The 57,671-nt window shown below is 72.5% G+C and carries 34 protein-coding genes and 1 pseudogene (2 of these 35 only partly in view); 12 read left to right on the top strand and 23 right to left on the bottom strand.

Annotated features, from left to right (window positions below; all coding sequences use genetic code 11):
• From ACZ6JT_RS28835 to ACZ6JT_RS28910, 16 genes and pseudogenes are all read right to left on the bottom strand, one after another.
• Window positions 1-3,012, bottom strand: partial view of a non-ribosomal peptide synthetase gene (locus tag ACZ6JT_RS28835; protein WP_469214138.1) — the 5' portion only. 150 nt of this gene lie to the left of the window's left edge; the window shows 3,012 of its 3,162 coding nt (coding positions 1-3,012); the start codon lies at window positions 3,010-3,012; its stop codon lies beyond the left edge, outside the window.
• Window positions 3,009-4,217: an NAD(P)/FAD-dependent oxidoreductase gene (locus ACZ6JT_RS28840; protein ID WP_469214140.1), complete on the bottom strand. Its 1,209-nt coding sequence runs from the start codon at window positions 4,215-4,217 to the stop codon at window positions 3,009-3,011. Before ACZ6JT_RS28840 ends, ACZ6JT_RS28835 begins: the two co-directional genes overlap by 4 nt.
• Before the next feature lie 118 nt (window positions 4,218-4,335).
• On the bottom strand, window positions 4,336-5,538 hold the full coding sequence (locus tag ACZ6JT_RS28845) for a cytochrome P450 (RefSeq protein ID WP_469214142.1): 1,203 nt from the start codon (window positions 5,536-5,538) through the stop codon (window positions 4,336-4,338).
• A gap of 46 nt (window positions 5,539-5,584) precedes the next feature.
• The gene (locus ACZ6JT_RS28850) at window positions 5,585-6,817 is read right to left on the bottom strand and encodes a cytochrome P450 (RefSeq protein WP_469214143.1); all 1,233 of its coding nucleotides are present in this window, start codon (window positions 6,815-6,817) and stop codon (window positions 5,585-5,587) included.
• Between the two features lie 2 nt (window positions 6,818-6,819).
• Complete coding sequence (locus ACZ6JT_RS28855) at window positions 6,820-24,402, bottom strand: amino acid adenylation domain-containing protein (protein WP_469214144.1); 17,583 nt, start codon at window positions 24,400-24,402, stop codon at window positions 6,820-6,822.
• A gap of 10 nt (window positions 24,403-24,412) precedes the next feature.
• A pseudogene (locus ACZ6JT_RS28860) lies at window positions 24,413-31,081 on the bottom strand (amino acid adenylation domain-containing protein); the annotation flags it as partial.
• Window positions 31,082-31,288: 207 nt separating this feature from the next.
• Window positions 31,289-32,083: a thioesterase II family protein gene (locus ACZ6JT_RS28865; protein WP_469214146.1), complete on the bottom strand. Its 795-nt coding sequence runs from the start codon at window positions 32,081-32,083 to the stop codon at window positions 31,289-31,291.
• 376 nt (window positions 32,084-32,459) lie between these two features.
• Window positions 32,460-33,257, bottom strand: a complete 798-nt coding sequence (locus ACZ6JT_RS28870; RefSeq protein ID WP_365472455.1) for an ABC transporter permease — start codon at window positions 33,255-33,257, stop codon at window positions 32,460-32,462.
• Window positions 33,254-34,267, bottom strand: a complete 1,014-nt coding sequence (locus ACZ6JT_RS28875; RefSeq protein WP_469214148.1) for an ATP-binding cassette domain-containing protein — start codon at window positions 34,265-34,267, stop codon at window positions 33,254-33,256. The genes ACZ6JT_RS28870 and ACZ6JT_RS28875 overlap by 4 nt, the downstream gene beginning before the upstream one ends.
• 45 nt (window positions 34,268-34,312) lie before the next feature.
• Window positions 34,313-35,161, bottom strand: coding sequence for a DUF4097 family beta strand repeat-containing protein (locus tag ACZ6JT_RS28880; protein WP_469214150.1), 849 nt, complete (start codon window positions 35,159-35,161; stop codon window positions 34,313-34,315).
• Window positions 35,162-35,267: 106 nt separating this feature from the next.
• On the bottom strand, window positions 35,268-35,798 hold the full coding sequence (locus tag ACZ6JT_RS28885) for a toxin-antitoxin system HicB family antitoxin (protein WP_469214152.1): 531 nt from the start codon (window positions 35,796-35,798) through the stop codon (window positions 35,268-35,270).
• Window positions 35,799-36,103: 305 nt separating this feature from the next.
• Complete coding sequence (locus ACZ6JT_RS28890; RefSeq protein ID WP_469214154.1) at window positions 36,104-36,601, bottom strand: hypothetical protein; 498 nt, start codon at window positions 36,599-36,601, stop codon at window positions 36,104-36,106.
• A 34-nt stretch (window positions 36,602-36,635) separates the two neighbouring features.
• Entirely contained in the window at window positions 36,636-38,675 is a 2,040-nt protein-coding gene (locus tag ACZ6JT_RS28895) for a nuclease-related domain-containing DEAD/DEAH box helicase (RefSeq protein WP_469214156.1), read from the bottom strand.
• Window positions 38,676-38,895: 220 nt separating this feature from the next.
• Window positions 38,896-39,636, bottom strand: a complete 741-nt coding sequence (locus ACZ6JT_RS28900; protein WP_469214158.1) for an SDR family oxidoreductase — start codon at window positions 39,634-39,636, stop codon at window positions 38,896-38,898.
• Window positions 39,637-39,726: 90 nt separating this feature from the next.
• Window positions 39,727-39,978 (bottom strand): hypothetical protein, encoded by a 252-nt coding sequence (locus ACZ6JT_RS28905; protein ID WP_030715787.1) that lies wholly within the window; start codon window positions 39,976-39,978, stop codon window positions 39,727-39,729.
• Window positions 39,979-40,024: 46 nt separating this feature from the next.
• Window positions 40,025-40,372, bottom strand: a complete 348-nt coding sequence (locus tag ACZ6JT_RS28910) for a hypothetical protein (protein ID WP_469214160.1) — start codon at window positions 40,370-40,372, stop codon at window positions 40,025-40,027.
• Between the two features lie 315 nt (window positions 40,373-40,687).
• On the opposite strand from ACZ6JT_RS28910, the gene ACZ6JT_RS28915 reads away from it, so the two are divergent.
• Together ACZ6JT_RS28915 and ACZ6JT_RS28920 are read left to right on the top strand one after the other, a co-directional pair.
• On the top strand, window positions 40,688-41,425 hold the full coding sequence (locus tag ACZ6JT_RS28915) for a lantibiotic immunity ABC transporter MutE/EpiE family permease subunit (protein ID WP_469214162.1): 738 nt from the start codon (window positions 40,688-40,690) through the stop codon (window positions 41,423-41,425).
• Between the two features lie 2 nt (window positions 41,426-41,427).
• The gene (locus ACZ6JT_RS28920; RefSeq protein WP_469214164.1) at window positions 41,428-42,183 is read left to right on the top strand and encodes an ABC transporter ATP-binding protein; all 756 of its coding nucleotides are present in this window, start codon (window positions 41,428-41,430) and stop codon (window positions 42,181-42,183) included.
• A 65-nt stretch (window positions 42,184-42,248) separates the two neighbouring features.
• Here the strand turns inward: ACZ6JT_RS28920 and ACZ6JT_RS28925 are convergent, their stop codons facing one another.
• The 7 genes from ACZ6JT_RS28925 to ACZ6JT_RS28955 form a co-directional block, all read right to left on the bottom strand.
• On the bottom strand, window positions 42,249-42,998 hold the full coding sequence (locus tag ACZ6JT_RS28925; protein ID WP_469214166.1) for a helix-turn-helix transcriptional regulator: 750 nt from the start codon (window positions 42,996-42,998) through the stop codon (window positions 42,249-42,251).
• A gap of 67 nt (window positions 42,999-43,065) precedes the next feature.
• On the bottom strand, window positions 43,066-43,500 hold the full coding sequence (locus ACZ6JT_RS28930; protein WP_469214167.1) for a YebY family protein: 435 nt from the start codon (window positions 43,498-43,500) through the stop codon (window positions 43,066-43,068).
• Window positions 43,501-43,531: 31 nt separating this feature from the next.
• A complete protein-coding gene (locus tag ACZ6JT_RS28935) occupies window positions 43,532-44,428 on the bottom strand; it encodes an ABC transporter ATP-binding protein (RefSeq protein WP_469214168.1) in 897 nt (298 codons plus the stop codon).
• The gene (locus ACZ6JT_RS28940) at window positions 44,425-45,225 is read right to left on the bottom strand and encodes a hypothetical protein (RefSeq protein WP_469214169.1); all 801 of its coding nucleotides are present in this window, start codon (window positions 45,223-45,225) and stop codon (window positions 44,425-44,427) included. Before ACZ6JT_RS28940 ends, ACZ6JT_RS28935 begins: the two co-directional genes overlap by 4 nt.
• A gap of 64 nt (window positions 45,226-45,289) precedes the next feature.
• A complete protein-coding gene (locus ACZ6JT_RS28945) occupies window positions 45,290-45,937 on the bottom strand; it encodes a hypothetical protein (RefSeq protein WP_469214171.1) in 648 nt (215 codons plus the stop codon).
• 77 nt (window positions 45,938-46,014) lie between these two features.
• Complete coding sequence (locus tag ACZ6JT_RS28950) at window positions 46,015-46,905, bottom strand: hypothetical protein (protein ID WP_469214173.1); 891 nt, start codon at window positions 46,903-46,905, stop codon at window positions 46,015-46,017.
• Window positions 46,902-47,459, bottom strand: a complete 558-nt coding sequence (locus tag ACZ6JT_RS28955) for an RNA polymerase sigma factor (RefSeq protein ID WP_134070481.1) — start codon at window positions 47,457-47,459, stop codon at window positions 46,902-46,904. Before ACZ6JT_RS28955 ends, ACZ6JT_RS28950 begins: the two co-directional genes overlap by 4 nt.
• Before the next feature lie 249 nt (window positions 47,460-47,708).
• On the opposite strand from ACZ6JT_RS28955, the gene ACZ6JT_RS28960 reads away from it, so the two are divergent.
• The 10 genes from ACZ6JT_RS28960 to ACZ6JT_RS29005 all read left to right on the top strand — a co-directional run.
• Window positions 47,709-47,879, top strand: a complete 171-nt coding sequence (locus tag ACZ6JT_RS28960) for a gallidermin/nisin family lantibiotic (RefSeq protein ID WP_376614183.1) — start codon at window positions 47,709-47,711, stop codon at window positions 47,877-47,879.
• 139 nt (window positions 47,880-48,018) lie between these two features.
• The gene (locus ACZ6JT_RS28965; RefSeq protein WP_469214174.1) at window positions 48,019-51,438 is read left to right on the top strand and encodes a lantibiotic dehydratase; all 3,420 of its coding nucleotides are present in this window, start codon (window positions 48,019-48,021) and stop codon (window positions 51,436-51,438) included.
• Entirely contained in the window at window positions 51,435-52,865 is a 1,431-nt protein-coding gene (locus ACZ6JT_RS28970; protein ID WP_469214176.1) for a lanthionine synthetase C family protein, read from the top strand. Before ACZ6JT_RS28965 ends, ACZ6JT_RS28970 begins: the two co-directional genes overlap by 4 nt.
• Window positions 52,862-53,881 (top strand): ABC transporter ATP-binding protein, encoded by a 1,020-nt coding sequence (locus tag ACZ6JT_RS28975; protein ID WP_469214178.1) that lies wholly within the window; start codon window positions 52,862-52,864, stop codon window positions 53,879-53,881. Before ACZ6JT_RS28970 ends, ACZ6JT_RS28975 begins: the two co-directional genes overlap by 4 nt.
• On the top strand, window positions 53,878-54,738 hold the full coding sequence (locus ACZ6JT_RS28980) for an ABC transporter permease (RefSeq protein WP_469214180.1): 861 nt from the start codon (window positions 53,878-53,880) through the stop codon (window positions 54,736-54,738). Before ACZ6JT_RS28975 ends, ACZ6JT_RS28980 begins: the two co-directional genes overlap by 4 nt.
• The gene (locus ACZ6JT_RS28985; RefSeq protein WP_469214182.1) at window positions 54,735-55,928 is read left to right on the top strand and encodes a DUF6895 family protein; all 1,194 of its coding nucleotides are present in this window, start codon (window positions 54,735-54,737) and stop codon (window positions 55,926-55,928) included. The genes ACZ6JT_RS28980 and ACZ6JT_RS28985 overlap by 4 nt, the downstream gene beginning before the upstream one ends.
• Window positions 55,929-56,190: 262 nt before the next feature.
• Window positions 56,191-56,466, top strand: coding sequence for an early set domain-containing protein (locus tag ACZ6JT_RS28990; RefSeq protein ID WP_030840292.1), 276 nt, complete (start codon window positions 56,191-56,193; stop codon window positions 56,464-56,466).
• 100 nt (window positions 56,467-56,566) lie between these two features.
• Window positions 56,567-56,983: a CBS domain-containing protein gene (locus ACZ6JT_RS28995; RefSeq protein WP_469214183.1), complete on the top strand. Its 417-nt coding sequence runs from the start codon at window positions 56,567-56,569 to the stop codon at window positions 56,981-56,983.
• Between the two features lie 148 nt (window positions 56,984-57,131).
• Window positions 57,132-57,608, top strand: a complete 477-nt coding sequence (locus tag ACZ6JT_RS29000; protein WP_469214185.1) for a hemerythrin domain-containing protein — start codon at window positions 57,132-57,134, stop codon at window positions 57,606-57,608.
• A gap of 62 nt (window positions 57,609-57,670) precedes the next feature.
• Window position 57,671, top strand: a 1-nt sliver of a protein-coding gene (locus tag ACZ6JT_RS29005; protein ID WP_469214187.1) for a hypothetical protein. The gene runs 371 nt beyond the window's last position; a 1-nt sliver of its 372-nt coding sequence is all that appears in the window; the start codon is cut by the window's right edge — 1 of its three bases falls inside, at window position 57,671; the stop codon falls past the right edge of the window.

Consider the following 57,671-nt stretch of genomic DNA (forward strand, 5'->3'; position numbering starts at 1 on the left):
GTTGTCGGTGACGCCGACGGCCGGGATGCCGAGCACGTCGGACCAGATCTGGGCGAGCAGCCGCTCGGTGCCCGTGCGGGGCTCCAGGGCGCCCGCGGGGGCGGTGGTGTGCTCCGGGGCGGGCAGGGCCTTGCGGTCGACCTTGCCGCTCGGGGTGAGCGGGAACTGCTCCAGGCACACGACGGCGGAGGGCACCATGTGGACGGGCAGCCGGGCGGAGACGAACTCCCGCAGCTCTGCCGGCTGCGGGTGGTGTCCCGCGGCGGCGGGCGTCACGTAGCCGACGAGGCGCTTGTGCTCGCCGTCGGCCACGGCGAGGACCAGCGCCACCCCGACCTCGGGGTGCTGCTGGAGGACGAGTTCGATCTCGCCGGGCTCGATGCGGTAGCCGCGGACCTTGACCTGGTGGTCGGCCCGGCCCACGTACTCGATGACTCCGGCGCTGGTCCAGCGCACCAGGTCGCCGGTGCGGTACATCCGGTGGTCCGGGGCCTCGCCGTGCGGGTTGTCGAGGAAGCGGTCCGCGGTCAGCTCTGGCCGGTTGAGGTAGCCCTGTGCGACGCCCGGGCCGGCGATGAACAGTTCGCCGGCCACCCCGATCGGCGCCGGCCGCAGCCGCTCGTCGAGCACGTAGGCGGTGGTGTTGGCGACGGCGCGGCCGATCGGGACGGGCATGTTCTCGTCCGCCTCGCGGATGAGGTGCCAGGTGCCGAGGACGGCGGTCTCGGTGGGCCCGTAGAGGTTCACGAGCCGCTGCGGCGGCGCGGCCGCCAGGACCTCGGCCACGCGGACGGAGTTGGCGGCCTCTCCGCCGAAGAGCACGTGGCGCAGCGCCCCGAAGGCGTACGGGTCCGCGGCGACGATCTGGTTGAAGACGGCGGTCGTCACGAACAGCGTCGTGACGCCGCCCCGGCGCAGTGCGGCGGTGAGTTCCGCCGGGTCCAGCAGGGTGTCCTTGTCGATGACGACCATCCGGCTGCCCGCCAGCAGGGGGCCCCAGATCTCGAGGGTGGCCGCGTCGAAGGTGACGTCCGAGCCCTGGGCCATGACGTCGTCCGGGCCCAGCGACACCCAGTCGGCGTTGCGGAACAGCCGGACGACGGAGCGGTGTCCGATCACGGCGCCCTTGGGCGTGCCGGTGGAGCCGGACGTGTACATGATGTACGCGGGGTCGTCGGCGGTGACGCGGACGTCCGGGGCGCCGGCCGGCTGGGCGGCGATCGCCTCGTCCTGCTCGTCGAGGCAGATCATGCGCGTCCCGGCGGCCGGCAGCCTGCCCGTGAGCCAGGACTCGGTGAGGCACAGCGGCACTTCGGCGTCGGAGAGCATGAAGCTCAGCCGGTCCCCGGGGTAGTCGGGGTTCAGCGGCAGGTAGGCGCAGCCGGCCTTCAGGACGCCGAGCAGCGCGGTGACGAGTTCGGGGCCGCGGGGCAGGCAGACGGCGATGAAGGTGCCGGGCCGGACCCCGTCGGCGACGAGCAGGTGGGCCAGCCGGTTCGCGCGGGCGTCCAGTTCGGCGTAGGTCAGCGTTTCCAGGCCGGCGCTGACGGCGACCGCGCCGGGGCGCAGGCGCGCCTGTTCGGCGACGAGCTCGTGGACGCAGCTGTCGGCGGGGAACTCGGCGCGGTTGACGGCCCATTCGGTGGTGAGGAGGCGCAGCTCCTCCTCGTCGGCGAGCGGCAGCTCCTCCACGAGGGTGTCCGGGTCGGCCGCGGCGGCGTCGAGCAGCACCGCCAGGTGGCGGGCGAGCACTTCCACGGTGACCGCGTCGAAGAGGGCGCTGTCGTACTCCAGCGTGCCGGCCAGCTCGCCCGTGCCGGTCTCGGCGAACTCCACGGTGAGGTCGTACGCGGCGGGCACACCGGGCGCGGGGAAGGCCCGTACGTCGAGTCCCGGCGCCTGCGCCGGCCCGGCCGCGCCGGCGGCGTCGCGCAGCACCACCAGCACCTGGACGGCGGGGGTGTCGCCGGCGTCCTTGCCCTCGCCGAGGGCGCTACGGACCTGTTCGAAGGGCACGTCCTGGTGGGCGGCGGCCTCGCCGAGGGTGGCGCAGGTCTGCGCCAGGAGCTCGGTGAACGGCGCCTCGGAGCGTATGTGGGCGCGCAGCAGGAGCGGGTTGTCGAACGCGCCGACCAGGCCGTCGAGCGCAGGCCGGGGCCGGCCGTCCGCGAGGGTGCCCAGGGCCAGGTCCTCCTGGCCGGTGTGGCGGGAGAACAGCACCTGGCAGGCGGCGAAGAGGCCGGCGAACAGGGTGCCGCCGTGCGCCTCGGCGGCGGCGGCGAGGCCCTTGACGGCCCCGGCGGGTATCCGGAACCCGTGGCGGGCGGCGGCCGCGCCGCGGGCCCGGGAGCGGGGCCGGTCGGTGGGCAGCCGCAGCGCGGGCAGGCCGGCGAGGTGGCCGCGCCAGTGCTCCAGCTGCGCGGCGAGGTCGGCCTCGGTGACGCGTGCGCGCTGCTCGGCCGCGTACTGCGCGTATCGCACCGGGAGTTCGGGCAGCCGCGCGGGCCTCCCGGAGACGGCCGCCGCGTACAGCTCGGTCAGGTCCGCGACGAGGATGCCGCGGGAGCGGGTGTCCACGGCGATGCGGTGGGCGCTCAGCACCAGCACGTGCTCGTCGGCGGCGAGGCGGACCAGGAGGGAGCGCAGCAGCGGGCCGGAGGCGAGGTCGTAGGGCCTGGCGGCCAGTTCCGCGATGCGGGCTTCGAGCCGCCGGTCGCGCTCCGGTGCGGGCAGTGCGGCCAGGTCGGCCGATTCCAGCTCCAGCGGCCCGGCCGGCCAGACCTTCTGCACGGGCCGGCCGCCGGCCTCGGCGAAGGTGGTGCGCAGGGGCTCGTGCCGGGCCGCCAGGAGCCGCAGGGCCCCGGTCAGTTCGGTGCGGTCGAGGGCGCCGGTCAGCCGGAGCGCGATGACCGGGTGGTGACCGTACGCCCCCTCCTGCCGGTGGCCGGACCGGATGAACTCCTGCCCGAAGGTGAGCGGCAGCCGGTCGTTCCCGGTCGTCCCGTCGGTCATCCCTTCGTTCCTTTCATGTCCATCTCTTCCATCAGGTCGAGCAGTTCGGGGGTGACGAATTCGTCGATCGGGCAGACACCGGACAGCGTCGAGAAGTACCGGTCCGTCAGCTCACCGCTGGAGGCGATGGCGCGCAGCAGGTCCAGGTGGTGGGCGGGCGGGTCCAGCCGGGCCGTCTTGAGCGTGGCCCGGTACTCGGGCGTGAGGGCCTCCGTCCGCTGTTCGGCGTAGGTGTCGAGGGCCGTCCGCAGCCGGTCGGGGTCGTGCAGGCCGTCGCCGATGCAGTCCGCGAGCAGCTGGGCCTGGTAGAAGCCGTCGGTGATCCCGCGCGCGGTGATCGAGTCCTTGTGGTGGGCGGCGTCGCCGACGAGCACCCAGCCGGGTCCGGTGGCCTGCCGGAAGAAGTTGCGCTGGTCGCCGGTGCCGTAGACGCGTTCCAGGCGGGCGCCGCCCGCCATTTCCTCCCGCAGTTCGGGAGCCGTCTTCTCCACGTTCGTGAGCAGGGCGTTCAGTGCGTCGCCGCGCACGCTGTGGAACTGGTCCTGGGGGAGGTATCCGGCGACGAGGGTCGCCCCGTCGTTGGTGGGTACGGTGCCGACCCAGTGGCCGGGGGTGTCGTACAGCCGGAACCCGGGGCGCAGGCCGGACCAGTAGGAGTAGTAGGCGCACGTCGAGGTCGGGTCCTCGACGACGAGCGGGGCGCCGACCTTCGCGGCGACGGTGGAGCGCATGCCGTCGGCGCCGACGACGAGGGTGGCCCGCTCGACGGCGCCGGTGGAGCCGAGGCGGACGCCGACGACGCGGTCGCCGTCGAAGACGAGGTCGCTCACCGAGCAGCTCTCGCGGAACTCGACGCCCGCGTCGACGGCGCCCTGCGCGAGGATCGGATCGAGGAGGTAGCGGCGGGGCGCGTAGGCGGCGCGCTGTCCGTCGGCCGCCCAGGAGCAGCCGTCGAGGCGGATCTCGCCGTGGGTGTAGCGGACGTTGTCGAGGGCGGGGGCGCCGGTGGCGACGACCGCGGGCAGCAGGCCCCACCGGGCGAGGGCGGCGACACCGGGCTGGTGGATGTAGAGCGTGGAGAGGGTGTCCTTGGGGAAGGTGCCGCGCTCGACCATGAGCACCCGGTAGCCGGCGCGCGCGAGCAGCATCGCGGCCGGAGCCCCGGCGCACCGCGCGCCGACCACAATCACGTCGTAGTGGGTCAAAAGATGCTCCTTGTCCTGCGCCGGCCCCGGTGGCGGGCGTTACGGGGATGCGTGGGGGGCGGGTACGGGGCCGGCGGCCCGGACCGGTCGGGTCCGGGCCGCCGGCCGTCGGCCGCGGCTAGTTCACCCGGATCGGCAGCTTCCAGACCCCGGTGAACTCCGGGGAGGTGAGGAAGGTCGGCTTGTCGTCCGGGTCCACCCGCAGCTTGGGGAAGCGGTCGAACAGGATGTTCATGGCGATCCGCCCCTCCAGCCGTGCGAGCGGGGCGCCGAGGCAGAAGTGGATGCCCCGGCCGAAGCCGATCTGCGGGTTGGGGGTGCGGGCCGGGTCGAAGACGTCCGGGTTCTCGAAGACCCGGGCGTCCCGGTTGGCGGCCGAGAACCAGACCTCCAGCACGTCGCCCTCGGGCACCTTCACGCCGGCGATCTCCACGTCGCGCGTGGTGACCCGGTAGCCCGCGGCGAGCGGGCTCAGGTAGCGCAGCGACTCCTCCAGCAGGGTCGGCACGAGCGAGCGGTCCGCCCGCACCCGTGCGTCGACGTCCGGGAAGGCGTCCAGGCACAGGATGGTGTTGCCCAGCAGCATCGTGGTGGTGATGTGGCCGGCCGAGATCAGCAGATTGGCGAAGTTGACGATCTGCCGGTCGGTCAGTCGCTCCCCGTCGACCTCCGCCTCGACGAGCCGGGACAGGAGGTCCTCCTGCGGTTCGGCGCGGCGCTGGGTGACGAGGTCGAGGATGTAGAAGCCCATCGCCATGGCCGCTTCGGCCTGGGTGTCGAGGGACTCCTCCTGTGCCTGGTCGCCCTGGTGCGTGGTGAGCTGGGTGCTCGCCATGAGCGACTGGTCGGCCCATTCCTTGAGGAGCTCGCGGTCCTCGCGGGGGATGCCGAGCATGTCGCAGATGACGATCACGGGCAGCGGGTAGGCCAGTGCCTCCGCGAGGTCGAAGGTGTCGCCCTTGACCTCGTCGAGCAGCTCGTGGGTGAGCGCGGTGATGCGCGATTCGAGCTCGGCCACCATCTTCAGGGTGAAGGTGCGCCCCACCAGCTTGCGCAGCTTCTGGTGCTCCGGCGGGTCCGCCTGGGTCAGGTTCCCGTCGAAGGCGACGGCGGCCTGTTCCGGGCTGACGTAGCGCGCGGCCACCTCCGAGGAGTACGTGGCGGGATCGCTGAGGATCTCCAGCGTCTCCGGGTAGCCGTAGACGTGCCACATCCCGACCTCGGGGTCGTACTCGATCGGCGCCTCGGGCTGGATCCCGCGCAGCCAGAAGTGCCGGGGATGCATCTCCCACTTGGCGAGGGGGCTGGTCGTGGTGCTCATCGGGGGTCTCCTTCGGTGGCCCGGTCGCGGGCCGCAGAGTGGCGCCTCATCGGACGAGGAGCGGGAGCTCCGAGGTCGAGATGACGTGGGGCAGCGGCAGGAAGGTCGGCGGGTTGTCCGGGTCCGTCCGCATCTTCGGGAAGCGGTCCAGCAGGATGTCCGTCGCGATCCGGCCCTCCATCCGGGCCAGCGGGGCGCCGAGGCAGAAGTGGATGCCCCGGCCGAAGCCGATGTGCGGATTGGGGTCGCGGTACGGGTCGAACAGGTGCGGGCGGGTGAACTGGCGCTCGTCCCGGTTGGCCGCCGACAGCGAGATGGCGACCAGCTGACCCGGGTGCACCGTGACGCCGGCGAGCTCGCCCTCGGCGACGCAGGCCTTGTAGGCCGTCGCGATCGGGCTCAGGTAGCGCAGCGACTCCTCGATCAGCCCGGGGGTGAGCTCCGGGTTCCCGCGGACCGCGGCCAGGTGCTCCGGGTGGGCGTCCAGGCACAGCAGGGTGTTGCCGAGCAGTGCGCTGGTGGTGGCGTGTCCGACGACGAGCAGCTCGTTGGCGAAGTTCACCACCGCGTTGTCGCTGAGCCGTTCGCCGTCGACCTCCGCTTGGACCAGCTTGGTCAGCAGGTCCTCGCGCGGCTTGAGCCGGCGCTCGGCGGCGTGCTCCCGCAGGTACTGGAACATCTCCGGGACCACGCGCATGGCGGCCTGGGCGTCGACGTCCTCGTCCAGGTCGCGGTCGCCGGAGGTGAGGGCGACCGCGCTGTGGGCCATCCGGTCGACCCACGTCTTGAACAGGTCGCGGTCGCTCTGCGGTACGCCGAGCAGTTCGGAGATGACGATGATCGGCATCGGGTACGCCAGGTCGTTCACCATCTCGATGCCGTCCTGGTCGGACACCTGGTCGAGCAGCTCGTGGGTGATCTCGACCATCCGCGGCTCCAGGGCCGCGACCATCCCGCGGGTGAACGCCTTGCTGATGATCTTGCGCAGCTTGGTGTGGTCCGGCGGGTCGGACTGCAGCAGGGTGCCGTCGCTGAACTCCGGGTCGATCTCCACGTCGCCCGCGATCAGTTCGGCGACGTCGCTGGAGTAGGTCTTCGGATCGCCGACGACCTCCAGCACCTCCTTGTAGCCGTACACGTTGACGATGCCGTAGTCGTTGACCTCGACCGGGTGCTCGGGCCTGTGGCCGCGCAGCCAGAAGAACTCCGGATTGATGCCCATGCGGTCGACGAAGGCCGCCGCTTCCCTCGCGTCCGCGCCGGCGGATGTCCCGGTCATGGTCAGTTCCCCTCAAGGTGGAGGTTGATGATGCGGGCGATCTCGGCCGCGGGCTGGGCCTTCGGCATGCCCATGTGCGTGGCGTCGATGTCGTGTTCGTGGATGGTGCCGCCGATGTGCGGGGCCCAGATCGCCGCGTAGGACTCGTCCGGGTTCTGCGTGGCGTTGAAGAAGACCGCGTCGCCGTCGTAGACGGGCGAGTCCCACTCCAGCAGCATCTCGGCGTGCGACTTGAAGAGGTGGCTGCCGTTCTCCACCAGCGCCTCGCGGTCCTCGTCCACTCCGGAGCCGATGAAGAACTCCTTGAAGAACTCGCGGACCTCCGGCATGTTCACCGGGTCCTCGATGTGCCGGAACCAGCCGCTCGGCGGGCTGTCCATGAGGGCCAGCAGCGCCACCTCGTGTCCCCGCTGCTTCAGTGCCGCGGCGAGGGCGTGGGCGTAGGTGCCGCCCGTGGAGTGCCCGACGAAGTGGTACGGGCCCTCCGGCTGGACCGCCAGGATCTGCTCCAGGTAGTCGTCGAGCATCGCCTGGGTGGACTCGGCCCGGCCCGCGCCGTCGAAGCCGCGGCCCTGGATGCCGTACACCGGCCGGTCGCCGAGGAGCTGCGCGAGGCCCACGTAGGACCAGCACAGTCCGACACCCGGGTGGATGAACCACAGGGGCGGCTTCGTGCCTTCGGTGCGCATCGGCAGGACGACCGCGAAGGGGTCGGCGAAGACGGGCGCCTGGGCGGTCTTGACCTGGGACTCCAGGTACTCGGCCAGCTTCGCCACCGTGGTGGCGCCGAACATCACGCGGATCGGGACCTTGGCCCCGAGGACCGCCCGGATCCGGCTGATCAGGCGGGTCAGGCGCAGCGAGTGGCCGCCGAGGTCGAAGAAGTCGTCGTCGATGCCGACCTTCTCCAGCTCGAGCGCCTCGGCGAACAGCTTCGCCAGGGTGGTCTCCAGCGGATTGCGCGGCGCACGGTAGTCCGCTCCGCCGGTGAACTCCGGGTCGGGCAGGGCCTCCCGGTCCAGCTTGCCGTTCGGGGTGAGCGGCAGCTTCTCCAGCGTGACGAAGGCCGACGGGACCATGTACTCCGGCATCCGGCTGGTGAGGTGCTTGCGCAGCGCCTCGGCGACCACGCTCTCGCCCGGTGCGGGGACGACGTAGGCGACGAGCTGCTTGTCGCCGGCCAGGTTGTCGCGGGCGGTGACCACGCCGTGGTCCACCGTCGGGTGGGCCGTCAGCGCGGACTCGATCTCGCCGAGCTCGATGCGGAAGCCGCGGATCTTGATCTGGTTGTCGGTGCGTCCGCGGAAGACCAGTTCGCCGTCCCGGGTCCACTCGACCAGGTCGCCGGTGCGGTACATCCGCTCGCCGGGCTCGCCGAACGGGCAGGCCACGTACCGCTGGGCGGTCAGCTCGGACCGGCCGACGTAGCCGCGGGTCAGACCCGCGCCGGCGATGTAGAGCTCACCGGGGACGCCCGGCAGGACCGGCCGCAGCGCGGTGTCCAGCACGTACACCCGGGTGTTGCGGATGGGGCGGCCGATCGACACGGCGGCCCCCGCGGTGAGCTCGCTCACCGTCGCGCCGATGGTCGTCTCCGTCGGACCGTAGCCGTTGAACATCCGGCGACCGGCCGACCAGGTGGCCACCAGCTCCGGCGAGGTGGCCTCACCGGCCACCATCAGCGAGGTGACGGTGGACAGCGAGCCCGCCGGCATGGCGGCCAGCACCGTGGGCGTCAGGATCGCGTGGGTCACCCCGTACGTGTCGGCGGTCTCGGCGAGCGGGGCCCCCGGCGTGAGCCGGTCCGGGTCCGCCATGACCAGGGCGCCCCCGGCGAACAACGACATGCACATCTCGGCGACGGAGATGTCGAAGCTCGGCGAGGCGAACTGCAGGACCCGGCTGCCGGCGTCGATGCCGAGCAGCTCCGTCACCTCCGCGACCATGTTGGCGAAGCCGGTGTGCGTGACGGCCACGCCCTTCGGCCGGCCCGTGGAGCCCGAGGTGTAGATGACGTAGGCGGTGTTGGCCACCACGAGCGGACTCAGCCGCTGCGCGTCGGTCAGCACGGCGGCGTCCGTCCCGGCCAGGGACTGCGCGAACTCCGGGGCGTCCAGGACCAGCAGCCGCGAGGGCAGGTCGGGCAGCCGGTCCGCCGTGGTCTCGTCGGTCAGGATCAGCCCGATCGCCGAGTCCTCGACCATGTACGTGAGCCGGTCGGCCGGGTAGGCCGGGTCCAGCGGGAGGTAGGCGCCGCCCGCCTTCGTCACGGCGAGCACCGCCACCGGCCACTGCGGCGAGCGCCGCAGGGCCACGCCCACGACCGTCTCCGGTCCGACACCTCGCTCGACGAGGGCCCGCGCCAGCCGGTTGGCCCGCGCGTCCAGTTCCCCGTAGGTCACCTTCTCGTCCTCGAAGAGCACCGCGACCTCGTGCGGGGCCTCGGCGGCCTTCCGCTCGAACAGCGCCGGCAGGGTGAGGGCCGGGGTCTGCGTCGCCGTCTCGTTGAAGGCGAGGAGGAGCCGCTCGCGCTCGGCCTCGTGCAGCACGTCCAGGGCGCCCACCGGGATCTCCGGGTCGGCGATCAGCTGCCGCAGGATGTGCAGCACCCGCTCGGCGATCCGCTCCACCGTCTCCGCGCTGATGGCCTGCCGCTGGTACTGCAGGATCATGCGCAGGTAGGGCTCGGCGTCGGCCGCCAGACCCACCAGGTACGCGGCGCCCGCGGACGGGCGGATACCGGTGAACGAGACGCCCGCCGCGGTGTTGGCCGCGCCCAGGGCCTCCTTGTCGACGGGGAAGGACTGGAACAGCACGATGGTGTTGAAGAGTTCCTTCAGGCCGGCCTCCCGCTGGATGCGGTGCAGGCCGAAGTGGTGGTGGTCCAGCAGCGCGGTCTGCCGCTCCTGGAGGTTCTTCAACACCTGGCCGAGGGTGTCACTCGGCGCGTACTCGGCGCGGATGGGCAGGGAGTTGACGAACAGGCCCACCATCTGGTCGACGCCGGGCACCTCGGCCGGGCGGCCGGAGACCGTGGTTCCGAAGATCACGTCCCGCTTCCCGGTGAGCTGGCCGAGCATCAACGCCCACACGCCCTGGACCAGGGTGCCCATCGACACGCCCAGTTCGGCGGCGCGCTTCTTGAGCGCACGGGCCTCGTCCAGCGGCAGCGGGACGTCGACCTGCCCGACGCGGGCGTCGTCGCCGGCGTCCTCGGGGGTCTCGGCGGCGAGCAGGGTGGCCTCGCCGACGCCCTCCATCTCCTTGGCCCAGGCCGCGGCTGCCGCCTTGTCGTCCCGCCGGGACAGCCAGCGCAGGAACTCCCGGTACTCGGGCACGCGCGGCTGCCCGGAGGCGTCCCCCTCGGACGCGTACAGGTACGCGAGGTCCCGTACGAGCAGGGGGAACGACCAGCCGTCGAAGAGCGCGTGGTGCACGGTCAGCACCAGCTCGGAGGTCTCCTCCGCCAGCCGGACCAGCGAGGCCCGCAGCATCGGCGGCCTGGCCGGGTCGAACTGCGCGTAGTGGTCCTCGGCGAGGATCCGCTCCAGCCCCTCCTCGCGGGCCGCCTCGTCGAGGTCGCGCAGATCGGCGACGCGCCAGGGCAGTTCGACCTCGTCGAGGACGAGCTGGGTGAGGTCGCCGCTCGCGTCGGTGACGAAGGCGGTGCGCAGGTTGGCGTACCGGTCGAGGAGCGCCTGCGCGGCCACGCGCATCCGGGCCGGGTCGACCTGGCCCTGGACGTGGAAGGCCACCTGCACGATGTGCGGGTCGAAGGCGTCCTCCTCCAGGCGCATGGTCTCGAAGAGCAGACCGAACTGGAGCGGGGTCAGCGGCCAGACGTCGGCCAGACCCGGGTACTGCGCCTCCCAGTTTTCGATCTCGCCCTGGGTCATGCGGACCAGTGGCACGTCCGAGGGGGTCAGGCCGCCGGCGCCGGGGGTGGCGACGTGGTGGGCGAAGCCCTCCAGGGCGCGCACCCACAGGTCGGCGAGTGCCTGGGCCTCGTCCCGCGTGAGCACACCGGCCGGGTAGGAGACGCGGGCGTTGAACCGGGGGCCGCGCTCGGTGTCGGTGACGTAGGCGCTGATCTCGACCGTGGAGAGCGCGGGCATGTCCGCGTCCAGGTCCGCGGCGAGGCCGAGCGCGTCGGCCGCCAGGCTCCAGCCGGTGCCCTGCTGTCCGTCGGCGCCGTCGCCGGCGGCGACCCGCCCCAGGTAGTTGAAGGAGATCTGCGGGGTGGCCCGCCAGTCCAGTTCGGCGGCGGTGGACGGGTTGAGGTAGCGCAGGAGGCCGAAGCCGACGCCCTTGTCGGGGATGGCCAGGAGCTGTTCCTTCACGGCCTTGAGCACACCGCCCGCGGCGGCGCCGCCGGCGAGTGCCTCCTGCACGTCGTGCCCGCCGAGGTCGAGCCGTACGGGGAACATGCTGGTGAACCAGCCCACCGTGCGGGACAGGTCGGCGCCGGGCACGACCTGCTCCTCGCGGCCGTGGCCTTCGAGCCGGATCAGCGTCGAGGACTCCTCGACGCCCCGGTCCGCGCGCCACTGCGTCACGGCGAGCGCGAGGGCGGCCAGCAGACCGTCGTTGACCCCGCCGTGGAAGGCGGTGGGCACCGTGGTCAGGAGCGCCTCGGTGACCTGCTCCGGGAGCTCCAGCGAGACCGTCTCCACGGTGGACATGACGTCCACCGCCGGGTTCAGGGGCCGTGCGCCGAGGACGGGATCGTTGCAGTCCAGCAGCTCGGACCACTGCGCCAGTTCGGCGATGCGGTCCGGGTCGGACGCCTCGTCGAGCAGCGCGTGCGCCCACCGGCGGGCGGAGGTGCCGACCGCGGGCAGGCTCGGGGCGGAGCCCGCGCCGATCTGCTCCCAGGCCGTGGCGAGGTCCGGGAGCAGGATGCGCCAGGACACGCCGTCGACGACCAGGTGGTGCAGGACCACCAGCAGCCGGCCGGCGCCCTGCTCCGGGGCGAACCAGACGAACTGGGCCATGGTGCCGGCGGCCGGGTCGAGCCGGCCGGTGGCGGCGTCCAGTTCGGCCCTGGCCGTCTCCAGCCACGCCTCGTCCCAGGTGCCCGGGCAGTCCACCCGCCGGACCAGCGCGGCCGCGTCGACCGTGCCGGGGGCGGAGATCTCCAGGCTGCCGTCGCCGCCCTGGACGAGACGGGAGCGCAGGACGTCGTGGTGGTCGAGCACGGCGGTCAGGACCGCGGTGAGCCCGTCCTCGTCGATGTCCTGCGGCAGCTCGAGCGCCGCGGACATCGAGAACCGGTTGAAGCTGCTGCCCAGTTCGAGCATGTACTTCGCGATCGGGGGCAGCGGCATGACGCCGGTGCCGCCGCCTTCCAGCTCGGCCAGGACCGGGCCGAGGTTCTGGCTGCCGGCGGCCGTGGCCAGCTCGGCGACCGTCCGCAGCTCGAAGATCTGCCGCGGGTTGACCACGACGCCCTGTGCCTTGGCGCGGGAGACGATCTGGATGGACCGGATGCTGTCGCCGCCGATGGCGAAGAAGTCGTCGTCGATGCCGACCCGTTCCAGGCCGAGCACCTCGGAGTAGACCCCGGCCAGCACCTCCTCGGTGCGGCTGCGCGGGGCGCGGTAGCTCTCGCCGGCGAAGTCCGGCTCGGGCAGGGCCGCGCGGTCCAGCTTGCCGTTGGGGGCCAGCGGCAGCCGGTCCAGCGGCACGAGCACCGCCGGGACCATGAACTCGGGCAGCCGGCCGGTGATGAAGCGCCGCAGCTCCCGCATGGTGATGCCGGAGGTCATGTCGGCCTCGAACCGGCCCTGCGCGTCCACCTGGCCGCCGGAGTCCGGGGAGCTGACCACGTAGCCGACCAGGCGCTTGGCCCCGTCGGGGGTGCTCTGGGCGGTCACCACGGCGTGTTCCACTCCGGGGTGGGCCGTCAGCGCCGCCTCGATCTCACCGGGCTCGATGCGGAACCCGCGGATCTTGAGCTGGGCGTCGCCGCGCCCGACGTACTCCAGCTGCCCGTCGGCCCGCCTGCGGGCCAGGTCGCCGGTGCGGTACATCCGCGATCCGGGTGCACCGTACGGGTCGGCGACGAAGCGCTCGGCGGTCAGCGCGGCGCGGCCGTGGTAGCCGCGGGACAGGTTGCCCGCCACGTAGAGCTCGCCCACGGCGCCCACGGGCACCGGCTTCAGGCCGGCTCCCAGGACGTACGCGCGCATGTTGCCCAGGGGCGCGCCGATCGGGGCGGTGTGCGCGCCGTCCCAGTCCTCGTCGGCCGGGAGCCCGAAGGTGGTGGCGTAGAAGCTCTCGGTCTGGCCGTAGGCGTTGACCACCCGGACCCCGGGGACGGCCTCGCGGACCCGGTGGACCAGGGACGCGGGCAGCGCCTCCCCGGCGAACACCACCGCGTCCGCGGTGATCTTGCCGTTGACCTGGTCGAGGAGCTCGGCGAAGACCGAGGGGACCGTGCTGATCACGCCGCCGGTCCAGCCGCCCTCACCGATGACCAGGACGTCGCGGGCCAGCTCGACCGTGCCGCCGGCCGCCAGCGTGGTGAAGACCTCGAAGACGGAGACGTCGAAGTTGACGGAGGCGCCGGCGAGCGTGCGGGTGCCGGAGTCCACGCCGATCGTGGAGGCGAGCCGCAGCACGCCGTTGACCACGTTGGCGTGGGTGACGGTCACGCCCTTGGGTACGCCCGTCGAGCCGGAGGTGTACATCACGTACGCCGCGTGGTCGGGCAGCAGCGCCGCCGACGGGGCGGTGGCGCCGGAGCCGGCAGCGGAGCCGCCGAGGGCCAGGTCGCCGAGGTACAGGCGGGTGATCCCGGACTCCGGCAGGACGCCGGCGGTGGCCGCGTCCGTGAGCAGCAGCCTCGGCCGCGCGTCGGACAGGATGTGCTCCAGGCGCCTGCTCGGGTACTTCGGGTCGATCGGCAGGTAGGCGCCGCCCGCCTTCAGCACGCCCAGCAGGGCCGTGACCAGGTCCGCCGTCCGCGGCAGGGCGACGCCCACGACCGTCTCCGGTCCCACGCCGTGCCCGGCCAGCTCGCGGGCCAGCCGGTTCGCCCGCTCGTCCAGTTCGCGGTAGGTCAGCGACTCCTCGCCGCAGACCAGCGCGACCGCGTCGGGCCGCTGCGCCACCTGGAGCTCGAACAGCGCGGGCACGGTCAGCTCGGGGGTCGGCTGCTGCGTGGCGTTGAAGCCCTGCAGCACCAGCTCGCGCTCGGCGCCGTCCACCAGCTCGACCGCGGACACCCGCTGCTCGGGGGCGGCGGCCAGCAGGCCCACCACCCGTACGAAGCGGTCGGCGACGGCCTGGGCCGTCTCCCGGTCGAAGAGGTCGGTGGCGTACTCCAGGAGACCCACCACGCCCATGCCGGGCAGGTCGGCCATGTTGAAGAACAGGTCGAACTTGGCGGTCTCGGTGCGGACCCGCTCGAACTCCACTTGCAGACCCGGCAGGGCGAAGTCCTTCCGGGCGAAGTTCTGCCAGGCGAACATCACCTGGAACAGCGGGGAGTAGGCGGTGGAGCGCTCCGGGTTCAGCACCTCCACGAGCCGCTCGAAGGGGACGTCCTGGTTGTCGTACGCGGCGAGGGACTTGCCCCGGACCCGCTCCAGCAGCTCCGTGAAGGCGGGGTTGCCCGACAGGTCGACGCGCAGCACCCAGGTGTTGACGAAGAAGCCGACCAGTTCGGCGAGGGCCTCGTCGGTGCGGTTGGCGATCGGGGAGCCGATCGTCAGGTCGTCGCCGCCGCCGAGCCCGTGCAGCAGCACGGCCAGGGCGGACTGGAGCACCATCGAGGAGGTCGCACCGTGCCGGCGCGCCAGGTCCTCGACGGCGGCCGCCACCTCGGGGGCCAGGGCGAACTCCACGGCGTCGCCGCGGTGGGAGGCCTTGGCCGGGCGCGGGCGGTCGGAGGCGAGCTGCAGCGGCTGCGGCACACCCGCCAGCTCGCCGCGCCAGTAGCCGACCTGCGCGGCGAGCGCGCTGGCCGGGTCCTCCTCGTCGCCGAGCACCTCGCGCTGCCACAGCGTGTAGTCGACGTACTGGACCGGGAGCTCCGCCCACTGCGGGGCGCCGCCCTCCTTCCGGGCCGCGTACGCGGTGGCGAGGTCGCGGGCCAGCGGGGCCATGGAGGAGCCGTCGCTCGCGATGTGGTGGATCAGCAGGACCAGGACGTGCTCCTGCGCGCCGAGCCGGAGCACGGGAGCCCGTACCGGGATCTCGGTGGCCAGGTCGAAGAGGTGCGCGGAGGCCTCGGCCATGGCGTCGGCCAGGCCGCCGGGGGCCACCTCCACGAGCGGGACGTGCAGCTGTGCCGCGTCGGCCGGCAGGACGTGCTGGGCCGGGACGCCGTCGGCGTCCTCGACGATCAGCGTGCGCAGGCTCTCGTGGCGGGCCACGACGTCGCGCAGCGCGGCCTCCAGCGCCGGCAGGTCCAGCTCGCCGGTCAGGCGGAGCGGGAAGGGGGCGTTGTAGGTGGCCGAGGGGCCCTCGAACCGGTCGATGAACCACAGGCGGCGCTGGGCGAACGACAGCGGTACGGAGTTCGGGCGCTCGGCGGCGCGCCGCAGCGGCGGCCGCACGGGCGCTCCGGCGGCGAGGTGCTCGACCAGCTCCACGACCGTGGGCGCCTCGAACACGACGCGGATGGGCAGTTCGACGTCGAGGACCTGGCGGATCCGGCTGACCAGGCGGGTGGCCAGCAGGGAGTGGCCGCCCAGGGCGAAGAAGTCGTCGTCGATGCCGACCCGGTCGAGGCCGAGCACCGCCGCGAACAGGCCGCACAGGACCTCTTCCTGCGGGGTGCGCGGGGCCCGGCCGGTGGCCGCCGCCGCGAAGTCCGGGGCGGGCAGGGCCCGCTGGTCCAGCTTCCCGTTGGGGGTCAGCGGCACCTCGGCGATGGCGACGACGGTGGACGGCACGAGGTGTTCGGGGAGCCGGTCCTTCAGGTAGCCGCGCAGGGCGCCCACCAGCGTGCCGATCCGGCCCGCGGCGGCCGGCTCGTTGGCCAGCGTCCGGTCGGCCCGGCCCGAGGGCGTGAACCCGCCGGTGAGGACCTGGTCCGTGACGGGCCCGGCCGGGAAGAAGACCGCGTCGAAGCACTCGGCTGCGGCGGCCGACCAGGTGAGCAGCACGCCCCAGCCGCGCTCGGCGGCCCATTCGCGCAGATCCTGCGGGTCGAGCACCGGGCCGGAGGCGGCGGGCGCGGAGATCACGCCCACGGCCGCGGCGGACTCGACCTCGTCGGCGAGCCGCGCGTTGGGTATGCGGGTGACGCGTACGGGCTGCTCGCCGCCCGCGCGGACGAAGTCCTCCAGGCCGAAGAGGTCGTCGACCTGGCGGCCCCACTGGCGGGCCGGGACCTCGCCCAGCGGGAGCGCGGCCACGGGCGCCTTGTGCAGCAGGACCTCGTAGCGGTGGCGGGTCAGCTCGTTGTGCGGACGGCCGGCCTTCAGCCGGATGTCGACGCCGCCGGCGCCGTGCCGCTCGGCCCACCGGGTGAACCACTCGGGGTCGAGGACGAGTTCCTTCTCCATGAGGATGGCGCGGGCGACCGCGGCGCGGCTCACCGAGGCGGAGGCCTCGGGGTGCAGCGCGCGCTGTACGCCGGAGCGGAAGAGCCGCAGGGTGGCGGCGTTGCGGACGTCGCCGACGAGGATCCGGCCGCCGGGGGCCAGCAGTTCCATCGCGTTGGCCAGGACCAGGTCCATGTACTCGGCGTCGGGGAAGTACTGCACGACGGAGTTGATGACCACGAGGTCGAAGTGCTCGCGCGGCAGACCGGAGATGTCGTCGCCGTTCTGGTGCCGCAGGTGCACGCGGTCGCCGAAGCCGGTCTGCGCCACCTGGACGAGCAGCCGGTCGATGACCGCGGCCGACATGTCGGTGCCCCAGTACTCCTCGACCTGTCCGAGGGTCTGCGACATCAGCAGGCCGGTGCCGACGCCGATCTCCATGACGCGGCGCGGCGACCAGTTGGTGATCTGTTCCACCGCCGCGTCGCGCCACACGGCCATCTCGTCCAGCGCGATGGGCTGTCCGCCGGTGTAGCTGGAGTTCCAGCCGGTGAAGTCCTCGCCCCAGGCCGCGTCGGAGACGGCGTAGAGGTCGTCGTAGATCTCCTCCCACTCGTCGACCTGCTCGGCGGCGCCGGAGGTGTCGGAGCCGTCCACGCGCGGGACGACGTAGCCGACGAGACGGCGTTCGCCGGCCTGGTCCTCGTTCCACGTGACGACGGCCTGGGCGACGCCGGGGTGGGCCGCCAGGGCGGCCTCGACCTCGGCGGGCTCGATGCGGAAGCCACGGATCTTGACCTGGGTGTCCACCCGGCCCCGGAAGACGAGTTCGCCGTCCGGGGTCCAGGCCACCACGTCACCGGTGCGGTACATCCGCTCGCCGGGCTCGCCGAAGGGCGAGGCCACGAAGCGTTCGGAGGTCAGCGCGGACCGGTGGGCATAGCCGCGGGCGAGACCCGCGCCGGCGATGTAGAGCTCGCCGGCGACGCCGGGGAGCGTGGGGCGCAGGCCCGCGTCGAGGACGTAGACCCGCATGTTGTCCATCGGGCGCCCGATCGGGATCGGCTCGCCGACCCCTTCGGGGTCGGGCATCGGGTGGCTGGTGGCGAAGGTGGTGGTCTCGGTCGGGCCGTAGCCGTCGACGACCTTGAGGCCGGGGCAGGCCCGCAGGGCCCGGGTCACCGAGGCCGGGGAGACGACGTCACCGCCGGTCCAGACCTCGCGGACCCCGGTGAGGCACTCGGGGTTCTCGTCGGCGATCACCTTGAACAGACCGGCGGTCAGCCACAGGGCGGTGACCCGCTGTTCGGCGATGACCGCGGCGAGCACGCCGGCGTCCAGCTTGCCGACGGGAGCCACCACGGCGGTGCCGCCGCCCAGCAGGGGGACCCACAGCTCGTAGGTGGAGGCGTCGAAGGACTGCGCGGAGTGCACGAGGACCCGCTCGTGGGCGCCGCCGCGGTACCGGCGGTCCAGCGCCAGGCCGGACACGGCCCGGTGGGTGACGCCGACGCCCTTGGGGACGCCGGTCGAGCCGGAGGTGTACATCACGTACGCGAGCTGGTCGACGCGCCCGTGGGCGGCGGCCGGCAGGGCGTCGGCGGGGGCCGCGGCGACGGCCAGGGCCGTGTCCGCGTCGTCCAGGACCACGTACGGGCAGGTGCCGCCTGGCAGCCCCGCGACGATCTCGGAGTCGGTCAGGAGCAGGGTCGGCGCGGCGTCGCCCAGCATGAACTCGATGCGCTCGGCCGGGTACTCCGGGTCCACCGGCAGGTAGGCGCCGCCCGCCTTGAGAACGGCGAGCAGGGCCACGACCAGCTCCGTGGAGCGCGGCAGGGCCACGCCCACGACGGATTCCTGGCCGACGCCGCGCGCGGCTAGGACGTGGGCCAGTCGGTTGGCCCGGGCGTCCAGTTCGCGGTAGGTCAGGTTCTCGGCGCCGAAGGCGACGGCGATCCCGTCCGGGGTCGCTGCGGCCTGCTCCTCGAACAGCGCCGGGACGGTCTTGCCCGGGGCGGGTACGGCGGTGTCGTTGAACGTGCCGAGGAGCCGTTCGCGCTCGGCGGGCTCCAGGACGTGTACGGAGCCGACCCGGGTGTCGGGGTCCGACACCAGCTGCTGGAGGATCCGGGCGAACCGGGCGGCGATGCCCTCGACGGTCTCCGGGTCGAAGAGGTGGTGCTGGTACTGGAGCGCCACCCGCAGGTGCGGGTCGGCGAAGGCCATCACGACCAGCGGGTAGTGGGCGCCGCTGAGCGGGCTGATGCCGGTGATCGAGATGCCCGCGGCCGAGTTCGCCTCGTTGATGGCGACGCCGTCGATCGGGTACGACTCGAAGCCCACGAGGGTGTCGAAGAGTACGTTCAGGCCGATCGAGCGGTGGATGTCCAGCAGCCCGTGGTGGTGGTGGTCGAGCAGGGCGCTCTGCCGGTTCTGCAGGTCGCGCAGCAGCTCGCCGAGGGTGGCGCCGGGTCCGCACTGCACCCGGACGGGCAGCGTGTTGATGAACAGGCCGACCATCGAGTCCACGCCGGGGACGACGGGCGGGCGGCCGGAGACGGTGGCGCCGAACACCACGTCCTGGCGGCCGGTGAGCCCGGCGAGGACGAGGGCCCAGGTGCCCTGGACGAGGGTGTTGAGGGTCAGGCCCAGTTCGGCGGCGCGCCGGCCCAGGTCGCGGGCGGCGTCCGCGGACAGCGGGATGTCGATCTGGCCGATGCCGGCCGGGTCGGACGCGGCGCCGGCCTCGGGGGCGATCAGGGTCGGGGACTCGACCCCGGCGAGTTCCGCGGCCCAGGCGCGGGCCGAGGCCTCGCGGTCCTGGCCCGCCTGCCACACCAGGAAGTCGCGGTAGCCGGGCACCCGTGGCAGCGCGGAGGCGTCGCCCTCGGATCCGTAGAGCCGCAACAGGTCCTGCATGAGGACCGGGATCGACCAGCCGTCGAAGAGGACGTGGTGGGCGGTGAAGACCAGCTCCCAGCGGTCGGGGGCCAGCATGACGAGGGACATCCGCACGAGCGGGGCCCGGGTCAGGTCGAAGTGCGAGTCGTGGTCCTCGGCCAGGAAGCGCTTCAGCGCCTCTTCGCGGCCCTCCTCGCCGAACCCGCTGAGGTCGAGGTACTGCCAGGGCAGCTCCACGCGGTCGCGTACGACCTGCACCCGGTCCCCCGCCGCGTCGAAGACGAACGCGGCGCGGAGGTTGGCGTACCGGTCCAGGAGCGCCTGGCCGGCGGCCCGCATCCGGGCCGGCTCGACCTCGCCGGCGAGGTGGAAGACCAGCTGCATCTGGTACGCGTCGAAGGTGGAGCCGGCCAGCTGGGCGTGGAAGAGGAGACCGTCCTGCATCGTGGTCAGCGGCCACACGTCCTGCAGGCCGGGGTAGCGCTCCTCCCAGGCCTCGATCTCGCCCTGGGTCGCCCGGACCAGCGGCACGTCGGAGGGGGTGAGCCCGCCCGCGGCGGGCTCGGCGGCGTGCCGGGCCAGGGCCTGGAGGGCGGTGCTCCACAGTTCGGCGAGCTCCTCGACGTCCTCGGCCGGGAGCAGGCCCGAGGGGAAGGCGAGCCGGGCGGTGAGCTGCGGGCCCTGCTCGGTGTCGGTGACGAGCGCGCCGACGTCCAGCGTCGAGAGGGCGGGCATCCGCCCGTCGGGCTGCGCGATCAGCTCGGTGGTGCCCTCGGCGAGGGTCCAGCCCTGAGCGCGCAGGTCCTCGGGCACGTCCGCGGAGGAGGAGAAGCGGCCCAGGTAGTTGAAGCCGATCTGGCCGGTGGGGTACCGGCGCAGCACCTCGGCGGTCTGCGGGTTCAGGTGGCGCAGGAGGCCGTAGCCCACGCCCTTGTCAGGGAGGGACAGGAGCTGCTCTTTGACCGCCTTGACGGCGGAGCCCGCGGCGGCGCCGCCCGCGAGGGCGTCGTCGAGGTCGATTCCGGCGAGGTCCAGGCGGACGGGGTACATGGTGGTGAACCAGCCCACCGTGCGCGACAGGTCGGCGCCGGGGGCGACGCCCTCCTCGCGGCCGTGTCCCTCGACCCGGATCAGGGCGGAGGACTCGTCGATGCCGCGGGCCCGGCGCCACTGGGCGACGGCCAGCGTCAGCGCCGCGAGCAGGCCGTCGTTGACACCGCCGTGGAAGCGGGCCGGCAGGGTGGTCAGCAGGGTCTCGGTGACCGGCACGGGGAGCTTGAGCCAGGTGTGGTCCACGGTGGACATGACGTCCACGGCGGGGTCCAGGGCCCGCGAGCCCAGGAGCGGGTCGGGGCCGGCGACGACCGAGCGCCACAGGGCGAGTTCGGCGACGCGCTCGGGCGACGACGCCTCCTCGGACACGGCGTGGGCCCAGCGGCGCACCGAGGTGCCCACCTCGGGCAGTTCGGGGGTGCGGCCCTCGCGGACCTGCTCCCACGCGGTGGCGAGGTCCGGCAGCAGGATGCGCCAGGACACGCCGTCGACGACGAAGTGGTGGAGGACCAGCAGCAGCCGGCCGGCGCCCTCCTGCGCGGCGAACCAGACGAACTGCGCCATGACTCCGGCCGCGGCGTCCAGCCGGCCGGTGGCGGCGTCCAGTTCGGCGGCGGCCGTCTCGAACCACCGCTCGTCCCGGCGGCCGTCCCACTCGACGCGGTGGATGAGCGCGTCCGCGTCGACCGAGCCGGGCGCGCCGACCTCCAGGCCGGCGCGGTCCGCGCCGTCGGTACCGGCGCCGTCGACGCCGCCCGTGACCAGACGGGACCGCAGGACGTCGTGGCGGTTCAGCACCGCGCCGAGGGTGGCGGCCAGTGCGGCCCGGTCGATGCCCTCGGGCAGCTCGACCGCCATCGACATGGCGAACCGGTCGATGCCCTCGCCGAGCTCCAGCAGGTACTCGCCGATCGGCAGCAGCGGCATCCGGCCGACGCCGCCGCCCTCCAGCTCCGCCAGCACGGGGCCGGTGCCCGCCGCGACCCCGACGACCGCGACCGCGGCCAGTTCGGCGACGGTTCGGTGGTCGAAGATCTGGCGCGGGCTGACCTCCACGCCGCCGGCGCGGGCGCGGGAGACGACCTGGATGGAGCGGATGCTGTCGCCGCCGATGGCGAAGAAGTCGTCGTCGATGCCGACCCGGTCGAGGCCGAGGACCTCGGCGTAGACCGCGGCGAGGACCTCTTCCGCGGCGTTGCGCGGGGCACGGTACTCGCCGCCGCTGAAGTCGGGCTCGGGCAGCGCGGCCAGGTCGAGCTTGCCGTTGGCGGTCAGCGGGAGCCGGCCGACCATGACGAAGACGGACGGGACCATGAACTCGGGCAGCCGGCCCGCGGCGAAGCGCCGGAGCTCGCGCACGGACACGCTGGTGGTCAGGTCGACGTCGAGGTCGCCGAGGCTGGCGACGGTGCCGAAGCCGCTCTGGTCGGCCTCCAGCGGGACCACGTGGCAGACGAGCTGCTTGCTGCCGCGGCCCTCGCGGATGGTGACCACGGCCTGCGCCACGCCCGGGTGGGCGGTCAGGACGGCCTCGATCTCGCCGGGCTCGATGCGGAAGCCGCGCACCTTCATCTGCGCGTCGTCACGGCCGGCGTACTCCAGCTGTCCGGCGGCGTTCCAGCGCGCCAGGTCACCGGTGCGGTACATGCGCGAGCCGGCCGGCCCGAACGGGTCGGCGACGAAGCGGTCGGCGGTCAGCGCGCCGCGGCCGTGGTAGCCGCGGCCGATCTCGCCGGCGACGTACAGCTCGCCCACGACGCCGACGGGGACGGGCCGCAGGCCCGGGCCGAGCACGTAGGTGCGGACGTTGTCGAGCGGGGCGCCGATGGGGGCGCTGCCGGAGCCGTCCCACTCCTCTTCGGCGGGCAGCGCGAAGGTGGTGGCGTAGAAGGACTCGCTCTGGCCGTAGGCGTTGACGACGCGGACCCCGGGGATCGCCTCGCGGACGCGCCGCACCAGCGAGGTGGGCAGGGCCTCACCGGCGAAGACCACGGTGTCGACGCCGATGTTCCCGTTGACCTGCCCGAGGAGTTCCGCGAAGACGGACGGGACGGTGCTGATCACGCCGCCGTTCCAGCCGCCGCGCTCGCCGATCACCAGGGCGTCACGCACCAGTTCGACGGTGCCGCCGGAGCAGAGGGTGGCGAAGAGCTCGAAGACGGACACGTCGAAGTTGACGGAGGTGCCGGCGAGCACGCGCGTCCCCGCGCCGACGCCGATCGCCGAGGCCAGCCCCAGCACGTCGTTCACCACGTTGGCGTGGGTGATCGCCACGCCCTTGGGCGTGCCCGTGGAGCCGGAGGTGTACATGACGTACGCGACCTGGCCGGGCCGGCCCGCGGTGGCGGCGGCGGGCTCCGCGTCCCGCGCGTCCCCGAAGTCGATGTCGCCCAGGAACAGCTGCGGGACCCGCGTCTTCGGCAACACGCCCACGGTCTGCTCGTCGGTGAGGATCAGCCCGGGGGCCGCGTCCTCCAGGATGAAGTCGAGCCGCCGGCTCGGGTACCTCGGGTCGATCGGCAGGTACGCGCCACCGGCCTTGAGCACGCCGAGCAGCCCGGCCACCAGGTCGGCCGTACGCGGCAGCGCCACGCCCACGAGCGTCTCGGCGCCCACGCCGCGCGCGGCCAGCTCCCGCGCCACGCGCGAGGCCCGCGCGTCGAGTTCGCGGTAGGTGAGGATCTCGTCCCCGGCCTCCAGCGCGACCGCGTCCGGGGTGGCCGCGGCCTGCCGCTCGAACAGCTCGGCGACCGTCAGCTCCGGCAGGTCGGCCGCCGTGTCGTTGAACCTCCGTACGACGGTGTCCCATTCGGCGTCGTCGAGGACTGGCGCCAAGGCCACCGGCCGGTCCGGGCGGGCGACGACCTCGCGGATGACCCGCAGGTAGCGGTCGACGACGGACTGCGCCGTGGAGCGGTCGAACAGATCGGTGGCGTATTCGAGGTAGCAGAGCATGCCCGGACCCTCGGGGTCCGAGAAGTAGTTGAACTCCAGGTCGAACTTGGCCGTCGGGGTGGCGAGCACCTCGAAGCGGGCCCGTTCCAGACCCGGCAGGTCCAGCTCGATCCAGGCGTCGTTCTCCCAGGTGAACATGACCTGGAACAGCGGGTGGTAGGCGGTGGACCGCTCCGGGTTCAGGACCTCCACCAGGTGCTCGAAGGGGGCGTCCTGGTTGTCGTACGCCGTCAGCGCCTTCTGCCGGACCTGCTCCAGCACCCCGTCGAAGCTCGGGGCGCCCGAGAGGTCCGTGCGCAGCACCCAGGTGTTCACGAAGAAGCCGACCAGGTCGGCGAGCTCGTCGTCGGTGCGGCCCGCGACGGTGGAGCCGATGGCGATGTCGTGGCCGGCGCCCAGGTGCTGGAGCACCACGGCGAGGGCGGCCTGGAGCACCATCGGGACGGTCATGTCCCGCTCGCGGCCCAGGGCCTCGACGGCCGCGAGCAGTTCGGCGTCGATGGGGAAGCCGACCGTGTCACCGCGGTGGCTGGCCACCGGCGGGCGCGGGCGGTCCGAGGACAGGCGCAGCGGGGTCGGAACGCCCTGCAGCTCGCCCTGCCAGTAGGCGACCTGCGTGGAGACCACGCTGTCGGGGTCGTTCTCGTCGCCGAGCAGCTCGCGCTGCCACAGCGTGTAGTCGACGTACTGCACCGGCAGGTCCGCCCACTGCGGGGCCCCGCCGGACAGCCGGGCCGTGTACGCGGTGGCCAGGTCGCGGGAGAGCGGCTCCATCGACTCGCCGTCGCTGGCGATGTGGTGGACCAGCAGGAGCAGGACGTGCTCCCGCTCGCCGGAGCGCAGCAGGGTCGCGCGGACCGGTATCTCCGCCGACAGGTCGAAGGTGTACTGCGCCGCCTGGAAGACGGCCTCGTCCACCCCGTCGGGGGCCACCTCGACGAGCGGTACGTCGAGCAGTGCCTCGGCCACCGGCAGCACCTGCTGCGAGGGCACGCCCTGCTCGTCCATCACGATGAGCGTACGGAGGCTCTCGTGCCGTGCCACGACATCGCGCACCGCGGACTGCAGGGCGGTCCGGTCGAGCTCGCCGGTCAACCGCACGAGGAAGGGGACGTTATACGTCGCCGACGGTCCCTCGAATCGGTCGATGAACCACAACCGACGCTGTGCGAACGACAACGGGATCATTTTACTGTCCACTCCTGTCCATCTTGCGCAGTCGAGGCCGGCTCGACGTGCCTGCGTTCTTGACCGTGCGCGAAAGCTCTGAAATTGCGTGAGACTCGAAGATCGACCGCAAAGGCACGCTCACCCCGAGCACCTTCCGGATACGGCTGGTGAGCCGCGTCGCCAGCAGGGAGTTGCCCCCCAGTTCGAAGAAGTCGTCGTTCATGCCGACCCGTTCCACGCCGAGCACCTCCGCCAGCAGCTCGCAGAGAGCCGCCTCGTCGGGAGTGCGCGGCGCCCGGTAGGGGCGGCCGGCCGGTTCGGGCTCGGGCAGCGCGGCCCGGTCGAGCCGGCCGTCGGGTGTCCGCGGCAGCCCCTCCAGGGTCACGAGGACCGCGGGGACCAGGGCGGCGGGCAGCTGCCGCGCGGCGTGGGCCCGCACCTGGTCGGCGTACGGTCCGGGTTCGGCCCCGTACGGCTCCTCGGGTACGAGGTAGCCCACCAGCTGCGCGGTCCCGCCCGGCCCGTGGCCCTCGCGGGCGACCACGGCCGCCTGCGCCACCCCGGGGTGCCCGGTGAGGACGGCCTCGACCTCGGCGGGTGTGATCCGCGTGCCGCGGACCGCGGCCTCCGTGTCGGCGCGCCCCAGGAACTCCAGCCGGTCGTCGCCGTCCCAGCGGACCAGGTCGCCGGTGCGGAACATCCGCGATCCGGCCGGGCCGTGGGGGTCCGCGACGAACCGCTCCGCGGTCAGCCCGGCGTGTCCCCGGTAGCCGCGGGCCGGCGCGCCGCCCGCGAGGTACAGCTCCCCGACCGCGCCGTGCGGCACCGGGGTGAGCCCGGCGCCGAGGACGTACGCCCGCACTCCGGCGAGCGGTGTCCCGGCGGGCGCGGCGGCGGTGCCCGGTGGCTCCTCGCCGTCCGGTGGCGAGAAGGCGGTGGCGGTGGCGTGTCCGGTCTCGGGGTGCCCGTGGAGGTTGACCAGCCGGGCCCCCGGGGCGGACTCGGCCGCCCGCCGTGCCAGTGCGGCCGGCAGCGGCTCGCCCGAGAACACGATCGTGGCCGCGTGGACGTCCTCGGCGACCTCGTCGAGCAGGTCGGCGAAGGCCGAGGGGCTCGTGGCGAGCACCCCGCGCGCGGCGGCTCCGGAGGGATCGGGGAGACGGTCTCCGGCGAGGGCGCGGGGATCGGGCAGCACCTCCACGCCCGCGCCGCCGCAGAGCGCGGCGAGGATCTCCACCACGGGCGGTTCGGCGTCGCCGGTGGCTGCGACCAGCAGCCGCCGGCCGGCCGCGGAGCCGAGCCCCGCGAGCAGCCCCGGCACCCGGTCGGCCAGGTTGCGGTGGGTGGTCTCCACCCCCGTCGGCCCGCCCGAACTGCCGCAGGCGTACGAGAGGTACGCCAGCCCGTCGGGCCGCCGGACGGGGGCCGCCGCGACGGATGCGCCGTCCCCGCAGCCCAGTTCGCCCAGGTGTGCGGTGGGGACCGCGCCGTCCGCGGTGGCGGCCGCCGTGTCCGGGTCGGTGAGCACCAGCAGCGGCCGCGCGTCGGCCAGGACGCGCGCGAGGCGTTCGCCGGGGTGGCGCGGGTCGAGCGGCAGGACGGCGGCACCCGACTTGAGTACGCCGAGCAGTGCCACCACCAGGTCCTCCGACCGGGGCAGGGCCAGGGCCACCGGGGTCTCCGGTCCGGCGCCGCGGGCGATCAGGCCGTCGGCGACCCGGTTCGCCCGCTCGTCGAGCTCCCGGTAGGTCAGGGACCGCACTCCCGAGACCACGGCGACCGCCTCGGGCGTCGCGGCGGCCTGCCGCTCGAACAGCTCCGGGACGCTCGCCCCGTCGACGTCCGCGCCTGTCGACCGCGGGCCCGTGCCGAGCCCGTTCAGCAGCCGGTCCCGCTCCGCGGGCTCCAGTACGTCCACGGCGCCCACCCGGCGGCCGGTGTCCTCGGCCAGCTGCCGCAGGATCGCGGCGAACCGGGCGGCGATGGACTCGGCCACGGCGGGGTCGAGCACGGTGCGCTGGTACTGCACCGCCAGGCGCAGCCGGTCGGGCTCGATGAAGGCGAGCACCGTCACCGGGTAGTGGCTGGCGGTGAAGGAGCGGATGCCGGTGATCGAGATCCCGGCCTTGCGGCTGGCCTCGACGATGCCGGCCCGGTCCATGGGGAAGGACTCGAAGCCGATGATCGTGTCGAAGAGGGCGTCCATGCCGGCGGCCTGCTGGATCTCGCTCAGGCCGAAGTGGTGGTGGTCCATGAGCGCGGCCTGCCGGTCCTGCACCGTGGTCAGCAGCTCGGCGAGAGTGTCCGCGGGGGCGCACCGCACCCGTACCGGCAGGGTGTTGAGGAACATGCCGACGGTGGTGTCGGACCCGGGCAGGGCGGGCGGCCGGCCGGCGACGGTGGAGGCGAACACCACGTCCTGGCGGCCGGTGAGCTGGGCCAGCAGGATCGCCCAGGCGCCCTGGACCACCGTGTTCAGGGTGACCCCGAGATCGGACGCGCGCCGGAACAGCTCGCGGGAAGCCTCGACGGACAGCGGCACCTCGGCCTGCCGCATGGCGATGTCCTCGGTGGACGCGGCGGACGCGGCGGACTCGGTGGACGCGGCGGAGGCGACGGAGGCGGTGGACCGGCCGGCCGGGGCCGGGGCGGACACCAGCGGGGCGAGGAAGGTCGGCTCCCCCAGCCCGCTGAGCTCCTCGCGCCAGACCCGGGCGGACTCCTCGGGGTCCTGCCGGGAGAGCCAGGCCAGGAAGTCCCGGTAGTCGCGGGCGGGTTCCAGCCCGGTGGCCTGCCCGGCCGAGCCGTAGAAGGTGAGCAGGTCCTGCATCAGCAGGGGCACCGACCAGCCGTCGAACAGCACGTGGTGCGCGGTGAGTACGAGCTCGTACGTCTCCTCGCCGGTCCGGATCAGCGTCAGGCGCAGCATCGGCGGCGCGATCTGGTCGAAGTGCGTGGTCAGGTCCTCGGCGAGGAACCGCTCGAAGGCCTCCGTGCGCTCCGCTGCGCCGAGCCCGGACAGGTCGAGCTCCTGCCAGGGCAGGGTGACGGAGTCCAGGACGAGCTGGACCAGGTCCCCGTAGGCGTTGTGCACGAAGGCGGTCCGCAGGCTGGCGTGCCGCTCCAGGAGCGACTGCCCGGCGGCGCGCAGCCGGCCGGCGTCCACCCGCCCGGACAGGTGCAGGGCGTACTGCACCTGGTAGGCGTCGAAGGAGGAGTCCTCGAAGATCGAGTGGAACAGCAGTCCCGACTGGAGCGCGGTGGTGGGCCAGACGTCGGTCAGGCCCGGGAAGCGCCGCTCCCAGCCGTCGATGTCGTACTGGCTCGCGGTCACCAGCGGCACGTCGGAGGGGGTCAGACCGCCGGCGCCCGGCCGGGCCGCGTACCGGGCGAGCCCTTCCAGCGCGGCGCACCACAGGTCGGCGAGCTCCCGTACCTCCGCCGGGGTGAGCACTCCCCCGGGGGCGCTGAAGGCGGCGTTCAGGACCGGGCCGGCCGGCTGGTCGCTGACCGTGGCGTTGATGTCGAGCTCGGCGGAGGCCGGCATGAGCGGGTCCTGCGCGGCGTCGAGCTCGGCCAGTTCGGGGATGGCCGCGGCCTCGGGGGCCTGGGTGAAGCCCGCTCCCCGTGCGTCCGCGGGCGGTTCGGAGCCGGCGGCGAAGCGGCCCAGGTAGTTGAAGCCGACCTGCCCGATGGGGTGTTCGGTCAGCTGGGCGGCGGTCTGCGGGTTCAGGTGGCGCAGCAGGCCGTAGCCGATGCCCTTGTCGGGCAGGGAGAGGAGCTGCTCCTTGACCTTCTTGACGGCCAGGCCGGCGGCCGGTCCGCCCTCGAAGGCCTCGTCGAGGTCCACCCCGGCGAGGTCGAGGCGCACCGGGAAGGCGGTGGTGAACCAGCCCAGCGTGCGGGCGAGGTTCGCGCCGGGGGCGGCGGCCTCCTCGCGGCCGTGTCCTTCGAGGCGGATGAGGGCGGAGGTCTCCTCCACGGAGCGGGTACGCCGCCACTGCGCGAGCGCCAGGGCCAGTGCGGCCAGCAGTCCGTCGTTGACCCCGCCGTGGAAGGCCGCGGGCAGGTCCGTCAGCACGGCCTCGGTCACGGAGACCGGGAGCCGGACGTGGGTGACGTGCACGGCGGACCGTACGTCGACGGCCGGGTCCAAACGACGGGCGCCGAGCACCGGGTCGGGCCCCTCGACGATCGAGCGCCAGAGGTCCAGCTCCGCCACCCGCTCGGGGCGCAGGGCCTCGTCGGCCAGCGCGTGCGCCCAGCGGCGCATCGAGGTGGCCACGGGCGGCAGTTCGGGGGTGCGGCCCCGGCGGACCTGCTCCCATGCGGTGGCGAGGTCGGGCATCAGGATGCGCCAGGACACGCCGTCCACGATCAGGTGGTGGAGGACGAGCAGGAGCCGTCCGGCGCCACCACGCCCGGCGCCCTCGCCGGCCGCGCCGCCCTGCCCCTCCCCGCCGCCGGGCGCGTCGAACCAGACGAACCGGGCGACGACGCCCGCCGCCGGGTCCAGCCGCTGCGCGGCCTCCTCCAGCTCCGCGAGCAGCAGGTCCCGCCACGACTCCCCGTCCCAGCGGCCGTCGCACTCGACGCGGCGCAACAGCGGCTCCACGTCCACGGAGCCGGCGGGCGCGACGACCAGGCCGTCGGCCTCGCCGTCGCCCTCCCCGGCGGCGTCGGCGACGAGGCGCGAGCGCAGCAGGTCGTGGCGGTCCACCACGGCCGTCAGGGTGGCGGCCAGACCGGCCCGGTCGATGCCCTCGGGCAGCTCGAGCACCATCGCCTGAAGGAAACGGTCGAAGCCGGGGCCCCAGCCGCGGATCCAGCGGGCGACGGGCAGCAGCGGCATCCATCCGGTGCCGCCGCCGGCGAGCTCCGCCAGGACCGGGCCGGTGGTGGCGCCCTGTCCGTTCGCGACGGCGATCTCGGCGAGGCGGGCGACGGTGCGGTGCTCCACGGCCTGGCGGGCGGTGACCACCAGGCCGCGCGCCCGCGCCCAGGACACCACCTGGAGCGACTGGATGCTGTCGCCGCCGAGGGTGAAGAAGTCGTCGTCGATGCCGACCTGGCCCACGCCGAGGGCCTTCGCGTAGAGCTCCGCGAGGATCTCCTCCTGCGGGGTGCGCGGGGCCCGGTAGGCCTCGCCCTTGAACTCCGGTTCCGGCAGACGGGCCTTGTCGAGCTTGCCGTTCGGGGTCAGGGGCAGCCGGTCCAGCAGGACGAAGGCCGCGGGGACCATGTGGTCGGGCAGCCGGTCCGCGGCGAAGGCGCGCAGCTCGCGGACGCCGAAGCCGGAGTCGAGGGCGATGCTGCCGTAGGCGCTGCCCTGGGGGCCCGTCTGGCCGGGGCGGCCGGAGGCGGCGGCGACGACGTAGGCCACCAGCTGGCGGCTGCCGCGCCGCTCGTACGGGAGGACCGCGGCGTCCGCCACGCCGGGGTGGGCGCTGAGCACCGCCTCGATCTCGAGCGGCTCGATCCGGATGCCGCGGATCTTCACCTGCGTGTCGACGCGGCCGTGGAAGACGAGTTCGCCCTCCGGCGTCCGCTCGACGAGGTCGCCGGTGCGGTACATCCGCGCACCCGGTCCGGCGAAGGGGCAGGCCACGAAGCGCTGGGCGGACAGGTCGGGGCGGCCGAGGTAGCCGCGGGCCAGCGAGGCGCCCGAGACGTACAGTTCGCCGGTCACTCCGGCGTCCACCGGGCGGAGCGCGTCGTCCAGGACGTGCACGTCGGTGTCGGTGATCGAGCGTCCGATCGGCGGTACGCGGCCGTCGCCGGCCAGCGGCGCGCTCATCGTGGCGCAGACGGTCGTCTCCGTGGGCCCGTAGGCGTTGATCATGTGGCGGCCGGCCGACCAGGTGGCGACCAGCTCGGGGGTGGTGGCATCACCGGCGACCACGAGGGTCTCGACGGAGGTCATGGCCCCTGCGGGGAGCGCGGCGAGCACCGGCGGCGGCAGCGTCACGTGGGTCACGCCGTGCCGGGCGATGGTGTCGGCCAGGGGGTCGCCCGGGGCCAGTGCCTCCTTGTCGGCCAGCACGAAGGTGGCGCCGGACAGCAGCCCCATGCACATCTCCCACACCGAGGCGTCGAAGCTCGGCGAGGCGAACTGCAGCACCCGGCTCGCCGCGCTCACCTTCAGCCGCTCGACGTGCGTGGCCAGCAGCGGGGCGAGGCCGTTGTGGGTGACGGCGACGCCCTTGGGGCGGCCGGTGGAGCCCGAGGTGTAGATGACGTACGCGGTCTGCGCCACCCGCTGCGGGCGGATCCGGTCGGCGTCGGTGAGCGGGCCGGCCGCCTCGGCGGCGACGGCCGCCGCGGTCTCGGGGGCGTCCAGCAGCAGTACGGGGGCGGGGAGTCCGGGCAGCAGGCCGCCGGTGGCTGCGTCCGCCAGGACCAGGCGGGCTCCGGAGTCCTCCACCATGTAGCGGAGGCGGTCCGCGGGGTACGCGGCGTCCATGGGCAGGTACGCGCCGCCCGCCTTGAGCACCGCGAGGACGGCCACCCACAGGTCCGGCGACCGCTGCGCGGCCACGCCCACGACCGACTCCGGTCCGACGCCGCGTCCGGCCAGGAACCGCGCCAGGCGGTTGGCGCGCGCGTCGACCTCGCGGTAGGTCAGCGAGGTCTGGCCGAAGACCAGCGCGACGGCGTCCGGAGCGGCGACGACCTGCTTCTCGAACATCTCAGGAATCGTCGCCACCGGCACCGCCGTGTCATGGAACGAGCACAAAGCGACCATCCCCCAATGGTTGGACATGAAGACCGGAATCTCGTGGGTTTGATTTCTCATTGATCTCAGCCGGCGGGCGGTGCGACAAGCCCGAAAAAGCTGCCACACAGGAATTTCCCGCGGAAAAACGCACCGCCGCGATGCGACCCGTTGGGGAGCTTAGGGCTCCAGCACCGTACGGGCGATGAATTCGAGCAGCTCGGAGCTCAGTCCGGACTCGAAGAGATAGAAATGCCCGCTGGGGTAGACACGCAGGTCGAAGGCGGTGTCCGTGTGCGCGCCCCAGGTCTCCATCTCGTGCAGCGGCGCCCGGCTGTCGGACTCGCCGACCAGCGCCGTGATGGGCACGTCCAGCCGCGCGTCGACGGGCATCGCGTGCTGCTCCCAGAGCGAGAAGTCGTCCATCACGGAGGGCAGCAGGGCGTCCATGGCGTCCTCGTCGTCGGCGAGCTCCTCGTCGAAGCCGCCGAGCCGCAGCACCTCGGCGCGGAACTCCTCGTCGGACAGCCCGTGCAGCTGGGGGCGGTCGCGGAAGGGTACGGGCGAGGCCTGGCCGGAGAGGAACAGGTGGGCCGGCCGGGGACCGCCGCGCGACTGGAGCGCCAGCGCCAGCTCGAAGGCCAGCAGGGCTCCGCAGGAGTGGCCGAAGAAGGAGAACGGGCCGTCCAGGACGGGCCGCAGGGCCTGCATCAGGGCCCGCACGAGCGGACCGACCTCGGTGGCGGGGTCCTCCATGATCCGGTTCTGCCGGCCGGGCAGCTGCACCGCGACGACCTCGATGTCGGCGGGGAGTTCCCGCACCCAGTCGGCGAAGGCTCCCGCGCCGCCGCCCGCCTGCGGGAAGCAGATCAGTTGATGGCGGTGCCCGGGCCGTCGCGCCCGCCAAATGAAGGGACTTTCGACGACCAGTCCGGCGCCGGTTTCCGTTGCGTGGCTGCGCGTGTGTATGACCATGACCCCTCTGCGGATTTCGGTGGAGGCGGAAAGCAGAAAGCAGAAAGTGGAATGCAGTACCGGGTGCGCTGGTGCAGCGGGCCGGATCGGTCACGGCCTAATTCCCGCACTTCCGCAATTGATCGTAGGAGTGGCCCCGCAGCGAGGCAAGGAATGCCCGCACAGCCCTGCCGGACGGGCACTGGTGAGCGATTCCGCCTTGCGTTTTCGGCCACGCGCCCCGTTCCTTGCGCTCCCGCTGTCCTGTCGACGGGACGGCGGGGCGGGGGGACGGCGGGACGGCGGGACGGCGGGGCCGGGGGAACACGAAGAACGGGGCTGCCCGGCCTTTCGGCCGGGCAGCCCCGTTCGGGTTCTCGCGCGGTGCGGGAGGGGGTTAGCTCTTCGCCTCGCGGTTGAAGGCGGAGCGGGCCCAGAGGTAGCCGAGGACGCTGAGGACGACGCCCCAACCGAGCGCGAGCCACGCGCTGTTGCCGATCTCCGTGCCCATGAGCAGACCTCGGAGGGTGTCGGTCATCGGGGTGAAGGGCTGGTACTCGGCGAACCAGCGCAGTCCGACCGGCATGGACTCCGGCGGGACGATGGCGCTGCCGAGGAAGGGCAGGAAGGTCAGCGGCATGGGCGCGTTGCTCGCCGCCTCCACGCTGCTGGAGCCCAGGCCGATCGCCGCGGACAGCCAGCTGAGGCCGAAGGCGAGCAGGGCCAGGATGCCGAGGGCGGCGATCCACTCGACGACGGTGGCGTTGGGCCGGAAGCCCACCAGGAGCGCGACACCGATGACCAGGACCAGGCTGATCATGGTCTGGATGACATTGCCCACCACGTGCCCGGTCAGCACCGAGGAGCGCGAGATCGACATGGTCCGGAAGCGGTTGATGATGCCTTCGGTCATGTCCGTGCAGACCGACACGGCCGTCGAGACCGCGCCGGCGGTGGCCGCCATCAGGAGGATGCCGGGGGCCACGAAGTTGGTGTAGTCGCCGCGGTCACCCGTACCGCCGCCGGGCAGTTCGATGCCGGCGCCGAGCGCGCCGCCGAAGACGTAGACGAACAGCAGGAGCATCAGGATCGGCATCGCGACGATCGAGATCGTCATCGAGGGGTAGCGCTGTGCGTGCTTGAGGTTGCGGCGCAGCATCGTCATCGAGTCGCGCATCGCGTACGTGGTGCTCATCGGCGGGCCTCCTGCGCCGTGTCGGCGGGGCTGGGAACGGTGGTCGCGTGGTGGCGCGACCCGTCACCGGTGAGGGCGAGGAAGACGTCGTCCAGGTCGGGCGTGTGGACGGTCAGCGCGTCGGCCGTGACACCGGCGCCCTCGAGCAGGTCGAGGACGGCGCGCAGCGCGGGGATGCTGCCGTCGCTCGGGATCTGGAGGGTGAGCTTCTCCTCGTCGCGGGCGCCCTCGTCGAGGCCGAGCCGGCGGGAGGCGGCGTCGAGGCTGAGCAGGTCGGAGAACTGGAGGCGGATGTGCCCGCCGGGGATGCGGCGCTTGAGCTCGTCCGCGGTGCCCTCGGCGACGATCTTGCCCTTGTCGAGGACGGCGATCCGGTCGGCGAGCTGGTCGGCCTCTTCCAGGTACTGCGTGGTCAGGAAGATGGTGACGCCCTGGGCGGTGAGCTGCTGGATCAGGTGCCACATGGTGCGGCGGCTGCGCGGGTCGAGGCCGGTGGTCGGCTCGTCGAGGAAGATCAGGCTCGGGTTGCCGACGAGGGTCATCGCCAGGTCCAGCTTGCGGCGCATGCCCCCGGAGAACGTGGAGGCCATCTTGCCGGCCACCTCGGTGAGTTCGAACTGCCGGAGTAATTCGGCGGTGCGGCGCTTGCCCTCCGCGCGATCCAGGTGGTGCAGGTCCGCCATGAGGAGCATGTTCTCCTCGGCGGTCAGCAGCCCGTCCACCGCCGCGAACTGGCCGGTGACACCGATCCGGGCACGGATGGCGTCCGCGCTCCGCTCCAGCGAGTGCCCCACCACGGTCGCCTCGCCACCGTCGGCGGCGATGAGCGTGGAGAGGATCTGGACCGTGGTGGTCTTTCCCGCTCCGTTCGGACCGAGCAGCGCGAAGATCGTGCCCGCCTGCACGTGCAGGTCAATTCCGTCGAGTACGACCTTCTCGCCGTACGACTTGCGCAGGCCGACTGCGCTGATCCCCTTGGGCGGGGCCATCTGTTCGGTCGCGGCACTCATCGTGCCCCCTCCATTTCGTAGCTGTTGCGAGGCAGAGCTCTGTCGTCAGGCGCCGTGCGCACGCTGGATGGTGATGTCACCGAGGCTGGTCCTCGCGTGCACCTTGACGGTCTCCGCGCCCTCTGCGGGGCCTTCGGCGGATCCGAGGGTGCTGTAGACCGTCCCCGACTGGGAGTTGATGTCGAGCCAGGCGGCAGTCCCCTGGCGGATCCCGACTTCGAGGTTGCCGGCCTTAGTCTGGAGCTCCACCGTGCCGCGCGCCACTTCCTCGATGCGTACGTTGCCATTCGAGCTCTTTGACGTCACCGACCCTTGCGCACGGCCGACGGTGATGTTTCCATTGGCGACCTTCAGCCGCAGATCGCCCGCCACGTCGTCCAGCCACGTGTTGCCGTTGGAGTTCTTGATGTCGGCGTCGCCGCCGATCGTGCGGACCCGTACGTCGCCCGAGCCGGTCGTGACGTCGACGTCGCCCGTCGCCGTGTCGAGCTGCACGTCCCCGTGCTGGGTCTTCAGCCGCACCGGACCGGCCTGGTCGAGCCGGATGTCGCCGGCGCTGGTGCGGACCTCGCACTCGCCCAGCGTCCCCTTGCAGCTGATGTCGCCCATCTCCAGCGTTCCGAGGAGCCGCGAACCCTGCGGCAGCGAGACCTCGACCAGCACCGAGCCCCGGGCGGAGAACAGCCCGCGCGCCTTCGGCGTACGGACCGTCAGCGTGCCGTCGGAGAAGTCGACCTTGGTCTCGTCGGCGGCGCGCTGGTCGTCCTTGTCCCCGGCGGTGCGCGGGTGGACCTCGACCACCGCGTCGGTCCGGTCGCCGGCGCTGATCCGGGCGACACCGACCTCGACGTGGATGTTCGCGGTGATGGGTCCCTTGGTGTCGTAAGAAGGCATGACTGTCCCGTCCTCGTGAGTCTGGTGATCGCCCCCGCTCCGGGGACGTGAAGATTGACGCGAGAGTGGTCGGCCTCTCGCACGCCGAAACGGTGCTCCGCCGGAGCTAGCTCACCCAGCCCGTGAAGCTCTTCCTGCCACCGCCGCGCTGGGGGGCCGGCGCGTCGGCCTGCCGTCCGCCGCCGGGCTCGAGCGCACCCGAAACGGCCCTGACGAGCCAGGCGTTGAGGGACAGCCCCTCCCGCGCGGCCGCCTGCTCGGCACGTGCCTTGACGTGGCCGGGGAGTCGGAGGTTGATGCGTGCGGTACTGCTGTCCTCTCCTTCCGGCGCGAGCGGCACGGCGGGCCGGGCATGCGCTTCCTCGTAGCCCTGCGCCACGAAGGGCTCGTCCTTCGGGGGCGCCGTCACGACGAACTCGGGCTCGAGCCCGCGCAGCCGTACGTCCACCGAGCCCGGAGCGAGCTCCCGGGTGACCTCGCCCATGGCATCCGACAGGGCGTTCAGGAGGGTGAGTCTGGCTGCCGACTCTAGCGGTGCGGTGATGCGCTCGGCGAGAGCGCGAGCATCGTCGCCACCCGCTTCGGCGGCCACCGCGAGCTCGTGCCGAAGACTGGCGACATAGGGCGTGAGGTCCATGTCCCACAGCATGACACACAGATGGCGCCATGGCGAGCCAATCTGGCGCCACGCGTGCCACCATTTGCAAAACAGCAGGTCAGGTGCGGCGCCATGGTTGCGCCATCCTGAGCCACATGGCGCCACCGCCCCCTCGTTGCTGCATTTCGACACCACGCGGTGCCACACACGGCCGACGGAGGGCGGCACGGCGTCGCCCGTCCCCCGCCGTCCCGTCGACGGGACAAAGGCCCCACCCCGCGCATGGAGCGGAAACGGTGCGCCAGGGGACGTACGGCCGCCGGCGACTTACGGCCGCCGCGGACTCACGGCCACAGCTCCAGCAGCGCGTCCAGGGTGAGCTTCCACATCGGCTCGGCCCCCGTCCCGAACGCCGCGGCGAGCGCGTACCCGACGGCCGCGCCGTCCGCGCCCGGTTCGCCCTTCCACTCGACGGACACCCGGCCGTCCCCGCTCGACGAGAAGACCCCGAGGACAGCTCCGCCCCGAAGCAGCCTGCTCCCGTCGAGCGAGTCGGGGACCAACCGGTACTCGCCGACGTCCACCCGGTAGGACCCGCGCGTCAGGAACCCCTTGGCGGGCCGCAAGGCCACCTCCGCCCCGCCGACGGTCATCGACAGGCGGTCCGGGTCCCGCGTCCCGATCGGCACGTGGCTCTCCACCGCCGCGGCGGCGGCCCGCCTCACCTCGACCCGCACGATCCGCTCCCCGTCCAGGACGAGAGTCCCGCCCTCGTGATCGAGTGCGACGTCCACCACGCCGAACAGCGGGTCCTGGGCGGGTACATACGAGAACGGGTGCATCAACTGGTCCTTTTCCCGGGGGATCCACCCATTGTCAGCTTCGACCAGCCCCGCCCCGTACCGGGGTGCCTCCGTCGGTGAAAGGGGTGACGCTGCCGAGCCACAGCAGGTCGCGCGCCCTTGTCATGGCCACGAAAAGCCGGCTGCGCAGCAGTTCCTCCCGCTCCCGGGCCGTCTGCGACGTCTCCGTACCACCCGCCGTGTCGGCCGCCGGCCCGTTCCCGGACACCGCGTCGTGCCGGGGCAGGAAGACGTTCTTGAACTCCAGGCCCTTGGCCCGGCTGTAGGTACCCAGCTTCACCGCGTCGACGGCGTGGCCGTCGTAGTGCTCCAAAGGGCACACCGGGATGCCCGCCTGGGTGAGCAGCCGCTGGTAGTGGCCGACGGCGCGCAGGGAGGGGCACAGCAGGGCGGTGTCGGCCGGCGCTCCTTCGGGCAGGGAGCGCAAGGCGTCCAGGAGCGCCCTGTCGTGGGCCTCCACCGAGGGCCGGGTGACGCGTACGACGTCCCCGTCGTGGTAGGTGAGGTCGACATCGCGGCGGCCCGGAGTGTGCAGGCCGTCGAGGTCCTCGAACGCGTCGTCGGCCACGACGGCGAGGGCGGCGTCCAGGATCTGCTTGCTGTTGCGGTAGTTGGTGCGCAGCACCTGTCCACGGTCGCCGCGGATGTCGATGCCCGCGTCGGTGAGGCGGAAGCCACCCGGGTACACGGTCTGCTGGCCGTCGCCCACGAGCAGCAGACCGTTGGGCACGTCACCGACGAGTGCGTGCAGCAGACGTACTCCGACCAGGGTGAGGTCCTGGACCTCGTCCACGATGACGGCCGCGTACGGGGGCCGCGCGGGCCGGCGCGTCGCCTCGGCCAGGGCCAAGGAGAGCACGTCGTTGAAGTCGTGGACCCCGCGCTCGCCGCGCAGCGTTTCGTACGCCTCGTACAGCTCCCACACCGACTGCCGGTGCGTTCGGTGCAGGCTCGCCCTCCGGCGCCTCCTGTGAACGGTCGCGTATTCCTCGAAGCCGGTGAGGCCCCGGCCCTTGATGACGTAGTCGATCTCCTCGCGCCAGTAGGTCGGTGCCGGGTCGAGCTCGGCCAGCCGGCTTTCGCGGCCGACGTTCTTCCAGGCGAGGCTGAATGCGGTCTCGGCCTTGTCCCCGTGCAGCCGCACCGGTACGCCCCGCTCCTGCAGGAACTCCTGCGCCCAGGAGTGCAGGCTGCGGAAGTCCACGCGGTCGGCGACGGCCGGAGCCATGGTCCTGAGGAAGGTGCTCTGCACCCGGGGCAGGTTGTTGGCGAAGGTGACGTACAGGATGCGGCCGGTGGTCCGCCTGGCCAGGTGGGCCGCACGGTGCAGGGCGACGACCGTCTTGCCGGTACCCGCCGGCCCGCTGATGCGCGCCGGGCCCGACCAGTTGCGGCGCACCAGCGCGACCTGGTCGGGGTGGAGGAAGGTCATCCACTGCTCGATCGGCGCCCGCATCGCGCCCTCCAGGGCCGCGTCACGCAGCCCTTCCAGATCGAACAGCCCGTCCGCAGCGTCCGGTCGGTGCGGCTCGGGCGCGGAGGACGCCTGCGGGACGACCGCCGACCCCACATGGCCCGGGAACACCCGCTCGAGATGATCGGCGATCGCACGGACCGACTCCGCCCGCAGCCTGTGCCGTTGCGACAGCAGTACCGGACCGATCTCGTGCTCGCCGAGGAGCCGTATCCGGCCGCGTCCCGCGTCGAGGCGCCGGCCGGCGAACACCATGACCGGCTGGACGGCCACGGGCGACATCCCGAGGGACGCCACCGCGCTCTCGGCGGCCTTGGTGGCGGCGAGCAGCCTGGCCGTCTGCCCCTCGCTGGGCTCACCGCCGGCCGTGACGTCGATGACGAAGACACCGCCGGGTCCCACCAGCAACACGTCCGCGCCGGCGGTCCGCGCCGCGGCCGCCCACTGCCTGTCGACGAGCAAGCGCCACCCGCGCGCGGTCAGCACCAACAGCTGCGCGAGAACCCGCTGCTCCCCCTCGCCGGCCGCTTTCCACCCCAGCGCCTGCCGGCGGGCGGCCTGCCACTGTTCGCGGAACAACCGCTCCTGCCGTCGCGCCTCTTGCGCCCGCTGCGATCCCGCCCCGCCTGCCCCCATGCCGAGCCCCCCTCGTACGCGCAGTGGCGATCATAAGACGGAAAGCTACGGCGGCGGCAGAGCGCCTCCCGCTGGGCCGAGCTCCCGGCGGGGTGGGGTCTGTCGCCACGGGTACACCCCGTCCTGCACGTGGACGGGCTCATCGGGTCCCGCCGGAGGCGGCCTACAGGCCTCCGGCGACCCGCAGCACCGCTCCCGTGGCGTACGCGGCGTCGTCGGACAGCAGCCACGCGACGGCTCCGGCGATCTCTTCCGGCCGGCCGGCCCGCCCCATCGGAATGTTCACGGCGACCTTGGCGGGCCGCTGCGGGTCTTCGTGGAAGTCCGTCCACACCGTGCCCGGGGCCACGCAGTTGACCCGGATGCCGTCGGCGGCGACCTCCTTCGACAGGCCCACCGTGAAGGCGTCGACCGCGGCCTTCGCGGCGGCGTAGTGCACGTACTGCCCCGGGGAGCCGAGCGTCGCCGCGGCCGAGGAGACGTTGACGACGCAGCCGCCGCCGGAGGCGCTCATCGCGCGGACGGCCTGGCGTGCGCAGAGCAGATAGCCGAACAGGTTGACGTCCAGGGCCGCCCGCATCCCGGCGGGGTCGGCGTCGACGAGGCGCCCGTTGGGACCGCTCACTCCGGCGTTGTTCACGAGGCCGGTGACGGGCCCGAGCACGGTCGCCGCGGTCGTGAAGAGCGCGGCGACGCCGTGCTCGTCGGCGGTGTCCACGGCGACGGCCAGCGCCCGTCGGCCGGCCGCCTCCACATCGGCGACGACGGCGTGGGCGGCGGCTTCGTCCGACCGGTAGCCGACCACCACGTCATGGCCCTCGGCCGCCAGCCGCCGGCAGATCGCGGCCCCGATGCCCCGGCCGCCCCCCGTGACGACGGTGACCTTCTGTCGTCCTTGCATCATGGTCCTCCGATTGTTCTGAGCCCGGTCAGTGGACAGCACGCTGCCCTGCACCTGGTCGAGGTGCAGGGCGGCGTGGTCGGTCGCGTGCTCTCAGGACTCCCGTGTGCCCTGCTCGGCCCGCGCCTGGTCGATCAGCTCCTGGTACGGGACGCCGTCACCGGCGTCGTCCGTCTCGGCCGAACGGTCGAGCAGGCTGACCGACCAGGGAACGGGGCACGGCGGTGCGTGCTCGGGCTCCGGGCACAGCAGCCGCGTGATGCGCTCCTTGATCTCCTCTGCCTGTGCGGGGGTGGCATACAGGCCGAGGCGGATCTCGTGGACGCGTGGGCTCTCGGATGTCATCGGGTCGCTCTCTTCCCGGTGGGCGACGGGCGCGACTCTGGTGGTCCTACCAGATGCGCTTGGTGTCGCAGTGGCGCTTGTAGTGACCGGACGGGACGGGGATGTTGCGGGCCGCGTCCGTAACGGCGGCCTGCTCGGTGTTGCCCGTGCCGTCGGCCCGGTCGTATCCAACGACATTGTTGTCGCTGATGCGAACGATCTGGCACTGGACCGTGGCGTGCCAGAGCTTCTGTATGCCGAACTTCGCCTGCGGAGCCTCGGACACGGATACCGCGGCAGAGGAGGTGCCCGCCACCGGAGATGCCGAGGCGGTCGGGGCCAGCAGAGCGGTCGCGGCCAGGGCAAGGCCCGCAGCGGCCAGAGTGTGGGAGCGGTACGTCTTGACGAGGGACATCGCAGGTCCTCCAGAGTCGGTAAAGAGCAGTGCATGTTCCAAGTCCGCCGCGGGTGAGCACCAGTGCTGACCTCGGCGGTATCCCGAGCCTCGCATCTCTCGTCGCCGAATTGTGTTCCACGGGGCGGAGTTGGCAGTGCGGTGTCAGGAACCTGCCTTCGGACCCGGGTGAACCGGAAGCGTGAACCGGGTGGGCGGAAAGGGCTACGTACCTCCGTGCACGCGCCTTTTGCCGAACAGGAGAACTTCATGCGCCAAGGATCGGTCGCACCGCCTCGCCCCGAACGGCGGGACGACCCTTCGACGCTGACGGTGGTGGGCACCGAACTCGCGCGAAACAAACGCGGATTCGTGTTCTGGTACCACCTCGTCTCGCCCGTGGTCATCACCATTCCTCTCTTTCTCGGAGCGCTCGGTGCGGCGGACGCGGATACGGAACGGACCTTCGAGGTGTTCCGCAACGTGACGCTGGAGTTCTGGGGGGTCCTCATTCCGATGACCGCCGGACTCGCGGCGGCCCTCTCGGTCCGGGCCGATCAGGACGCCTGGCGTCTGATGCTTTCGTACGGGGTGCCCCGCGGTCGCTACTTCGTCGGGAAATTCGCCGCGCTCGGTGCCCTCGGCTTCGTCTCGTCGACCGTGCTCCTGGCCATGCTGGCGTTGGGCGCGCTGCTCAGCGGCCAGTTCCCCCACGGAATGGGGACGGTCGCGGCGGCCGTCTATCTGCCGTGGCTGGCGGGCCTGGCCATGACGGCGCTGGCCGTGCTGGTGGCAGTGCTGTGGGGAATGGGACCGAGCCTCGGAGCCGGCATCGCGGGACTGCTGTGCGGTGCACTCGTCTCCGACAAGGACTTCTGGTACGCCGTCCCGTTCGCGTGGCCCATGCGGGTCGTACTGCCGTTGGCCGGCATCGGCCCGAACGGCGTGCCGCTTCCGCCGGACAGCCCCGTGCACTCCATGGCAGCCATTCCCCAGGCGATCGCTCTCAGCGCCGCCCTCACCGGGGTGCTGCTGGTCCTGGGTACGATCCACATGAGCCGTAAGGAAATCTGATCATGTATGAGACCACGCATGGTTCGGGTGACGGCGGGCACGGCGGCATCGCCGCCCTGTCGATCAAGGAGCTGCACAAGCACTACGGGGGGCACCGCGCCCTGGACGGGGTGGACCTCACGGTCAGGGCCGGCGAGGTGTACGGCCTGCTCGGCCCCAACGGCGCCGGGAAGACGACCCTGATGAAGGCGCTGCTCGGACTGCAGCGGCCCACTTCCGGAAGCATCGAGATCTTCGGCGAGCCCATCGGCCGGAAGACGCTGGCCCAGGTCGGCGCACTGATCGAAGTACCCGGCCTGTGGCCGAACCTGACGGCGGACGAGACGCTCAGGGTGCACGCCAAACTGCGCGGGGTACCGCTGGAGTGGGCCGAGCCCGCCCTGCGGGTGGTCAGGATGACCGAGGCGCGGGGACGGAAGGTCTCGACGTATTCGCTGGGCATGCGCTGGCGTCTGGGCATCGCCGTGGCTCTGCTCGCGCAGCCGCGACTGATCGTCCTGGACGAGCCGACCAACGGCCTCGACCCGGTGGGCATCCGCGAGATGCGCGGCATCATCCGGACGTTGGCGAGCGAGGGAGCGGCCGTGCTGATCGCCAGTCACCAGCTGACGGAAGTGGCACAGATCTGCGACCGGGTACAGGTGCTCGTCGCCGGCCGGACGCAGTACGAGGGTCCGTTGGACGGGCTGGCGAGTAACGGGGACCTGGAGGCCGGGTTCTTCCGGTTGCTCGAAGGCGCCGACATGAAGATCCGATGAACGGAGCCGCCGGGTGGGGGGCATCCCGTACCCCCCACCCGGCGGCCGGGCAGAACGAGGAGCGGTTACGCGGGCATCGACGCCCTCACCATGAGCTCGGTGCGGCCGCGGACGCCTAGCTCGTTGTAGAGCTGTCGAATGCGGCGGTACATCGACCGTTCGGAACAGTAGTGACGGCGGGCGATTTCGGCGACCGTCATGGGCGTACAGAGCAAGCGCATGAGTTCCGCATCCTGAACAGGGCGGCCCTGCCTCGTGGACGGCGCCGGCAGCCGGGCCGGGCCGTGGTCACGAGGGGTACCGGCGACTTGTGGGGAGCCGGGTGCTTTCTGGGTGAGGCACGTACGGGGTTGGAAATGCGTGTGGAACTGGGCGAAGAGAAGATCGAGCTGACGCTCGGCGGGTATCGCGAGGTTGAGGACGAACTTGGCCCCCGACCTGATGGCGCCGTAAGTGAGATGTCCCGTGACGTCGTCGGTGACGGCGGTGATCAGGGACAGCGGATGACGCGTACGGATGGTCCGTATCGTCTCCGCCTGGAACTCGCTGATCACCGGGACCAGGATCGGCACCTCGATCGGTCGCGTGGCGGCAGCGGTGAGTTCCGCGTCGTCGGCGAAGTCTATGCGGGACACGCCCGAGCGAAGAGCACTGAAAACCGAGGGCGCACTCTCCGGACGGTCGAAGTGCTCCTTGAATCCGGAGTGGACGATTATCTGGAACACGCGGTCCGTCCGGCGTGTTCGTTTGTGTATCCGGTCGGTACTGGTGACGCGGTCGTGCGTTTGCGTTTCACGAAACATCTTTTCCCCCATGATGTTTTGTTCCTTGCTTTGGTGCAGGCAGTTCTATGCGCGCTCCCTCGGTGTGTTCGGCAGCTGCTCAGGAAGGACGGGCGGTCGGAGCCTGCGCCTGTTGGGCCCTGCAGAGCTTCAGGGTCCGGCTGAGCATGGGTCCCAGGCTGATCTCGTCCCCGTTCTCCCCCTTCGCGCGTACCGGCCGGGGATCGGCGTATCCCGCCGCTGCCGCACGGTCGTTGAGTGCGTAGACCGTCCCGTCGGGAACGGTGACGACGGCCTGGTCGCCGCCCCGGCACTCCATGACCGCGCGGTCGACGGTCAGCGGCCAGACGTGGAGCAGGTTCTCCTTCCTCACCTCCTGACTGGTGCCCGTAGGACTGGGCAGCGGCACCGGCTTGTCCGCATCGCTCACCGCCTCACCGCAGGCGGCCAGGGTGGCGACGGCGGTCACGCACGCGAGGACCAGGCCCCCGGTGCGGAAGCGGCGGCCCGTGCTGAAGGGCTGGGTACGGCTCATGGGGATGCCTTTCTTTTCGGAGGAGGAAATGTCACCGGCCACTGGGACCCGCGCTCTGCGCTGCCCGGCGGCCCGCCCCGAGCAGGGCGGCGTACCCGTCCTCCAACGACGGTTCGACCGGGTGTGCCCCGGCCGGCGGACGGGGGGTGACGATCCGGTACTCGGACCCTTCGGCGGTGGCGACGGCGCTCACCACTTCCGCATCGGCCGGGGGCGCACCCTGGGTGCGGTGCAGATAGGTGATACCCGCACCGAGCCCCGCGAGGGCGGAGGTGGTGTCGTGGAAGACCAGGCGTCCGGCGGCCAGCACCGCCACCTCGGGGCACGTCTGGGCCACGTCGTCCAGGATGTGGGTGGACAGCAGGACGGTGCGGTTCTGGCCGAGCCCCGCGAGGAGCGTCCGGAACCTCATCCGCTCGTGCGGGTCCAGTCCGGTGGTCGGTTCGTCGACGATCAGTACGGCCGGGTCGCCCATGAGCGCCTGCGCGATGCCGACCCGGCGTTGCATACCGCCCGAGAAGCCGGAGAGCCGATCGCCCGCCCGGTCGCCCAGGCCGACCTCGGCGAGGCGGCTCTCGGCCTGCGCGCGCCGCTCCCGCTTGTCCTCCATTCCCTTGAGGACGCCGATGTAGTCCAGGAACTCGCGAGCGGTCAGGTCGGGGTACAGGGACAGTTCCTGAGGGAGGTAGCCGAGTGAGCGCTTGGCGCCGGTGAGGCCCGCGGTCGTCGACAGATCGTGCCCGGCGACCTCCACGCGCCCCGAAGTCGGGCGCAGCACGCCGGTGAGGATCCTCAGCAGTGTGGTCTTGCCGGCCCCGTTGGCACCGAGGAGGCCCACGGTGCCCCGGTCGATGTGCAGGTCGACGGAGTCCAGTGCGCGTCGGCCTCCGCGGTACGTCTTGTTCAGCTGTTCCGTGACGATGTTCACGATGCTCCGATTCGGCGGGCACGTACGCGTGCGATGAAGTGGCCGAGCAGGTGGCAGGCGGCGGCCAGGGCGAGAACGAGGGCGAGGTTCAGCAGAGCCGTGCCGAAGGTGACGGTCGGACGCAGGGGGCCGTCGCCCCCGCGCGTCGCCCACACCACGGGGGCGTGTGCCCAGTCGACGAGCGTGTACCCGGCGAGCGGGGACAGCACGGTGCCCGTGGGAGTGGGGACCGGAGAGAAGCTCGGGGGGAAGTGGCAGGCCCACAGCCACACCACGACGGTGATCGCGCGGGCCGCGGCGACCGGCAGGAGCACTCCGATCAGCCCGGCGAACGCAGTGGCCAGGAGCGCGGCGGGCAGGACGGAGGTCAGCAGCGCGGCGAGTGCGGCGCCGAGCGGGGCGAACGAGCCCGAGGTGGCGGTGACCACCGTCGCGTAGAGCAGGAAGAGCACTGCCACGGGGGCGAGCGCCGCGAGCATCGGCCCGGCGAGGGCGCCGGCTCCCCGGGCGAGCGGGGAGGCCGGGGTGGCGGTGAGCAGTTCCGGCAGGCCGGTGGCTCCGGTGCGCCCGCGCATGCGGTCGGCGAGGGCGAGTCCCGTGCCGAGCGAGCACAGGGTGGTGACGAGCACGGCAGCGGCTCCGACCCGTGCGGCCGGGTCGTCGTGGCCGGTCACCACCGGCGAGCTGCCCGCGAGGAGCAGGCTGAGCAGGGTCAGGGGAAGTACGGCTCCCCATACGACTTTGCGGCGCGCGGCCATCAGGGCTTCGTAGCGGAGCGTCCACAGCAGGATGGTCACGGGGGGTCCTCGTGCTCGGGGATGAAGGAGAGGAGAGGGTCGACACGCCTACCGGCCGATCGGGTCACCCGGGCTCGCGGCGGGTGAGGAGCGGACCTGCCTCGTTGGGGGGAGTCACGGTGCGCAGGGCCATGCCGGCCAGGACCGCTCCGCCCAGCAGGGCGGGAAGGGCCTGTGTGAGGCCCTCGGGAAGGACCCGGTCCACGAGCAGGAGTTTGGCGAGGACGGCTGCCACGACGAGGCCGGTGGCGGGTGCCGCCGATCCGGAGCGGACCGTCACGTAGACCGCCGAGCCGCTCAGCAGTGCGGTCAGGCCCAGCAGTTGGAGCAGCATGACCGGGCCGCCGGGGTCCAGCGGAAGGCCGGCGAGTACGGCGGCGGTGAGCAGAGCGACGGCGCTGGCCGTCGCGACCGTCGCGGGCCAGGCCAGTCGTCGGGCGAGGGTCCGCGCATAGGGAGTGGGCAGGGTCAGGTGCAGCTCCGTCATCGGTTCCCGGACCACTACGGCCGCGCAGGCCAGTGCGGTCGCGGCGGGGAGTGCGGTGGACAGGAGGGTACGGCCGAGGAGCGCACCTCCCGCGAATCCCGGGCCCGCGCCGTGCGTCCCGCCCACTGCCGCGTAGGCGAGCGCGGCCGCGACCAGGGGCAGTACGGCAGCTTGTTTCCCGCAGCGGCGGACCTCGTAGCGCCACCACCGTGTTCCGGCCCGCATGAAGCATCTCCTCCCGTCCGTGACCGAGCCCCGTTTCGGGGCTGTGCTCGGTACGTAGCGGTTCGACGCTTTCCGGTTCACACAATCGTCCGCATGGAACGCACGGCCCATCCCAGAAGTGCGGCGGCGGCCAGCAGCGTCCAGGGGGTCGTGGACGCGAGCACGTCCACGACCGCGTCGGCGGGGGTGCTGAAGGAGCCCCGTACGGCACCGAACAGCCACAGGACGCCGCCCGCCGTGGCGCCGGCGGCCGGACCGAACCTGACGGACAGGGCGAGTGCGAGCGAGGTGGCGAGCAGGGCGTGGCCGAGCCAGCCGGACACGACCGGCCACCAGCCGGGCCCGCCCACGAGGGCCGAGCAGCCCACCGCGAGGAGAAGGTCGATGCCGAGTACGAGCGTCAGCCTGGTCAGGAACACCGCGGTCGGGGAGACCGGCAGGGTGAAGAGGAGCTCACGGCGGGGGTCGCGCCGGGGCGAGGCGACGAGCAGGGCTCCGAACAGCATGAGCAGCACGGTCACGGCGCCGAAGAACCGTGCTCCCAGGCTGATCTGAACGTGCGTGGAGGCCAGCAGGGCGGCCGTGAGGAAACCCGCCGCGTTGAGGGCGGCCCATCGGACCGGCATCAGTGTCATCTGCTGGGCGAAGAGCTGGAGGACGAAAGCCGGCCGGAACGGAAGTCGTCCAGATCTCGATGTGACGCGCGCCTCCTTCCGCGCTGCCGCCGGGTGGACGGCGCGCCGGCCTTCGCCGCCGGCGAGCAGCGCCGGCCCCAGAAGCACGTCGAAGGACGGTGGGGCGACGTTCACGGCATCCGTGCGCAGTGCCTCCCCGAGTACGTGCCAGGTGTCGAGCCGCGTACGGCAGTCCGGGCACTGCGCCACGTGCGGGGGCAGGTCGGGGGTGTCGGACCTGGCCAGCAGGGTCAGTACCTCGTCCGAGGGGTGTTCCCCGGGATGTCCGGTCATCGTCGTCCCGTTCCTTCCAACCGCTTCGCGGTGAGCATGGTGCCGAGTCTCCGCCGTGCGTGGGACATGCGGCTTTTGACAGTGCCCACCGGGATGGAGAGCACGGAGGCCACCTCGGGGTAGGGCAGGTCCTCGACCAGCACCAGGGCGAGCACCTCGCGCAGGTGCTCGGGCAGCGCGCGTACAGCGGTGAGAAGTTCTGATTGCGCGGCGTCCCGGAGTACCTGGTCCTCGACGCTCGGTGCGGAGTCCGGGACGTCCAGGGCTTCGGCCAGGTCGACCGACTGGGGTCGGGAGCGCCGCAGCTGGTTGTGCGCCTGGCGCTTCGCGATGCCGAGCAGCCAGCCCCGCACGGAGGACTCGCCCCGGAAGCCCGCTGCCGAGCGCCACACCGCGAGCCAGGTCTCCTGAAGGATCTCCTCGCAGACGCCCTGGTCCGAGGAGAGTCTGCGGATGAGTCGAAGCATGGCAGCGGCATGCCTCTCGTAGAGGGTCCGCAGGGCCGTCTGATCACCGCGGGCGACGGCAGCGATCAGAGCTTCGTCCGTACACATACCTCATACGTATCCCAAAACCTCCGATCGGTTCACCAGCCCCGACGAACTAAATGTACTTTCCAGCCACTTCGGGACGGAGGCGGCCCGTCCGCACCGTCGGCGGGCGTCGCACGGCTTGGCAACTGCCACAACTGCCACAACTGCCAACCCAGTTCGACTCTCTTGAGCACCCCCGACCACCTGTGGTTCGGTGATCAACAGATCGCGATCCATGAACATCCAGCCACGTTCGATGAAGGAGTGTCCATGGGCCTGACCATGTCGCCCCAGCCCCAGAACAACACCAACCTCTTCGACCTCGACCTTGAGATCGGCGTCGAGAAGTCCATCGCCGGCCCGGCCATCACGAGCATTTCGTACTGCACCCCGGGCTGCACCAGCGAGGGCGGCGGCTCCGGCTGCAGCCACTGCTGCTGATCTCACGCATGACGTACGGTCGGGCGGCTCACCCGCCGCCCGACCGTAGGCAGTTCCCGTAGATGACGTGCGTGCGCACCGCGGGCGCGCGCACGTCACCGCGGACGCACGCACGCAGGGACACGAAAGGGAAGGATCCATGGGGGAACCAGAACCGACGGCACTGTTCGAGGCGCGGGACATCTTCCTGCACCGCGCACCGCTGGCGCAGTCCACCGGTCCGGGTGCGGGACCTGTCATCACCGCCGAACACGGGCCCGACCCCCAGGACCTCGAAGCCTGCGCGGCTCTCCTCTCCTCCGTACCGGCCAACCCCCGCCTCCAGGAGGCGCTGGCCCTGGCCTCGCCCAGCCTGGACGCACTGGTCCGCCGCGTCGCCGAACGCGGACCTGCCGGCATCAGGCCGGGCCAACTGCGCCGCGCCGCTCTCGCCGTACTCCGCTACGACATCCGGATGCGCACCAGGCCCACCCCCTTCGGCCTGTTCGCGGGCGTCTCCGTCGGCCGCTTCGACTCGGCCGCGAAAACGGAGCGCGGAAACGACCACCGCACGCGCACGCATGCGGACATGCAGTGGCTGACCCGGATCGGGCACCGTCTCGAACAGGACCCGGCCGTCCTCGCCGGGCTGCCCGTCCAGGCACACCAGGCGCTGGTCCCCAGAGGCGACCGTCTCGTCCTGGCTTCCCCCTCCACCCAGGGGGTGCGTCCGGGGGACAACGGCGAGGGGCGTTCCACCGTTTCGCTGCGCCGCACGCCGGTCGTCGAGCGGGCCCTCGCCGAGGCCGCGTCCCCGCTGCCGTACGCCGAGCTCGTGCAACGCACACTGGCCGCTTTCCCCGGCGCCCCGCTCGACCGGGTGCGGGACCTGCTCGCCGAGCTGGTGCGCCAGGAGTTCCTGATCACGGGCCTGCGCCCGCCGCTGGACGGCGGCGACCCCCTGCACCACGTACTCGGCCTCCTGGCGGGCGTGGACATGGACGCGGCAACCGCCGAGACCCGGCGGATCCACGAGGGCCTGCAGGCCGTCGAGCGCGAACGACGGCTCTACGACACCCAGGCCGTGGGCGAGGGGAGCGCGCAGCTGGGCCGGCTCCTCGCCGCCGCACGAGCCGTCGAGCCGGACGACACCCCCCTGCACATCGACACCCGCACGGACTCCTCGCTCCATGTGCCGCATGAGGTGCGGAACGTCATCGAGCGGGCCACGACCGTCATGTGGCACCTGTCCCGGCCCAAGCTCGGGCTCTTCTCCCTGCGGGACTTCCACCGCCGGTTCCTCGACGTGCACGGAGCCGACCGGCTCGTCCCGATCCTGGAACTCCTGGACGAGTCCACCGGACTGGGTCCGCCCGCCGGCTACGGCTGGCCCAACAGTGAGGCCGCACCCGTCCCGCCCGCCGACCCGCGCACGGCGACCCGGGACCGCGCGCTGGCCCGCCTCGCGGCAGCGGCGCAACGCGGTGGCCACCGGGAGATCGTCATCGGCGACGCCGACCTCGCCGAACTGTGCCATGACGGGGTGGAGGCGCCCGCCACAGCACCCTCCGCCGGCCTGCCCAACTCCTGCGAGGTGACCGTGCAGCTGGTCGCCCCCCGGGTGGAGGCACTTGACGAGGGTGACTTCCTGGTCTTCCTCTCGCCCTCACCGGGCTCCCACCGAGCCGGATCGACCTTCGCCCGCTTCGCGGATCAAGACCCCCAGTGGAAGCAGGAGTTCGCCGCCCTGCACCGTGACAACCCCGTGCACGTCCAGGACGCCGTCCCGGTGGACCTGGCGTTCCGGCCGCGCTCGGGGCGGGCCGCGAATCTCGCGCACACCGTTCCGGCGACCGGCGTGCGGATCAGCGTAGGGGTGCCGAACGTCGCGAACGGCGATCGAAGCGCCGGCGCCCCGGAACCGGGGACGCCGGGCGGCGTCGAAGAGCTCGCGCTGTCCGACATAGGCATCGGCGCCACGCTCGATCGCCTGACGGCCGTCCACCTGCCCACCGGCCGCGAACTCGTGCCGGTTCTGGGCAACATGGTCAGCGCTCCGGCCCAGGCACCCAACGCCATACGTCTGCTGTGGGAGATCGGGCTCGAAGGACAGCGCCTGTGGGAGCCGTGGAACTGGGGACCGCTCGCCGACGCGCCCTTCGTACCGCGCGTTCGGTACGGGCGGTTCGTGCTCGCCTGCGCCGTGTGGCGGCTCGACACCCTGCGCGCCATGGCGCAGGAGCTGCGGACCCGAACCGCCGAACCCCAGCCCGGGGAATGGGCTGCCGCCGTCCGCACGTGGCGCTCGCAGTGGGACGTACCGAACCACGTGCTCGCCGTCACCGCCGACCAGCGCCTGCTCCTCGATCTCGACGACGCCTGGCACCGCGAGCTCCTCCGGGACCAGGTACTGCGCCACCACGACCTGATCGCCCAGGAGGTCCCGGGCGAGTACGAGGGCTGGCTCGACAGCCCCCTGGACGGACACACGTCGGAACTTGTCGTTCCGATGGTGCGCCGGGACGCGGTCGCCGCGGAAGCCGACCCGACGGTCCCCGCTCCTTCGGTCCCGGCTCCTTCGGTCCCCGCCGCTCCTTCGGCCCCCGCCTCCGCCGGGTTCTCCCTGCGGCGTCCCTACGCGGGCAACCGCCAGCTCGCGCGCACCGTCCACGGTCTCGGAGGCGAGTGGCTCTACCTCAAGCTGTACTGCGCGGCGCGCGCTCAGGACGAGCTGATCCGTGATCACCTGCCCGAGCTCGTCTCGCTGGCCGCCGGCCTCGGCTGCGACAACTGGTTCTTCATCCGCTACACCGATGCCGACGGCCACCACCTGCGGGTACGTCTGCACGGCACCGATCCCCGTGCGCTGTGGGGAGAGGTCGCTCCCGCGGTCGGTACGCTCCTGGACCGCTGGCAGCGGTCGGGGCTCGTACGCGGACACGCGGTCGCACCCTACGATCCCGAGATCGAGCGGTACGGCGGCCCGGACGCCCAGCACCTGGCGGAGCAGGTCTTCCGCTTCGACAGCGAAGCCGCCGTCGAACTGCTGCGGCTCGTCAAGAACCCCGTGCCCGCGTCCGAGGGCCCCGCGCGCTTCGAGCGGCTCGACCTCGACGATCTCGCGGTGGTCTCCTGTGCGGCCCTCGCCCACGCCTTCGGCCCGCCCGCACCCGACAACCCCCGGCTCGCGGACATGCCGGCCGACCCCGGGGACGACGCCGCGGTGGCCTGGCTCTCGATGACGGGCACGCGCCGCGAGCTGCCGTCCGCCTTCCGCTCCCGCAAGGCGCACTGGCGCCGTCTGGTCGATCCGTACGACGGCTGGCCCGGGCTCGCCCCGGACCCGACGGGAGCCCGGCTGCTCGCCGTCCTCGAGGAGCGCGACCGTGCGGTGCGCCGGCTGGCCGACGCGGTCCGCGCGGGCGGGCCGACCCCGGAGGGACGCGTGGTGGGCAGCCTGCTCCACATGGTCTGCAACCGGCTCTTCGGCGGCGACAGCGCGCGCGAGATGACAGTCCTCGGCACGGCCCGCGGCGCGGTGCAGGACCACTTCAACCGCCGGAGGCACCAGAACTCATGACGACCGACACGCACGGCACGGACACCTCACGGCCCGCGGCCGACCTCACGACCGCCGGATCCGCACCGGCCCCTCTCACCGCCGAAGCGGCCGTCGCCCTTGTGGCGTCCCGGCTCGCCGACCCCGAGCACGTCGCGAGCGTCGCCTCGCGCGAGGACAACCGCGACCCCATCTACGACGCCGTGATGTGGGGTCCGATGACGCTGGCCAACGGCCTGCCCGGCACCGCCCTGCTCTACGGCGAACTCGCCCGCTCCGACGACGCCTGGCGGCAGGCCGCCCACCAGCACCTGGCCGCCGCGGGCCGCGCCATGAACTCCGCGCCGAGCCTGGGCCTGTTCTCCGGGCCGGCGGCCCTGCTCGCGGCCGCCCAGACCTGCGCCGGACCCGAGGGCCACTACGGGTCGCTCCGCAAGAGCCTCGCCGGCTGGCTCGCCCAGGACCAGACCGACCGCCTGGACGCCTTCCGCGACCGGAGCGGCGCCGGTGGCCCCGGCGTCGACTGGGCCGCGTACGACCTCATCAACGGACTGGCGGGCACGACCCGCCTCCTGCTGGACTCGGCGACGGACGCCGCCGAGTCCGGTCCCGCGGTCGAGGAGGCGCTCGGCCGTTCCCTGCGGCACCTGATCGCGCTCACCGAACCGGTGCGGGTCCGCGGACGGGACGTTCCCGGGTGGTGGGTCCCCGCCGAGCTCCAGGTCACCGATCGCGACCGCACGACGTACCCGCGAGGCGACTTCAACCTCGGCATGGCCCACGGGATCACCGGTCCGCTCGCCGTGCTGACCTCCGCCTACGAGAGGGGGCACGCGGACGCCGCCCTGCGCGACGCCATCGTCCGGATCGCCGAGTGGCTCCTCGGCTGGACGCTCCACGACGCGGCCGGACCCTACTGGCCGGCCCGCGCGAGCTGGGACGACGAAGTCGCCGACCAGCGCCCCGGCCCGCTCTTCACCCGTACCGCCTGGTGCTACGGCACCCCCGGTGTCGCGGCCGCCCTCTTCCGGGCCGGACGCGCCCTGAACCGCCCGGAGTGGACCACCGCGGCCGTCGACGCGCTGCGGGCCGCTCTGCGGCGGGACGAGTCCGAGTGGGCGATCGAGGGCGCGACGGTCTGCCACGGCTACGGCGGACTGCTGAGGATCGTCGCCCGCGTGGCCCGGGACGTCACGGACCCCCAGGCACGGGCCGAACTCGAGGTCGGCCGGGCCCTGCTGCTCAGGCGGACCCTGGACTGTGCGGATCCGGACGCCCCGTTCGGCTTCCGCCACCTCATGCGGTTCGCCGCCGCGGCCCGTTCGCCGGTACCGCACCGGGCCGTCGACACCGCGGGCATGCTCGAAGGAGCGGCAGGTGTCGCCCTGTGCCTGCTTCCCGTGCACGACTCCCCGCTCGCCTGGGACCGCACGCTGGGGCTCGCATGATCCGGCCGCCGCTCGCACCGCGGGAAGACGCCCCCGCGCACACACCCGGCCTTCCTCCCGCACCCGTCGCGGCCTTCGAGACGACAGGTCTGGTGGTGCGGTACGGCAACGTGACCGCCGTCCAGGACGTGTCCCTCAGCTCGCCCCCCGGCCGCATCACGGCCCTCCTCGGGCCGAACGGCGCCGGGAAGTCGAGCCTGTTGGGCGTCCTGTCGACCGCCTCACGACCCCATTCCGGACGGGTACGCATCTTCGGGCACGACGTCGAGGAGGCGCCGATGGCCGCCCGCCGGCGGCTCGGTCTGGTCTTCCAGGAACGCACCCTGGACAAAGAGCTCTCCATCGACCGAAACCTCTGGTTCCACGCCCGCCTCTTCGGGGTGCCCCGAGCGGAGGCGCGCGCCCGCATCGACACCCTCCTCGAACGGTTCGACCTCACCGGACGGCGCCGCCAGCCCGTCGAGGAACTCTCCGGCGGCCTCGCCCGGCGCGTCGAGATCGCGCGTGCGCTGCTGCACCGCCCGGGCCTGCTGATCCTCGACGAACCCACCAACGGCCTCGACCCCGCCGTGCGCGCCGGGGTGTGGTCCGACCTCCGGCAGCTGCGCGACGAGCTCGGCGTCACCGTCCTGTTCGCCACGCACTACATGGACGAGGCGGAGTACGCCGACGACATCGTCATCCTCCAACGCGGACGCGTCGTCCGGCACGACAGCGTCGGCCGTCTCAAGAGCAGCCTCGACTCCTCGCGCATCGTGGTGTCCTGCGCGGACGACGAAGCCGCCGCACGGCAGCTGCGCGCCGCCGGGTTCGAGCCCCTGATCGAGGACGGCGGCGTCGCGGTGCACTGCCCCGACCCGGAGGCCCGGATCGCCGACGTCGTCCGCGCGCTCGACGTACCCGGCCTGACGGTCTCCGTGCACCGCCCGTCCATGAACGACGTGTACCTCGCGGCCGCCGCCCACTCCGACAGCACCCGCCCGCCGCAGACGCAGGAGAGTGTGAGCCCCCGATGACCGTCGCCCCTGCCCCCGCTCCGCCCGACGGACGGCTTCCCCGGCACGCCCCGGACGGCACGTCGCCCCTCACCCCGGCCGACGCCCCTCTGCGCACCGCTCTGCGCGCCATCGCGGTGATCGCCCACCGCGATCTGCTCCGTCAGGTGAAACGGCCCGGAGTGCTCCTCAGCCAGGCCGTGCAGATCCTGTTCTTCGTCCTCGTGTACGCGGTCGGCTTCGACGGGATGATCGGCACCGTCGGGGCCGACGGAGCGGGCGACCCGGTGGAGTTCAGCGCGTACGTCTTCCCCGGCATCATCGCCATCCAGGTCGTCTCGATCGGCATCGCCTCGGGCCAGACCTACGCCTGGGACCGCGAGTACGGCGTACTGCGCGAGCTCATCGTCGCCCCCGTGCCACGGATCTGCCTCCCCTTGGGAAAGGTCGCCGCCGGAGCCGGGATGGTGACCGTGCAGAGCGTGCTGATGCTGGCCCTGTCCCCCCTGATGGGCGTCCATCTGACTCCGCTGCGCTTCCTCGCCGCGGTCGGCTGCTACGGGCTCGCGGCCACCGTCTTCAGTGTCATCGGCCTCTGCCTGGCCACGGTCATCACGCGCGTGCAGACCCTGCAGGCAACCGTCCAGCTCGCGATGTTCCCCATGCTGTTCCTGTCCGGCTCGGTGTTCAGCCCGCAGGACGCTCCCACCTGGCTCGGCTGGATCATGCATCTCAACCCCATGACCTATGCCGTCGACCTGGCGCGTCAGACCCTCCTCGGCAGCAGCGGCCTCCTCCCCCTCTGGGCGGACCTCGCCGTGCTCGGCGCGATCCTCCTCGCCGTCCTGGCCCTGCTGCGGCTGCGGAGCGGCCGATGACCGCCGCCGCCCGGGTGCTGGCGGGTGCGCTCGGCTGGCTGGAGACCAACCTCGAGTGGTTCTCCCCCGAGCGCTGGGAGGAACACCTGCCCCGCCGGCCCTTCCCGCCCGGCACGCTCCTCGAACTACTGGGCCTGGTGCGGCTGCTGAACCGGCCCGGCGTCCCACCGGAGGCCGACGCCGCCTTCACCCGCCGTGCCGTCGACCTGGCCGCGCGCACGGCCGCCGCGCCCTCCTTCGGCGAAGGTCTGCGCACGGCCGGCGAGCTCTTCCCCTACCACCTCAATCTGGTGGCTCTCCTCGACCTCCTCGGCCGCCCCCAGCCCACGGCGCGCAGCCGCTGCCAAGCGCTGCTGGACGCCGATGCCGGCGGCCACACCCAGCTGTACAAACCCGTCCTCAACCGTCTTGAACTGCGCTACTTCCTCGACCGGGGTGGTTTCGCCGCCCCGGCGCGTCTGCCTGACGCCGAGTCGCTGTACGCCCGGAGCATCGCCGCCCTCGGCCCCGACGTACTCCAGCTGACGAGCAGCGAGACGTACGCGCTGACGCACTCCGTCTTCTACGCCACCGACTTCGGGCAGCGCCCCTGCCCGGACACGCCCGGAAGCGAAGCCCTGCGAGAGGCCGTACGCGTACTGCTCGGCGTGCACCTGGCACGCGGGAACCTGGACCTGCTGTCCGAGCTCCTGCTGTGCGCCCGGGCACTGGGCGGACCCACCCTGTCCTTCGAACGGCAGGGATGGGAAGCCGTCGAAGCCGCTCAGCGCTCCGACGGGGCCGTTCCCAGCCCGGTGCACAGGCCCGCGGTCCTCGAGGGCCTGACCGGCGACAAAGCCGCTGCCTACCTCTTCGGCACCTGCTACCACACGACGCTCGCGGCCGCGCTCGCCGCGGTGGTGACCCTGCGTTCCGTCCCCCCGGGACCGGACCTCGGAGTCCCGATGCCCCGCGCGGACCGCACGGAGATGATCGCCTGGGCGCACGAGGTCCGCACGCGCCCCTCCGCTCACGACGCGTGGCGCGAACAGCTCGACCCCCTCCTGGTGATCGCCGTGCAGGATGGCGATCCGGTGCTCCTGGACGAGATCCTGCACGCCGCCGCCCACCTCGGCTCGCAGACCGCTCCCCTGCCCCGCTCGGCAGCCGCGCTGCGCCTCGCCCTCGAGTGGGACTCCCCCGCACCGTGACCACCCCACCGCCCCGCAGGCACGTGTCCCGGTGGATCGGCGGGAATCCGGGCGCTCCGGGGCCGACCAGGACGCGGGAGGGACGCCGGGGGTTCTTCCGCCGGTAGGGCGCCCTTCCATGGGACCGGCAGGGGCAGCGTGTACGCTCTTCGGCCCAGTGCGCGACCACGAAGGTGACCTCCCCTGGCGTGTCCGGTGCTCGCCCCGCGGCGCCGGATGGAGGATGGCCCGCGACGATCCGCCCCTGCCGCCAGGAGACTCCGTGCTGGAACGCAAGCAGCTCAAGGACCGCACCCAGGTCACATTCGTCCTGCCCGCAGATGCGCCCCCCGGCCCGGTCAGCGTGGTCGGTGACTTCAACGACTGGCGGCCGGGCACCCACACCCTGGTGCCCCGCGAAGACGGTACCCGCGCGGTCACCGTCGCCCTGCCCGGCAAGAGCGTGCACTCCTTCCGCTACCTGGCCGCAGGCGACTACTGGTTCGACGAGGACCACGCCGACGGCCACGACGGCACCAACAGCCGCCTGCACACCTGAGTCGAACGCGCGTGGGCGGGCACCCCAGCGGTGCCCGCCCGCCCGGCTTTCCGGGCCCGAGAGCACGGGCATGACGAGACCTACCGAGAGGAGCGGCCGGATGACCACGGCGCGCGAGATCATGACGGAGGGCGCCGAGTGCATCGGCGCCGAAGAGACGGTCCTCGAGGCCGCGAAGAAGATGACGCGGATGGGCGTCGGAGCGCTGCCGATCTGCGGCACCGACGACAGGCTCAAGGGCATGCTCACCGACCGCGACATCGTCGTGAAGGTCCTCGGCGCCGGCAAGGACCCCGCCCAGTGCAAGGCCGGAGAACTCGCCCAGGGCGAAGCCGTCACCATCGGAGCCGACGACGACGCCGCCGAGATCATGCGCACGATGGCCGACCACCGGGTACGGCGCCTGCCCGTCATCGACGGCCACCGGCTCGTGGGCATCGTCGCCCAGGCCGACGTCGCCCGCGCCCTGCCCGACCCCCAGGTCGGCGACCTCCTTCAGGCCCTCTCCGTCGACTGACCGGCGCCGGCTTCGGAGTGTGCGTCCGTAAGCGGGGTATGCGCGCGTCGTGCAACACCCCGCGCGTATGACCACGCGGCAAAGACCGGCCCTCAGGGTAGGGAAACCTGGGTGTTCGTCCCGTAATCCGCATAGACGAAGGATGTTCATGGACGCGATCGTGCTTCTGCGTGACGACCACAAGACCGTGGAGAAGCTGTTCAAACAGTTCGAGAAGACCGGGGACGAGGACACGGCCGAACGCCGGAGGATCGCCGACCAGGTCGTCGAGGAGCTGACCGTCCACGCCTGGATCGAGGAGCAGATCTTCTACCCCGCCGCCCGCGAGGCCGCGCCCGACACCACCGACCACATCCTGGAGAGCATCGAGGAGCACCACGCGGTCGTGTGGATGCTGTCCGAGCTCAAGGGCATGGACGCGGCCGACGAACGGTTCAAGGCGAAGATGAGCGTCCTGATGGAGAACGTCCGCCACCACGTCGAGGAAGAAGAGAAGGAATGGTTCCCCGACGTCCGCAAGGCGATGGGACGAAACCGGCTCACCGAACTCGGTGAGCGGCTGGAAGCCGAGAAGCCGAAGGCGCCACGGGATCCGCTGGCCACCCCCAGCGCCGGCAGCCGATGACACCGGCGGCCGGCTCTCGCGGTGCGGCTCTGACGGCGGCCGGTGCCTCGGCCCTTGCCGGGA

The organism is Streptomyces sp. NPDC046308 (genome assembly GCF_055588065.1).

Excerpts from the sequence above, each read along its gene's own strand:
- ACZ6JT_RS28845 (WP_469214142.1), bottom strand. The coding sequence starts at position 5,538 with ATGAGCACCACGACCAGCCCCCTCGCCAAGTGGGAGATGCATCCCCGG.
- ACZ6JT_RS28850 (WP_469214143.1), bottom strand. The coding sequence starts at position 6,817 with ATGACCGGGACATCCGCCGGCGCGGACGCGAGGGAAGCGGCGGCCTTC.
- ACZ6JT_RS28865 (WP_469214146.1), bottom strand. The coding sequence starts at position 32,083 with ATGGTCATACACACGCGCAGCCACGCAACGGAAACCGGCGCCGGACTG.
- ACZ6JT_RS28870 (WP_365472455.1), bottom strand. The coding sequence starts at position 33,257 with ATGAGCACCACGTACGCGATGCGCGACTCGATGACGATGCTGCGCCGC.
- ACZ6JT_RS28875 (WP_469214148.1), bottom strand. The coding sequence starts at position 34,267 with ATGAGTGCCGCGACCGAACAGATGGCCCCGCCCAAGGGGATCAGCGCA.
- ACZ6JT_RS28880 (WP_469214150.1), bottom strand. The coding sequence starts at position 35,161 with ATGCCTTCTTACGACACCAAGGGACCCATCACCGCGAACATCCACGTC.
- ACZ6JT_RS28885 (WP_469214152.1), bottom strand. The coding sequence starts at position 35,798 with ATGGACCTCACGCCCTATGTCGCCAGTCTTCGGCACGAGCTCGCGGTG.
- ACZ6JT_RS28890 (WP_469214154.1), bottom strand. The coding sequence starts at position 36,601 with ATGCACCCGTTCTCGTATGTACCCGCCCAGGACCCGCTGTTCGGCGTG.
- ACZ6JT_RS28900 (WP_469214158.1), bottom strand. The coding sequence starts at position 39,636 with ATGATGCAAGGACGACAGAAGGTCACCGTCGTCACGGGGGGCGGCCGG.
- ACZ6JT_RS28905 (WP_030715787.1), bottom strand. The coding sequence starts at position 39,978 with ATGACATCCGAGAGCCCACGCGTCCACGAGATCCGCCTCGGCCTGTAT.
- ACZ6JT_RS28910 (WP_469214160.1), bottom strand. The coding sequence starts at position 40,372 with ATGTCCCTCGTCAAGACGTACCGCTCCCACACTCTGGCCGCTGCGGGC.
- ACZ6JT_RS28920 (WP_469214164.1), top strand. The coding sequence starts at position 41,428 with ATGTATGAGACCACGCATGGTTCGGGTGACGGCGGGCACGGCGGCATC.
- ACZ6JT_RS28925 (WP_469214166.1), bottom strand. The coding sequence starts at position 42,998 with ATGGGGGAAAAGATGTTTCGTGAAACGCAAACGCACGACCGCGTCACC.
- ACZ6JT_RS28930 (WP_469214167.1), bottom strand. The coding sequence starts at position 43,500 with ATGAGCCGTACCCAGCCCTTCAGCACGGGCCGCCGCTTCCGCACCGGG.
- ACZ6JT_RS28945 (WP_469214171.1), bottom strand. The coding sequence starts at position 45,937 with ATGCGGGCCGGAACACGGTGGTGGCGCTACGAGGTCCGCCGCTGCGGG.
- ACZ6JT_RS28950 (WP_469214173.1), bottom strand. The coding sequence starts at position 46,905 with ATGACCGGACATCCCGGGGAACACCCCTCGGACGAGGTACTGACCCTG.
- ACZ6JT_RS28955 (WP_134070481.1), bottom strand. The coding sequence starts at position 47,459 with ATGTGTACGGACGAAGCTCTGATCGCTGCCGTCGCCCGCGGTGATCAG.
- ACZ6JT_RS28960 (WP_376614183.1), top strand. The coding sequence starts at position 47,709 with ATGGGCCTGACCATGTCGCCCCAGCCCCAGAACAACACCAACCTCTTC.
- ACZ6JT_RS28965 (WP_469214174.1), top strand. The coding sequence starts at position 48,019 with ATGGGGGAACCAGAACCGACGGCACTGTTCGAGGCGCGGGACATCTTC.
- ACZ6JT_RS28970 (WP_469214176.1), top strand. The coding sequence starts at position 51,435 with ATGACGACCGACACGCACGGCACGGACACCTCACGGCCCGCGGCCGAC.
- ACZ6JT_RS28975 (WP_469214178.1), top strand. The coding sequence starts at position 52,862 with ATGATCCGGCCGCCGCTCGCACCGCGGGAAGACGCCCCCGCGCACACA.
- ACZ6JT_RS28980 (WP_469214180.1), top strand. The coding sequence starts at position 53,878 with ATGACCGTCGCCCCTGCCCCCGCTCCGCCCGACGGACGGCTTCCCCGG.
- ACZ6JT_RS28985 (WP_469214182.1), top strand. The coding sequence starts at position 54,735 with ATGACCGCCGCCGCCCGGGTGCTGGCGGGTGCGCTCGGCTGGCTGGAG.
- ACZ6JT_RS28995 (WP_469214183.1), top strand. The coding sequence starts at position 56,567 with ATGACCACGGCGCGCGAGATCATGACGGAGGGCGCCGAGTGCATCGGC.
- ACZ6JT_RS29000 (WP_469214185.1), top strand. The coding sequence starts at position 57,132 with ATGGACGCGATCGTGCTTCTGCGTGACGACCACAAGACCGTGGAGAAG.